This is a genomic window from Pseudomonas sp. TWP3-2 (genome assembly GCF_049897765.1).
Classification (GTDB): domain Bacteria; phylum Pseudomonadota; class Gammaproteobacteria; order Pseudomonadales; family Pseudomonadaceae; genus Aquipseudomonas.
On the sequence record NZ_JAFCWW010000002.1, the window covers coordinates 284281 to 339069 of the forward strand.

56 protein-coding genes and 2 pseudogenes (2 of these 58 cut by a window edge) are annotated in these 54789 nt (G+C 59.9%); 27 read left to right on the forward strand and 31 right to left on the reverse strand.

Going from position 1 to position 54789, the window contains the following annotated elements; translation table 11 throughout:
* The 8 genes and pseudogenes from ACP7EE_RS04425 to ACP7EE_RS04460 all read right to left on the reverse strand — a co-directional run.
* A protein-coding gene (locus tag ACP7EE_RS04425) for a PEP-utilizing enzyme (protein ID WP_426233732.1) crosses the window boundary here: on the reverse strand, positions 1-607 show its start. 1709 nt of this gene lie to the left of the window's left edge; only the first 607 of its 2316 coding nucleotides appear in the window; the start codon lies at positions 605-607; the stop codon falls past the left edge of the window.
* 5 nt (positions 608-612) lie between these two features.
* A complete protein-coding gene (locus ACP7EE_RS04430) occupies positions 613-1362 on the reverse strand; it encodes a class I SAM-dependent methyltransferase (protein WP_420649221.1) in 750 nt (249 codons plus the stop codon).
* On the reverse strand, positions 1359-1955 hold the full coding sequence (locus tag ACP7EE_RS04435) for an adenylyl-sulfate kinase (RefSeq protein WP_426233733.1): 597 nt from the start codon (positions 1953-1955) through the stop codon (positions 1359-1361). Before ACP7EE_RS04435 ends, ACP7EE_RS04430 begins: the two co-directional genes overlap by 4 nt.
* 31 nt (positions 1956-1986) lie before the next feature.
* On the reverse strand, positions 1987-3150 hold the full coding sequence (locus ACP7EE_RS04440; protein ID WP_426233734.1) for a hypothetical protein: 1164 nt from the start codon (positions 3148-3150) through the stop codon (positions 1987-1989).
* Between the two features lie 313 nt (positions 3151-3463).
* Positions 3464-4957, reverse strand: coding sequence for a YifB family Mg chelatase-like AAA ATPase (locus tag ACP7EE_RS04445; protein WP_426233735.1), 1494 nt, complete (start codon positions 4955-4957; stop codon positions 3464-3466).
* 596 nt (positions 4958-5553) lie between these two features.
* The gene (locus ACP7EE_RS04450) at positions 5554-6099 is read right to left on the reverse strand and encodes an N-acetyltransferase (protein ID WP_426233736.1); all 546 of its coding nucleotides are present in this window, start codon (positions 6097-6099) and stop codon (positions 5554-5556) included.
* A 206-nt stretch (positions 6100-6305) separates the two neighbouring features.
* Positions 6306-6500, reverse strand: a pseudogene (locus ACP7EE_RS04455) (BRO-N domain-containing protein); the annotation flags it as partial.
* A gap of 109 nt (positions 6501-6609) precedes the next feature.
* Positions 6610-6870 (reverse strand): accessory factor UbiK family protein, encoded by a 261-nt coding sequence (locus ACP7EE_RS04460; RefSeq protein WP_420647505.1) that lies wholly within the window; start codon positions 6868-6870, stop codon positions 6610-6612.
* 399 nt (positions 6871-7269) lie between these two features.
* Here ACP7EE_RS04460 and glnK point away from each other — a divergent pair, with 399 nt between their 5' ends.
* From glnK to sutA, 4 genes are all read left to right on the forward strand, one after another.
* Positions 7270-7608 carry a P-II family nitrogen regulator gene (glnK, locus tag ACP7EE_RS04465; RefSeq protein WP_002555808.1) on the forward strand — a complete coding sequence of 113 codons (339 nt, stop codon included), beginning with the start codon at positions 7270-7272 and terminating at the stop codon, positions 7606-7608.
* A gap of 36 nt (positions 7609-7644) precedes the next feature.
* Positions 7645-8982: an ammonium transporter gene (locus tag ACP7EE_RS04470; RefSeq protein ID WP_420647504.1), complete on the forward strand. Its 1338-nt coding sequence runs from the start codon at positions 7645-7647 to the stop codon at positions 8980-8982.
* 215 nt (positions 8983-9197) lie between these two features.
* Complete coding sequence (locus tag ACP7EE_RS04475) at positions 9198-9623, forward strand: secondary thiamine-phosphate synthase enzyme YjbQ (RefSeq protein WP_420647503.1); 426 nt, start codon at positions 9198-9200, stop codon at positions 9621-9623.
* Between the two features lie 100 nt (positions 9624-9723).
* On the forward strand, positions 9724-10047 hold the full coding sequence (sutA, locus tag ACP7EE_RS04480) for a transcriptional regulator SutA (RefSeq protein WP_420647502.1): 324 nt from the start codon (positions 9724-9726) through the stop codon (positions 10045-10047).
* Positions 10048-10243: 196 nt separating this feature from the next.
* On the opposite strand, the gene ACP7EE_RS04485 is transcribed toward sutA, so the two are convergent.
* From ACP7EE_RS04485 to lptM, 6 genes are read right to left on the reverse strand one after another with little or no spacing between them, the layout of a single operon-like run.
* The gene (locus ACP7EE_RS04485; protein ID WP_426233737.1) at positions 10244-10948 is read right to left on the reverse strand and encodes an HAD family hydrolase; all 705 of its coding nucleotides are present in this window, start codon (positions 10946-10948) and stop codon (positions 10244-10246) included.
* A complete protein-coding gene (xerC, locus tag ACP7EE_RS04490; RefSeq protein WP_426233738.1) occupies positions 10945-11844 on the reverse strand; it encodes a tyrosine recombinase XerC in 900 nt (299 codons plus the stop codon). The genes ACP7EE_RS04485 and xerC overlap by 4 nt, the downstream gene beginning before the upstream one ends.
* A 2-nt stretch (positions 11845-11846) precedes the next feature.
* Positions 11847-12572, reverse strand: coding sequence for a DUF484 family protein (locus tag ACP7EE_RS04495; RefSeq protein ID WP_426233739.1), 726 nt, complete (start codon positions 12570-12572; stop codon positions 11847-11849).
* 13 nt (positions 12573-12585) lie between these two features.
* Positions 12586-13416 (reverse strand): diaminopimelate epimerase, encoded by an 831-nt coding sequence (gene dapF, locus ACP7EE_RS04500; RefSeq protein ID WP_420647498.1) that lies wholly within the window; start codon positions 13414-13416, stop codon positions 12586-12588.
* A 3-nt stretch (positions 13417-13419) separates the two neighbouring features.
* Complete coding sequence (lysA, locus tag ACP7EE_RS04505; protein WP_426233740.1) at positions 13420-14667, reverse strand: diaminopimelate decarboxylase; 1248 nt, start codon at positions 14665-14667, stop codon at positions 13420-13422.
* Between the two features lie 9 nt (positions 14668-14676).
* Positions 14677-14859, reverse strand: coding sequence for an LPS translocon maturation chaperone LptM (gene lptM / locus ACP7EE_RS04510; RefSeq protein WP_420647496.1), 183 nt, complete (start codon positions 14857-14859; stop codon positions 14677-14679).
* Positions 14860-15075: 216 nt separating this feature from the next.
* Here lptM and cyaY point away from each other — a divergent pair, with 216 nt between their 5' ends.
* From cyaY to rnk, 3 genes are all read left to right on the forward strand, one after another.
* Positions 15076-15408 carry an iron donor protein CyaY gene (cyaY, locus tag ACP7EE_RS04515; protein ID WP_420647495.1) on the forward strand — a complete coding sequence of 111 codons (333 nt, stop codon included), beginning with the start codon at positions 15076-15078 and terminating at the stop codon, positions 15406-15408.
* A gap of 4 nt (positions 15409-15412) precedes the next feature.
* Complete coding sequence (locus ACP7EE_RS04520; protein ID WP_420647494.1) at positions 15413-15631, forward strand: DUF1289 domain-containing protein; 219 nt, start codon at positions 15413-15415, stop codon at positions 15629-15631.
* A 257-nt stretch (positions 15632-15888) separates the two neighbouring features.
* Complete coding sequence (gene rnk / locus ACP7EE_RS04525; protein WP_420647493.1) at positions 15889-16299, forward strand: nucleoside diphosphate kinase regulator; 411 nt, start codon at positions 15889-15891, stop codon at positions 16297-16299.
* Positions 16300-16303: 4 nt separating this feature from the next.
* On the opposite strand, the gene ACP7EE_RS04530 is transcribed toward rnk, so the two are convergent.
* The 3 genes from ACP7EE_RS04530 to ACP7EE_RS04540 all read right to left on the reverse strand — a co-directional run bounded on the left by ACP7EE_RS04530 (position 16304) and on the right by ACP7EE_RS04540 (position 20096).
* The gene (locus ACP7EE_RS04530; RefSeq protein ID WP_426233741.1) at positions 16304-19147 is read right to left on the reverse strand and encodes a class I adenylate cyclase; all 2844 of its coding nucleotides are present in this window, start codon (positions 19145-19147) and stop codon (positions 16304-16306) included.
* Between the two features lie 193 nt (positions 19148-19340).
* Positions 19341-19586, reverse strand: a complete 246-nt coding sequence (locus ACP7EE_RS04535) for a TIGR02647 family protein (protein WP_420647491.1) — start codon at positions 19584-19586, stop codon at positions 19341-19343.
* A gap of 225 nt (positions 19587-19811) precedes the next feature.
* A complete protein-coding gene (locus tag ACP7EE_RS04540; RefSeq protein ID WP_426206639.1) occupies positions 19812-20096 on the reverse strand; it encodes a hypothetical protein in 285 nt (94 codons plus the stop codon).
* A gap of 123 nt (positions 20097-20219) precedes the next feature.
* Between ACP7EE_RS04540 and ACP7EE_RS04545 the strand changes: the two genes are divergently transcribed.
* Complete coding sequence (locus tag ACP7EE_RS04545) at positions 20220-20879, forward strand: glutathione S-transferase (protein ID WP_426233742.1); 660 nt, start codon at positions 20220-20222, stop codon at positions 20877-20879.
* 135 nt (positions 20880-21014) lie between these two features.
* On the opposite strand, the gene argH is transcribed toward ACP7EE_RS04545, so the two are convergent.
* Entirely contained in the window at positions 21015-22409 is a 1395-nt protein-coding gene (gene argH, locus ACP7EE_RS04550; RefSeq protein WP_426206637.1) for an argininosuccinate lyase, read from the reverse strand.
* Positions 22410-22883: 474 nt separating this feature from the next.
* Here argH and ACP7EE_RS04555 point away from each other — a divergent pair, with 474 nt between their 5' ends.
* The 7 genes and pseudogenes from ACP7EE_RS04555 to rsd all read left to right on the forward strand — a co-directional run bounded on the left by ACP7EE_RS04555 (position 22884) and on the right by rsd (position 29272).
* Positions 22884-23630 (forward strand): LytR/AlgR family response regulator transcription factor, encoded by a 747-nt coding sequence (locus ACP7EE_RS04555; RefSeq protein ID WP_420647487.1) that lies wholly within the window; start codon positions 22884-22886, stop codon positions 23628-23630.
* A 138-nt stretch (positions 23631-23768) separates the two neighbouring features.
* The gene (hemC, locus tag ACP7EE_RS04560; protein ID WP_426206635.1) at positions 23769-24710 is read left to right on the forward strand and encodes a hydroxymethylbilane synthase; all 942 of its coding nucleotides are present in this window, start codon (positions 23769-23771) and stop codon (positions 24708-24710) included.
* A pseudogene (locus ACP7EE_RS04565) lies at positions 24707-25444 on the forward strand (uroporphyrinogen-III synthase); the annotation flags it as partial. The gene hemC and the pseudogene ACP7EE_RS04565, both read left to right, overlap by 4 nt.
* 36 nt (positions 25445-25480) lie before the next feature.
* Positions 25481-26635: a uroporphyrinogen-III C-methyltransferase gene (locus tag ACP7EE_RS04570; RefSeq protein ID WP_426233835.1), complete on the forward strand. Its 1155-nt coding sequence runs from the start codon at positions 25481-25483 to the stop codon at positions 26633-26635.
* Complete coding sequence (locus tag ACP7EE_RS04575; protein ID WP_426233743.1) at positions 26632-27870, forward strand: heme biosynthesis protein HemY; 1239 nt, start codon at positions 26632-26634, stop codon at positions 27868-27870. Before ACP7EE_RS04570 ends, ACP7EE_RS04575 begins: the two co-directional genes overlap by 4 nt.
* A gap of 218 nt (positions 27871-28088) precedes the next feature.
* Entirely contained in the window at positions 28089-28640 is a 552-nt protein-coding gene (locus tag ACP7EE_RS04580) for a disulfide bond formation protein B (RefSeq protein ID WP_426233744.1), read from the forward strand.
* Between the two features lie 173 nt (positions 28641-28813).
* Positions 28814-29272, forward strand: a complete 459-nt coding sequence (gene rsd / locus ACP7EE_RS04585) for a sigma D regulator (protein ID WP_420647483.1) — start codon at positions 28814-28816, stop codon at positions 29270-29272.
* Between the two features lie 61 nt (positions 29273-29333).
* Here the strand turns inward: rsd and ACP7EE_RS04590 are convergent, their stop codons facing one another.
* Positions 29334-29999: an FKBP-type peptidyl-prolyl cis-trans isomerase gene (locus tag ACP7EE_RS04590; protein WP_426233745.1), complete on the reverse strand. Its 666-nt coding sequence runs from the start codon at positions 29997-29999 to the stop codon at positions 29334-29336.
* A gap of 192 nt (positions 30000-30191) precedes the next feature.
* Between ACP7EE_RS04590 and ACP7EE_RS04595 the strand changes: the two genes are divergently transcribed.
* Entirely contained in the window at positions 30192-31271 is a 1080-nt protein-coding gene (locus tag ACP7EE_RS04595) for an AlgP family protein (RefSeq protein WP_426233746.1), read from the forward strand.
* On the opposite strand, the gene ACP7EE_RS04600 is transcribed toward ACP7EE_RS04595, so the two are convergent.
* The gene (locus tag ACP7EE_RS04600; protein WP_426206630.1) at positions 31268-31729 is read right to left on the reverse strand and encodes a TIGR02444 family protein; all 462 of its coding nucleotides are present in this window, start codon (positions 31727-31729) and stop codon (positions 31268-31270) included. The genes ACP7EE_RS04595 and ACP7EE_RS04600 overlap by 4 nt on opposite strands.
* A gap of 50 nt (positions 31730-31779) precedes the next feature.
* Here ACP7EE_RS04600 and ACP7EE_RS04605 point away from each other — a divergent pair, with 50 nt between their 5' ends.
* The 3 genes from ACP7EE_RS04605 (at position 31780) to ACP7EE_RS04615 (ending at position 35018) form a co-directional block, all read left to right on the forward strand.
* The gene (locus ACP7EE_RS04605) at positions 31780-33690 is read left to right on the forward strand and encodes an ATP-binding cassette domain-containing protein (protein WP_426206629.1); all 1911 of its coding nucleotides are present in this window, start codon (positions 31780-31782) and stop codon (positions 33688-33690) included.
* Positions 33690-34271: a mechanosensitive ion channel domain-containing protein gene (locus ACP7EE_RS04610; protein WP_426206628.1), complete on the forward strand. Its 582-nt coding sequence runs from the start codon at positions 33690-33692 to the stop codon at positions 34269-34271. The genes ACP7EE_RS04605 and ACP7EE_RS04610 overlap by 1 nt, the downstream gene beginning before the upstream one ends.
* A gap of 114 nt (positions 34272-34385) precedes the next feature.
* Positions 34386-35018, forward strand: a complete 633-nt coding sequence (locus tag ACP7EE_RS04615; RefSeq protein ID WP_426206627.1) for a LysE family transporter — start codon at positions 34386-34388, stop codon at positions 35016-35018.
* Positions 35019-35206: 188 nt separating this feature from the next.
* On the opposite strand, the gene ACP7EE_RS04620 is transcribed toward ACP7EE_RS04615, so the two are convergent.
* Genes ACP7EE_RS04620 through ACP7EE_RS04635 form a run of 4 tightly spaced genes read right to left on the reverse strand, consistent with a single transcriptional unit; the run spans position 35207 to position 38364 of the window.
* On the reverse strand, positions 35207-35950 hold the full coding sequence (locus ACP7EE_RS04620; protein ID WP_426206626.1) for a penicillin-binding protein activator LpoB: 744 nt from the start codon (positions 35948-35950) through the stop codon (positions 35207-35209).
* A 3-nt stretch (positions 35951-35953) separates the two neighbouring features.
* Entirely contained in the window at positions 35954-36541 is a 588-nt protein-coding gene (gene lpoB, locus ACP7EE_RS04625) for a penicillin-binding protein activator LpoB (RefSeq protein ID WP_420647475.1), read from the reverse strand.
* 38 nt (positions 36542-36579) lie between these two features.
* On the reverse strand, positions 36580-36954 hold the full coding sequence (locus ACP7EE_RS04630) for a YcfL family protein (protein WP_420647474.1): 375 nt from the start codon (positions 36952-36954) through the stop codon (positions 36580-36582).
* 15 nt (positions 36955-36969) lie between these two features.
* Entirely contained in the window at positions 36970-38364 is a 1395-nt protein-coding gene (locus ACP7EE_RS04635; RefSeq protein WP_426233747.1) for a COG3014 family protein, read from the reverse strand.
* A 374-nt stretch (positions 38365-38738) separates the two neighbouring features.
* On the opposite strand from ACP7EE_RS04635, the gene ACP7EE_RS04640 reads away from it, so the two are divergent.
* Together ACP7EE_RS04640 and ACP7EE_RS04645 are read left to right on the forward strand one after the other, a co-directional pair.
* Positions 38739-40634 carry an FTR1 family protein gene (locus tag ACP7EE_RS04640; protein ID WP_426233748.1) on the forward strand — a complete coding sequence of 632 codons (1896 nt, stop codon included), beginning with the start codon at positions 38739-38741 and terminating at the stop codon, positions 40632-40634.
* Between the two features lie 2 nt (positions 40635-40636).
* A complete protein-coding gene (locus ACP7EE_RS04645; RefSeq protein WP_426233749.1) occupies positions 40637-41092 on the forward strand; it encodes a YaiI/YqxD family protein in 456 nt (151 codons plus the stop codon).
* 163 nt (positions 41093-41255) lie between these two features.
* Here the strand turns inward: ACP7EE_RS04645 and elbB are convergent, their stop codons facing one another.
* Positions 41256-41924 (reverse strand): isoprenoid biosynthesis glyoxalase ElbB, encoded by a 669-nt coding sequence (elbB, locus tag ACP7EE_RS04650; protein ID WP_426233750.1) that lies wholly within the window; start codon positions 41922-41924, stop codon positions 41256-41258.
* 114 nt (positions 41925-42038) lie between these two features.
* On the opposite strand from elbB, the gene ACP7EE_RS04655 reads away from it, so the two are divergent.
* Positions 42039-43274 (forward strand): sterol desaturase family protein, encoded by a 1236-nt coding sequence (locus ACP7EE_RS04655; protein WP_426206622.1) that lies wholly within the window; start codon positions 42039-42041, stop codon positions 43272-43274.
* Here the strand turns inward: ACP7EE_RS04655 and ACP7EE_RS04660 are convergent.
* Positions 43255-43896, reverse strand: coding sequence for a DedA family protein (locus tag ACP7EE_RS04660; RefSeq protein WP_426233751.1), 642 nt, complete (start codon positions 43894-43896; stop codon positions 43255-43257). The genes ACP7EE_RS04655 and ACP7EE_RS04660 overlap by 20 nt on opposite strands.
* Before the next feature lie 208 nt (positions 43897-44104).
* Here ACP7EE_RS04660 and hemB point away from each other — a divergent pair, with 208 nt between their 5' ends.
* Together hemB and ppk1 are read left to right on the forward strand one after the other, a co-directional pair.
* Positions 44105-45118, forward strand: a complete 1014-nt coding sequence (gene hemB / locus ACP7EE_RS04665) for a porphobilinogen synthase (RefSeq protein WP_426233752.1) — start codon at positions 44105-44107, stop codon at positions 45116-45118.
* 18 nt (positions 45119-45136) lie between these two features.
* On the forward strand, positions 45137-47362 hold the full coding sequence (gene ppk1 / locus ACP7EE_RS04670; protein WP_426233753.1) for a polyphosphate kinase 1: 2226 nt from the start codon (positions 45137-45139) through the stop codon (positions 47360-47362).
* Positions 47363-47531: 169 nt separating this feature from the next.
* Here ppk1 and ppx read toward each other — a convergent pair whose 3' ends face one another.
* The 5 genes from ppx to ACP7EE_RS04695 all read right to left on the reverse strand — a co-directional run bounded on the left by ppx (position 47532) and on the right by ACP7EE_RS04695 (position 52123).
* Positions 47532-49034: an exopolyphosphatase gene (ppx, locus tag ACP7EE_RS04675; RefSeq protein WP_426233754.1), complete on the reverse strand. Its 1503-nt coding sequence runs from the start codon at positions 49032-49034 to the stop codon at positions 47532-47534.
* Positions 49035-49275: 241 nt separating this feature from the next.
* Positions 49276-50013, reverse strand: a complete 738-nt coding sequence (locus ACP7EE_RS04680; protein ID WP_426233755.1) for an amino acid ABC transporter ATP-binding protein — start codon at positions 50011-50013, stop codon at positions 49276-49278.
* Complete coding sequence (locus ACP7EE_RS04685) at positions 50000-50650, reverse strand: amino acid ABC transporter permease (RefSeq protein WP_420647465.1); 651 nt, start codon at positions 50648-50650, stop codon at positions 50000-50002. Before ACP7EE_RS04685 ends, ACP7EE_RS04680 begins: the two co-directional genes overlap by 14 nt.
* Complete coding sequence (locus ACP7EE_RS04690; RefSeq protein WP_426233756.1) at positions 50647-51315, reverse strand: amino acid ABC transporter permease; 669 nt, start codon at positions 51313-51315, stop codon at positions 50647-50649. The genes ACP7EE_RS04685 and ACP7EE_RS04690 overlap by 4 nt, the downstream gene beginning before the upstream one ends.
* 22 nt (positions 51316-51337) lie before the next feature.
* Positions 51338-52123 (reverse strand): transporter substrate-binding domain-containing protein, encoded by a 786-nt coding sequence (locus tag ACP7EE_RS04695; protein ID WP_426233757.1) that lies wholly within the window; start codon positions 52121-52123, stop codon positions 51338-51340.
* 330 nt (positions 52124-52453) lie between these two features.
* Between ACP7EE_RS04695 and trxA the strand changes: the two genes are divergently transcribed.
* The 3 genes from trxA to ACP7EE_RS04710 all read left to right on the forward strand — a co-directional run.
* Positions 52454-52783: a thioredoxin TrxA gene (gene trxA, locus ACP7EE_RS04700; RefSeq protein ID WP_003206727.1), complete on the forward strand. Its 330-nt coding sequence runs from the start codon at positions 52454-52456 to the stop codon at positions 52781-52783.
* 249 nt (positions 52784-53032) lie between these two features.
* Positions 53033-54292 carry a transcription termination factor Rho gene (gene rho, locus ACP7EE_RS04705; RefSeq protein WP_150604770.1) on the forward strand — a complete coding sequence of 420 codons (1260 nt, stop codon included), beginning with the start codon at positions 53033-53035 and terminating at the stop codon, positions 54290-54292.
* Between the two features lie 221 nt (positions 54293-54513).
* A protein-coding gene (locus ACP7EE_RS04710) for an acyltransferase family protein (protein WP_426233758.1) crosses the window boundary here: on the forward strand, positions 54514-54789 show its 5' end (the start). It continues 1680 nt past the right edge of the window; 276 of the gene's 1956 nt are visible here — the first part of the coding sequence; its start codon is at positions 54514-54516; its stop codon lies beyond the right edge, outside the window.

Below are 54789 nucleotides of genomic sequence, written 5' to 3' on the forward strand. Positions count from 1 at the left end.
GAACCTCGCCTGTGGCTTCGCCGGTTACCGCAAACTCGCAGTCGACAGGTTGGTCGCCGAACAGACCGAGCAATTCTTCAAGCAAGGCCACCACCGGAGCGAGCGATGCGGGCGGCGCCACGGGGCTGTGCGCCGCCTGCTGCCAGAGTCGCCCACCCATGCCGCCGGTCACCGACGCAGTGTCAGTACCTTCGGACCAGTTCACCACCCGGTACGGCGCGCAGGTGTTGGGGTCGTGAGAAAACGCGACACCGGAACGCAACACGTTGGCCAGCATCGGCTGGATCAGTATCTCGTCGGCCAGATGCACATCGCCGTAACTGGCGATGACCTGTTCGATCGCGTCGGTCAGACCGGGGTCATCGACATTCGCGAGCGACAGGAAGGCGCCAGCGAACGAGGCATCGGCGCTGTCCTCGCGCGCGCAACTGGAGCGCACGATCCACGGGGCGGCAGACAGCCGTCCCTGGATGTCCCGAATACAGGCTGGCCGATCCGCTTGCCAGTCGGCCACGCTGAACGCCAGCAGCGGCGCAATGCGCGCCGACGCGAGTCGCCCTTGCAGGCGCGACAGCGTGCCGGCCTTGGTTGAGAAATGCAGGGCCATCAGGCTTATCTCAGCTGCGCGACCCAAATGTTCGTCGAGTACGGAATCTGGATCGACGGCGTCTGCAGACTTTGCAGGTAGTCGTCGATGGCGCTGATCACTTCATGGAAGTTCGCACCGGCCTGACGCTCCAGGGTGGCGTGCGAGCGCCAGGCTTCCAGGCATTCGGCGATGGTTTGTTGGTGAATCACTCGCGCATCCAGATGAACCACTGCGCCGAACAGCTCGCTGGCATCGATCACTGCGGTCTGATCTTCGCGACGGGTGCCGTAGCCATAACCTGGCACGCGTTCTTTGATGATGGCTTCGATGCGCGCTTGAATCGGGTCTTCAAGGTTGCGGTGGTTCCACATGCAGGCGAACCAGCCACGCGGCTTGAGGATACGCGCGGTTTCCTTGAGCGCCTGCTGGCGGTCGCAGACGTTGAAGGAACTGCCGAAGGTGACCATGTCGAAGGCTTGCGCGGCCTGGCCGGTGACTTCGCCAGTGCCCTCGTGCCATTTGACGTTGCCCAATGCGGCGGTGCGCTTGATGCCGTTGGCGCGCATTGCATCGTTGGGTTCCACCGCGGTGACATCCAGCTCACGCGCAGCCAGCATCAGCGTCAGGTGCGCAACACCCGCGCCGACGTCACAGAACGCGTCGCCTTTTTCGGCACCGGCGATCGAGAGCATCGCGTCGATCGCCGCGTCGGCGTAGTCCGGACGTTTCAGGTAAGCATCAGCCAGCGTGGTGTAGTCCCATTCCGTTTTCATAGCAGATTCCTTGGATAAATTTTATTGAATAAATCATCGGCCAGATGCTGGCCGGAACGCAGCGGATCGAACTCGGCTACCCAGTCCGCTGCTTGTGGTTCATCAATGGCCAGATCGAGTCCGGCGACATTGTGCAATTCACCCGCGTGGTAACGACGGTAGATACCCTTGGGATCGCGGCGACTCAGCTCCTCCACCGGGACTTTCAGGTACACCTCGAAATACCCCGGCTGATGGGCGCGGTTCCACTTATGAACTTCATGAAACAGTGAAATCGTCGCGATCACGACGGTGTGCCCTTGTGCGGCAATCATTCGGCACAGGTGGGCGTATTGCATCGCCAGCGCCAGCCGACCTTCACGGCCATGATTTTGCGAGTTGGCTGCGGTTGCGCCGAACACTTCGCGCAATTCATCGCCGTCCAGCAGCACAACCGATTGGCCGTTGCTGCGCAGTCTGGCCACGAGTTCACCGGCCAGCGTTGATTTGCCGGCTCCCGAGAGGCCTGTGATCCAGATTACCTGTGCGCCAAGATCGCGTTTCATATCGGTCTGATTTTTGTTTGGTGTGACTGTAACGGCAGGCTGAACCATTTAATGAGCTCAGCCTGCTCCAAGGGTAGTTTTACTCGCCCATTGCCCGTCCAAAAGAGTCGAGCCTGAGCTGGCTGAATCTCGACTCGTGGCGGTGCTCGATCAGGTCTTTGAACACATCCTGAGAGCGGGGCAATTGGCTGTACTGTGCTTCGTAGAACTTCTTGTAAATGTAGTGGCTGTGCTCGGCCGACAGCATGCTGAACCCCAACGCAATGTCTTTGAGGTCATTGCTGTTCTTGGCGATCGGCAGCAAGTTTTCCATCTGCTCGCGCCAGGCGTCGACTGTAGGGTTTTGTTCTGCAGTGAGTGGCACGTAGTAAATCGGTAATTTGCCGGTGTTGAGCATGAACGAAACACCACCCGTTGAAGCATCGGTAACGATGGTGTCGCACAACTGGTAAAAAGCCGAACTGCTTGTTCCCTGCTCGTCGATGGAGATCCAGTCGTGTTGAGAAAGTTGCTGGCACAAGTCTTTCACACTGGGGTGTGCGAGATCAGCCATGTACGGACGCAATATAAACTTCGCGTGGGGAATAGTGTCTTTTATCGAGTTAATGACGGTTTGCAGGTTTTCATACAGCGACGCGCCACTTGGGCAAATTCCAAGTTGAGTAGGCAAGAGTCCGACAACATATTGCTCAGAGGTTTTATCTGCAGGGCGAGCGGATTCGAAGAACTCCGGGATTTTCAGCGGCAACGTTGGCACTACACTGATCGGGCGAAGATCCGAGCGCAGTGCAATTCCGTCGGTTATCAGGGCCTTCAGGGCTTTCCTGTCGTGTCTGTAAAGTTGCAGCCCTGTTTTAAGCAAGTCAAATCCTGACTGCGAAGAGCAAATAATCGCGTCCCAGTAGGAAGTCAGTTCTGAATAGTAGTATTTGTCCTGGGTCGGCATCCCGACGTTGCCATGGCTGATGAAGATGCCGAAGTTTGAATCGTCAAGTACACGGCCAATCCAGGCGTCATTGGAAAGTACAACTTGCGATTGCAAGTTTGAAATGTATTCCACGTCCACTTGTTGCACAGGGTGGTTGAGAAAATCTTCAGTCTGTTCTCTGCTCAGGCCGGTTTTGTCTGTTTGAAGAACAATGCAGTTATACGTGTTCCGCAGTGAGTTGAGCGCAGGCAACAAATACTCAAGATATGTTTTGCCACCTTGCGCAACGTTGCTGATCAAAAAAATATCTTTCATGGTGAGTGATTACTTCTAAAGTTTTATAGAGAAAATAAATCAAGTCAAGCGGACGCGGGATGGTCTGATATTGGCGACTGCACTCATGCGGATGTTTATTTTTTGAACTGCTGCGTCCGGTGGGCAAAAGAAATCTTATCCATGATGAGTACCGCCTCGATATATGCTGTGTGAAAAGTCGATGCTTAATTAAAAACGCAAATTTTATACAGAATGTTGCCGTTATATCACATAACGTCTGCGCACTATCAGTGTGCGAAATTTTTATTTGCGCAGGCTTGCGCCGCTTGAGAGTGGCGCGTTGCGTCATCCTTCATTGGGTTGCCGGCCGATACTGCAATGCCTCGGCCAGATGCTCACGAGTGATCATGTCAAGTTGCTCGAGGTCCGCCAGTGTTCGCGCAACCTTGAGCAAACGGTGGGCCGAGCGTAGCGACAGGGTTAGTCGCTCGCATGCCGACTCGAGCCAGGTTTCATCGACTGTGGATAACTTGCAGTGCTTCTTCAATCCCGGCAAATCGAGAAAGGCGTTAGCGCAGCCCTGGCGTTTCTGCTGGCGCTCTCGGGCGTCGGCCACCAGTGCCGCCGCGCTGGCGCTGTCGTCTCCCGGTTTCACTGCCGGGTTCAACGCCGTCGCCTCGCGCGCCACTGTCAGGTGCAGATCGATCCGGTCGAGCAGCGGGCCTGACAGCTTGTTGCGGTAGCGCTGCACCATGTCGGGTGTGCATGAACAGCGTCCAGTTGGCTCGCCAAGATATCCACAGGGGCATGGATTCATTGCGGCCACCAGTTGGAACCTTGCGGGAAAACGCACCCGTTCCTTGGCCCGGGAAATCACGATCCACCCGGACTCAAGCGGCTCGCGCAGAACTTCCAGTACCTTGCGATCAAATTCCGGCAGCTCATCGAGAAACAGCACGCCGTGATGGGCGAGGGTGATTTCGCCCGGTTGCGGTTTTGAACTGCCGCCGACCAGTGCCGGGCCGGACGCCGAGTGATGTGGTTGGCGAAATGGACGCTGCGGCCAGTGGGTCAGCGGCGCGCCACTGGCGACTGACTGGATCGCCGCCACCTCCAGCGCTTCGCTCTCGGCCAACGGCGGCAGCAACCCCGGTAACCGACTCGCCAACAACGTCTTGCCGGTGCCCGGTGGCCCGCTGAACAGCAAGTTGTGCGCCCCGGCTGCCGCAATCAGCAGCGCGCGTTTGGCGGCTAACTGACCCTGCACCTCACTCAGATCGGGATAGGGTTTGCTGGCATGCATCAGCCCGTCCGAGACATAGGGCTCCACCGGCGTATGCCCATTGAAATGCGCCACCGCCTCGAGCAGATGATCCACCGCAATCACCTTCAATCCCGACGCCAGACACGCCTCCTCGGCATTCGCCCGCGGCACCACCAGCGTGCGCCCGGCCTTGCGCGCCGCCAGCGCGGCCGGCAACACCCCGCGCACGGCTCGCACCGCGCCGGACAACGCCAGTTCACCCAGACACTCCACATCATCAAGCGTCAACGTCGGCACCTGCACACTTGCCGACAGAATCCCCAGCGCAATCGCCAGATCAAATCGCCCGCCATCCTTGGGCAGATCCGCCGGCGCCAGATTCAGCGTGATGCGCCGCGCCGGAAACTGCAGCCCGGAATTGATGATCGCGCTGCGCACCCGATCCTTGCTCTCCTTCACCGCGGCCTCGGGCAAGCCGACCATGGTCAGCGAGGGCAGACCGTTGGCCAGATGGACTTCGACGGTGACGGCGGGAGCATCCACACCAATCTGGGCGCGGCTGTGGACGATGGCGAGGGACATGGTCGTTCCTTGATGTGAATCGGGGGCCGCTTCCTGCGGGTTTTTGAAGGGTAGTCGAGCGGAGTTGCTGTGCTTGAATAGAGGTTTACAAGACGTATCAAGACCCGATGGGCTGTCACTGCTTGCCTGAATTGGAGCGTTGACTCTCGATCGGCATTGACGGATCCTCCCGTTCGAGGACTGCAACTGCGCATTCGTCGGGACTGGGCACCAGTAAAAGCTCCCCCGCATTTTTGGCAGCAGAGAAAGCTGGTTTCTCTGAAGTAGTGACGACGGGCCAGCTCGTCGGATTCTGAACCCAAGGTCGCAAGGCCGGGAGCTAAAGAATCGCTGCGACTACTCCTCCAAACACAAAAAAGGCGTCCTATGGACGCCTTTTTGTTTTTTGACTCAGGATCTTCTACCGGCCAGCGGACCGCTTGGCTCAAGCTCTGGCCCAGATGTAACAGCAACTTCAATAAATCGCCGTTGGTTGGCTGACATATCCCCAGCCAACCGGAGTGCTTCGAGGTGTAATTCAACAATCTGAAGAAGCTTTGCCTTTCGCTTTTTTGGGCTCATACGCACCTCGTGCGATTGGGTTGTTGATTTCGATGTTATTGACCGTTCACAGAAATGACAAGCCGGTTGGTGTGGTCGAATTCGAACCCCAGTTTCCGGTAGTAAAAAACAACATTTGGATCAAGATCCTGAATCTGGATTTCTCTGCATCCTAGCGCTCGCGCATAGTGATCTGCGACAAGCAGAGCAATCGGCGCGATCCTGCCGCGAAGTGGGTGCGCCCTGTCCGGATGCCCTTCCAACAGAACAATCTTTAAGCAGATAGAGCTTGCGCGCGGGGTCGCATAGCACATGCCGTAAAGAACCTGTTTGTACCATATCGCCAAATCCAGACCTTTCGCATCTTTACTTTTCCAGCCTGCAACATCATCCCAAGGGAAAATTGTTGGCCCCTCCCAAAGGAAGTATTGCTTTATCGCTGCTGGAGTAATTGGCTCAAACCTGACCGCCGCTGCATCAATATTTGGGATTCTCGGAGCAATGTCCTTGAGGAAGAATTTGTAGGCGATCTTTCGCGAGTTTGATCTGAAAGTCTGGTTACGAAGATCCGTTGCTTTGCCTTTTCTTCTCATCGTTTTCATCTGTCTGGATCTGGTCGCAGAAGATAACGAAAGGAGAGGGAGTGGCGAAATCAGGCGTGGGAGACGGCTTCTGTAGGAAGGTACTTATGTAAGCGAAGGATTGCGGAGTGGCACACTGAATATTATTACAAACAAATGGTCACTTCAGTGACGAGCCTGAAATGACTATGACTCAGCTTGCTGATTTGGCAATCCGGCCTTCAGATCTACTGCCGGGCTTTCCTCCACCATGAACTCGCTGCGGGGCGTTGCACATGTTCCTCCGCCATCATCTGCGGCACATCCTGCAACCGTATCCACGGCTGGTTATTCCAGTGCAGCAAACTCAGCGACATGTCCGGCCAGTTGAGCAAGCTGAGGTGTCGGCGTTCGGTTGTGGTTGGTTGTTGTGCGTCGCGCAGGCCGTGGAGGCGGAGTTTGTGGCGGATGAGAAGCGGGAAGGTCGTTCCGACCTTCAATCGCGGGCAAGCCCGCTCCCACAGGGACCGCATTTACAAAGAAAGCGGGGTGTTACTCGGCTGGCGGCGTCAGCCTGGCTTCCATCTCGGCCACTTTGGCTTCGAGGCTTTCCAGTCGAGCGCGGGTGCGCGCCAAAACCACCATCTGGCTATCAAACTCTTCCCGGCTCACCAGATCGAGTTTGCTGAATGCACTCTGCAGCAGCATCTTGAACTGGCTTTCGATTTCGGCTTTCGGCAGCGGGGTGTCGCCGTTGAACAGGCGGGAGGCGGTGCCGCTCAGGGCGTCGAGGAAGTCTTTGGGCGCGAGCATGGGAAATGTCCTGAAAACAATGGCCGGCAGTGTATCACGCAGTGTCTATAGTCAATCGCGCAGGCACGGATGCACGCTTTTCGCGCAAGCGGCCGGGCGTCGACGCACCGTTGTTGTGCGTATCCGCTCGGCGGATTTCGTGAAGGCGCCTGCGGCAGCGGCCAAGGGATTGAATTCAGAGGTATTTGGCGAGATGGCAAGCTTTCTGCTTAGTCACCTTCGACCCATGCACTGATGCAGTCGCTGTGACGAATGCAGTGCGGCAGACGGAGCGGGGAGTTTCGTCTGGAGCGGTTAGCTGGCGGCGACATCCAAGCGTTACAAAGCCAGGCACTGCGCTTAGACTTGAGTCGGGTTTGTTTTCCTGGGGCAAGTCCACCAATTCGGGAGAGAGTTTTCATGAAGCTAGTCACTGCCATCATCAAGCCGTTCAAGTTGGACGACGTGCGCGAGTCGCTGTCCGAGATCGGCGTGCAGGGCATTACCGTTACTGAAGTCAAAGGCTTCGGACGGCAGAAGGGTCACACCGAGCTGTATCGCGGCGCGGAATATGTGGTCGATTTTCTGCCCAAGGTGAAAATCGACGTTGCAATTGACGACAAGGATCTGGACCGCGTTATCGAGGCGATAACCAAGGCGGCCAACACCGGCAAGATCGGTGACGGCAAGATCTTCGTGGTGAATCTGGAACAGGCGATTCGCATCCGTACCGGCGAAACCGATACCGACGCAATTTAAGCCGCCACAAACCCCAACGCCCCAGGAGAAAACAATATGACTCTGCGTAAATTCGCAGGGCTTGGAGCCCTGTTGTCTATCGTAATGCCCGGCCTGGCCATGGCGGCAGACGAAGTGGCAGCTCCAGTCCTGAACTCCGGCGACACCGCCTGGATGCTTACCGCTACTGCCCTCGTGCTGTTCATGACGATTCCAGGCCTCGCGCTGTTCTACGGCGGCATGGTTCGTTCGAAAAACATTCTTTCCGTGATGATGCAGTGCTTCGCCATTACCGGTCTGATCAGCGTCCTGTGGGTCATTTATGGCTACAGCATCGCGTTCGACACCACCGGCATGGAGCAGGGCGTCGTCAACTTCAACTCCTTCGTCGGCGGCTTTGGCAAGGCGTTCCTTGCCGGCGTTACCCCGGCGAGCATTACCGGTCCTGCGGCGCTATTCCCCGAGGCGGTCTTCATCACCTTTCAGATGACCTTTGCGATCATCACCCCGGCGCTGATCGTCGGTGCGTTTGCCGAGCGGATGAAGTTTTCGGCGATGCTGATCTTCATGGCCATCTGGTTCACCCTGGTGTATGCGCCGATTGCGCACATGGTCTGGGCCGGCAATGGTGGCCTGATGTGGGACTGGGGCGTGCTCGATTTCGCGGGCGGCACTGTGGTCCATATCAACGCCGGTATCGCGGGCCTGGTTGCCTGTCTGGTGCTGGGCAAGCGTAAAGGCTTCCCGACCACCCCGATGGCTCCGCACAATCTTGGTTACACCCTGATGGGCGCCGCCATGCTCTGGGTTGGCTGGTTCGGCTTCAACGCAGGCTCCGCTGTGGCTGCCAACGGCACCGCCGGCATGGCGATGCTGGTGACTCAGATTGCGACCGCCGCTGCGGCACTGGGCTGGATGTTTGCCGAGTGGGTCACTCACGGCAAGCCGAGCGCACTGGGCATTGCCTCGGGTGTGGTTGCCGGTCTGGTGGCGATTACTCCGGCTGCCGGCACCGTGGGCCCGATGGGCGCACTGGTCATCGGTCTGGCGGCGGGCGTGGTGTGCTTCTTCTGCGCCACCACCCTGAAACGCAAAATGGGTTATGACGATTCCCTCGACGCCTTCGGCGTGCACGGCATCGGCGGTATTCTCGGTGCGATCCTCACTGGCGTGTTCGCTGCACCGGCGCTGGGCGGCTTCGGCACCGTCACCGATATCGGTGCGCAAGTCTGGATTCAAATCAAAGGCGTGGGCTTCACGGTGATCTACACCGCGATCGTCACCTTTATCATCCTCAAGGTGCTGGACGCCGTCATGGGTCTGCGTGTGACCGAGGAAGAAGAAGCGGTGGGCCTCGATCTGGCTCAACACAACGAACGCGGCTACAACCTGTAAGACGCGCAGCAAAAAAACTTGCCCGGTTCGCCGGGCATTTTTTTGCGCGCAATTTGTCATCAACTGACAGGCTGAAAGGATTTTTCGTACTGCTTTAGTCGTGTTTACGACGACGGTTTTTCTACGGCGAAAGGCTTACGCAATGGCAGGAATATTAGGGACTTTGTTTTTTCCCAGAGCGCGCTAGAATGCGCCCCGAACGTGCGGAGAACTGTATGTGGCAACAGACTCTGATTACCCTGCGGGCAAGGCCTCGGGGCTTTCATCTGGTAACGGACGAGTTGATCGAAGGCCTGCCTGAACTCAAGGCGTGCCGGGTCGGTCTGTTGCATTTGTGGCTACAGCACACCTCGGCCTCGTTGACCATCAACGAGAACGCCGACCCGGCGGTACGTCGCGACTTCGAACGATTTTTCAATCGTCTGATCCCACAAGGTACAGACGGCTACGAGCATAACGACGAAGGCCTGGACGACCTCCCGGCGCACTTCAAAGCCAGCGTGCTTGGCTGTCAGTTGAGTCTGCCGATATCGGCAGGGCGGCTGGCACTGGGAACCTGGCAAGGCGTTTATCTGGGCGAGCACCGAGATCATGGCGGTGCGCGTAAAGTCCTTGCCACCGTTTACGGTGAACAGGCATAGCCGCTGGTCTGCAGTGGCGAACGATTTTTTCCGGCAACTTTCGACAGTTGTCAAAGCTGGTCTATAACTAATCTGCTTTTCGCAAGTCATGAGGTAGAACATGAGCGACGATGATCTGGAAACCGACGACCTCGAAGTAGGCGACGAAGACGAGGCCGACGAAGGCCTGGAAGCGGCAGCGGAAGACGTTGCCGATGACGACGGTGGCGATACGCCGGTCCCGGTTGCCAAAGGCAAAGCCAAGGCTGCGGTATCAGTCGATGAGTTGCCGAGCGTTGAAGCCAAGAACAAAGAGCGCGACGCCCTGGCCAAGGCCATGGAAGAGTTCCTGTCGCGTGGCGGAAAAGTGCAGGAAGTGGAGGCCAATGTGGTCGCCGATCCGCCGAAGAAGCCGGACAACAAATACGGCAGCCGCCCTATCTGAGGCGTGCCGCTTGCTTGCTGAGAGAGCCCGCCGCTGTTGCGGGCTTTTTCATGGGCGAAAGAAAAATGTGAATGCATAGCGATCCTGTGGGAGCTGGCTTGCCAGCGATGAGGTTTGCACATTCAACATCAATGTTGTCTGACAGGCCGCCATCGCTGGCAAGCCAGCTCCCACAGGGAATGATGTAAATTCAGGGTCAGTGTTGGGCATTCCAGCGGGCGAGGACGGCTGGCAGTTCGGTCAGGCTGCGGATCTCGGCATCCGGCAGGCGCTCGGCTTCCCAGACTTTGCCCGCCGGGTTGAACCACACCGCGCGCAATCCCGCCTGCTGCGCTCCGGCTATGTCATCGCCGGGATGATCGCCGATATGCACCGCCGCCTCGGCGTTCACGCCGCCACGCTGCAAGGCTTCGTGGAACAGCCGCGCATCCGGTTTGGCGATGCCGATGTCTTCGGCGCACAGGGCAAATTTGAAGTAATCGGCCAGGCCCAAACGGCGCACATCGGCATTGCCGTTGGTGACCACGCCGAGGGCGTAGTGATTGGCCAGCGCTTCGAGGGTTGGCACTACCTCGGGGAATACCTCGATCTGATGCCGCGCATGCAGGAACACTTCAAAACTTTTGTCAGCCAGATCCGACGATTCGTCATGACCATAGCCGGCGTCTTCCAGCGCATGGAACAGCACTTTGCGGCGCAACGCGCTGATGCGGTGCTTGAGGCTCGGATCGCTGGCCAGCACGCGCTCGCGGATCGCCCACAGATGTTCCACCGGCACTGCGCCGAGATTCGGCGCGTGTTCGCTCAACCATTCACGCAAAACCGCTTCAGCACTGACGATCACCGGCGCGGTATCCCACAGGGTGTCGTCGAGGTCGAAGGTGATCAACTGGATGCTCATGAATCATCGCCTTTGCTGCGTTTGGCCCGTGGGTGGGCGCTGTCGTAGACCGCCGCCAGGTGCTGGAAGTCCAGGTGGGTGTAGATCTGGGTGGTCTTGATGTCCGAGTGCCCGAGCAATTCCTGCACCGCGCGCAGGTCCTGCGAGGACTCCAGCAAGTGACTGGCGAAGGAGTGCCGCAGCATGTGCGGGTGCAGGTTCTGCCCCAGTTCACGCTCGCCGGCGAGTTTGACCCGCACCTGAATCGCACGCGGGCCGAGACGCCGACCTTGCTGGCTGACAAACACTGCGTCGTCCGCCGGGTTGGCCATGGCGCGCAGCGGCAGCCAGTGTTCCAGTGCTTCGCGGGCCTTTTTGCCGACCGGCAGCAGGCGCGTCTTGCTGCCTTTGCCGAGCACCTGAACCATGCCGTCGGCCAGATCCAGCTGATCAAGATTAAGCCCGGTCAGCTCCGAAAGACGCAGCCCGGAGGAGTAGAACAACTCGAGAATCGCCTGATCGCGACGTGCGAGAAAATCATCCTCGACCGCGCCTTCCAGCAGTTGCAGCGCACGGTCGGCATCGAGGGTTTTCGGCAGTCGGCGTTCACCTTTGGGCGGCGCCAGGCCGGTTGCCGGGTCGTGATCGCAAAGCCCTTCACGGTTCAGATAGTGATAGAGGCCACGGACTGCCGAGAGCAGCCGCGCAAGGCTGCGCGAGGATTGGCCTTGCCCGTGCAGACGGGCGATCAGGCTGCGCAGGCGCTGGATGTCCAGCGCCTGCCAACTGCCGACGTTCTGTTTGACGCACCAACCGAGGACTTTATCCAGATCGCGGCGATAGGCCGACAGCGTATGTGGCGACACCTGTCGCTCGCTGCGCAGGTGTTCGCAGTAAGCGTCCAGTTGCCGTTGCATGCTCAGCGTACCGAGCGCAGCGAGCTGTTGACCCGTGGCAGCACGCGGCCCATGACTTCGGCGATATAGCTGAGGAACAGCGTGCCGACCGAACTCTTGTAATGCCGCGGATCGCGACTGGCGATCGCCAGAATCCCGTGAATGCCTTGGTTGCTCACGGCGACCACGGCGGTGGAACCGATCTGCGTGCGCTGTTCTTCGCCGAACAGGAAGTCCAGCTCATGTTCGCGCAAGACACCGCTGACGCTTTTGCCTTCGGTGAGCAGACCGCCGATGGCAACTTGTGCGTCGGCGTGGGTCTCCCAGCGGCCGACCGGCGCGGGATTGTCACCGAGCAGAATCAGGCTGACGAAGGGCACCTGAAAGTCCTGGCGCAGACTGTCTTCAACGCCGATCACCACGTCTTCCAGAGTGGCGGCGTCCATCAGTGTAAGGATCAGGCGACGGGTCTTGTCGAACAGGCGATCGTTGTCGCGCGCGACATCCATCAGATGCGAGAGGCGGTGACGCATCTCGATGTTGCGGTCGCGCAGGATGCTCATCTGGCGTTCGACCAGCGAGATGGTGTCACCGCGCTGATGGGGAATGCGCATGGCAGGAAGCAGTTCTTCGTGCTCGATGAAGAAGTCCGGATGAGCCTCCAGGTATGCGGCAACCGCTGCCGCCTCCAGGTTCTCGGACGCTGATTCGTCGGACTCTCGGGCGGGTACCTGGGGCTTATCGGTCATGGCTTCTGCTCACTCAAAGACGCACTTGTCCTTCATATACTCGCACTGCCGGGCCGGTCATCATCACCGGTTGGCCGGGGCCTGCCCATTCAATGGACAAGCGCCCGCCCGGCAGGTCGATCAATAGCGGCGAATCCATCCACCCCTGGCTGATTGCAGCGACAGCCGCCGCGCAAGCGCCGGTCCCGCAGGCCTGAGTTTCCCCGGCCCCGCGTTCCCAGACGCGCAATTGTGCGCGGTTGCGGTCGATGACTTGCAGAAAACCGACATTGACCCGTGCCGGGAAGCGCGGGTGATGTTCGATTTTCGGCCCCAATTCATGCACGGGTGCGCTGTTGATGTCCTGCACGCGCAGCACGGCGTGCGGGTTGCCCATCGACACGGCGGCGAGTTCGACGCGGGTGCCGTCGACATCGACCTGATAGCTCAGGGCCTGCTCGGGTGCCTGGAACGGAATATCCGCCGGCACCAGACGCGGAGCGCCCATGTTCACGCCGATCTGGCCGTCGTTACGCACGTCGAGTTCGATGATGCCGCCCTTGGTCTCGACGCGGATCTGCCGTTTGGCGGTCAGACGCTTGTCGAGCACGAAGCGTGCGAAGCAGCGCGCACCGTTGCCGCACTGTTCCACTTCGGAACCGTCGGAGTTGAAGATCCGATAGCGGAAATCCACTTCCGGATTGCTCGGCGCTTCGACGATCAGCAACTGGTCGAAACCGATACCGGTGTGCCGGTCGCCCCATTGTTTGGCGTGTTTGGGCTGAATGTGCGCGTGCTGGCTGACCAGGTCGAGGACCATGAAGTCATTGCCCAAGCCGTGCATTTTAGTAAAACGCAGCAGCATGGGTTACTCCGGCAGCAGGCTTTCGCCGGCAAACAGCTCGGCCACGGTTTCGCGGCGACGCACTTCAAAAGCCTGATCGCCATCCACCAGCACCTCGGCCGCACGGCCACGAGTGTTGTAGTTGGAGCTCATGACAAAACCGTAGGCACCGGCCGAATGCACCGCCAGCAGGTCGCCTTCTTCCAGCGCCAGTTCACGATCCTTGGCGAGGAAGTCGCCGGTTTCGCAGATCGGGCCGACGATGTCGTAGCTGCGCGCAGTGGTGTCGCGCGGTTTGACCGCGGTGACGTCCATCCACGCCTGATACAGCGCCGGGCGGATCAGGTCGTTCATCGCCGCGTCGACGATGGCGAAATCCTTGTGCTCGGTGTGCTTGAGGTACTCGACCTGCGTCAGCAGCACGCCGGCGTTGGCGACGATGAAACGGCCCGGCTCGAATACCAGCGCCAGATCACGACCGTCGAGACGCTCGCGCACGGCTTTGATGTAGTCGGCAGCCAGTGGCGGCTCTTCATCGCGATAACGCACGCCCAAACCACCACCGAGATCGATGTGGCGCAGGTAGATGCCGCAATCGCTCAGACGATCAACCAGTGCCAGCAGGCGGTCGAGGGCATCGATGAATGGCGGCAACGAGGTCAGCTGCGAGCCGATGTGGCAGTCAACGCCAAGCACTTCCAGGTTCGGCAACTGCGCGGCACGCACGTACACGTCCTCGGCGTCGGCAATGGCGATGCCGAACTTGTTCTCTTTGAGACCGGTGGAAATGTACGGGTGGGTGCCGGCATCGACGTCCGGGTTGACGCGCAGCGAGATCGGCGCGCGCACGCCGAGTTCGGCGGCAACCACTTGCAGACGTTCCAGCTCATCGGTGGATTCGACGTTGAAGCAATGCACGCCGACTTCGAGGGCGCGACGCATGTCTTCGCGGGTCTTGCCGACACCGGAGAACACGATCTTGTCCGCGCTGCCGCCAGCGGCCAGAACACGTTCCAGCTCGCCACCGGAAACGATGTCAAAACCGGCGCCAATGCGCGCCAGGACGTTCAACACACCGAGGTTGGAGTTGGCCTTGACCGCAAAGCACACCAGATGCGGCATGCCGGCCAGCGCATCGGCGTAAGCCCGATACTGGGCTTCGATGTGCGCGCGGGAGTAGACGTAGGTCGGCGTGCCGAAGCGTTCGGCGATGGCCGACAGCGCCACACCTTCCGCGAACAGCTCCCCGCCACGGTAGTTAAAAGCGTCCATGGCGATCCCTTAGTAAACGTCGTGCTTGTGTGCTTTGGAGGCAGGTTGTTGTTGCGACGACTTGGCTTGCTCGGCCGGATCCTGAGTGTCATCCGGCAGGTACAGCGGGCCTTTTTGACCGCAGGCCGAAATTAAACAGGCAAAAGCGACGAGCGAAGCGAGCGCAGCAAGGGATGAGATCAGGCGCTTCATGGCGAAATCCTTGAAAATGCGTTAATTGCGCCGGAGTATACCGGCCACCCGGCAGCTTGCCTATGCGACCGGGCACCCGTCCGGCGGGGCTTGTCCGATGACCGGTCAGTAATGTGCAATCCGGGCTCGCGCAGGTTGTTATCCTTTGCAATCGGCTGGCAGCGTCCGTATCTTGCGGCGCTTGTGCCTGATCAGACATTTTTTGAGGTTGCCGCAATGAGTTTGTCCGAAGCCCGTTTCCACGATCTGGTCGATGCCACCCAGCAAACGCTGGAGGACATCTTTGATGACAGCGATCTGGACATCGATCTGGAAAGTTCGGCCGGTGTGCTGACCGTCAAGTTCGAAAACGGCAGCCAACTGATCTTCAGCCGCCAGGAACCGCTGCGTCAGCTGTGGCTGGCCGCTGTCTCCGGCGGTTTCCACTTCGACTACGACGAAGACAGCCAGCGCTGGATGTGTGACAAGAGCGACGAGCAACTGGGCGAAATGCTTGAGCGCATCGTCCAGCAGCAGGCCGGCGCCGAGTTCGACTTCGAAGGTCTGTGACAGCGTGACTGATAGCGCTCCAATCCGTCCGCCAAAGCCGCTCTACAGCAATGTCAGCGCGGCCGTGCCTTCGCCGTGCAGCGGTGTGTGTCGGCTGGACGAACAGAAAGTCTGCCTCGGCTGCTTCCGGCATGTCGAAGACATTCGTGAATGGCGCTCGGCGGATGATCGGCGGCGCAGAGTCATCTGTGAGCAGGCTGCCGTACGCAAATCCCAAGCTTGACTAGAACCTGTGGCGAGGGAGCTTGCTCCCGCTGGGGCGCGCAGCGCACCTGAAAATCTTGACGACTGCTGCGCAGCCGAGCGGGAGCAAGCTCCCTCGCCACAAAGGAATTTGGCGCCACAGGGTGTGACTTGTATATTTTTTGAGCTGTGATAGTGTCCGGGAACGCCTCAACCCATCGAGGCCTGGTGAAAACCCCGCCTTTTTTGGCGGGGTTTTTTGCTTTTTTGTGCAGAAGAAAGGAGTCTGCCCGGATCATGACCGCACCTTCCATCACCCTTACCCGTCTGGACGTGCAACGTCTGGAGCGCCTGATCGACAGCCTGGACGACTCGCTGCCGGGCGTTATTGCGCTGCAAACCGAACTCGACCGCGCCGACACCGTGGTCGGTCACGATGAAGTGCCCGCCGATGTCGTGACGATGAATTCCCGTGTGCATTGCCGCGAAGAAGGCAGTGGCAAGGACTATCACCTGACGTTGGTTTATCCCAAGGATGCCAATGCCGATGAAGGCAAGATTTCGATTCTGGCACCGGTCGGCAGCGCGCTGCTGGGCCTGAAAGTCGGCCAGCATATCGACTGGCCGGCGCCTGGCGGCAAGACCTTGAAGCTGACCTTGCTCGAAGTCGAATCGCAGCCGGCCAACGGCGGCGCCTTCACCGAGTAATCCCTCAGACCTGTTCGAGCGCCTCGTTCAGGGCGCGCTCCAGGTCGGCCTTGTAGCGCAGATACAGATTGCTTGAACTCTGCCCATCACCGAGCAGCCCCGACAAGTCGAGGTCGGTGATGTAGCAGCGATAGCGTTCGGTCTCACGGCGCTGGCCAACGATTTCCCGGGCGACCACGCTGAACAGCTGGTCGCCATATTCCAGCTCGCAGAATTCCCGCTGATTGCAATACAAAGTGACCTGCACCTCGCCCGGTGCGGCTTTGCCGACGATCGCCTGCACGTCGTAGAAGGCTTTGTTTGCCGGCATCTGCGGCGCTGGCCGCGGCTCGATCCGGCGTGCGCGGCCCGGGCCTGACGGCAATAGTTGGTAATACAAAGTGTCGAGACTGGCCGACGGGCTGGCGTCCATCGGCACCAACGCCTCGCGGCGATACTGGATCGATTGCAGGAAACGTTGCAGCGGCACCAGCAGACTTTGTTCGTCGTGATACGGCAAGTGTTGCTGCCACAGCGCATTGAATTCATCCAGCACGTACAGCTCCGCCTGCTGCTCGGTGACCCGGTAGAACACTTGAATGCACTCGGGCTGACCCATCGGCAGGATCAGTGCAAGGTCGTGATCCTCCAGCGCCTTTGAGTCCAGATGCAGCGGGCTGTAACGCGCCTGCTCTTCGCCGAGGTAATCCAGCAGCGCCGGCAGCGTGGCGAGGGCGACGTGGTTGACCTGGCCGGGTACCAATTCCAGGACGTGATAGTGCTGTTGCACCTGAATCAGGTAGCGGTGATTGAGTTCGCTGAGCAAAAGATTCTGCGCGGTGTCGACGATTTCCTCGACCCTGCGCGCGATGAATTGCGCACGGTTATGGCAGAAACAACGCACGCGCAGCGCCGGCTGATGCGGCCCGCGCGGCAGGTTGTTGAGGTAGTCGCGCACGCAATCAAGCAGCGCGTGCGGGCCGTCGAAGCGGTTGACCAGCACCTCGTTCCAGCTGTTGAGCGTGACCTGATCCAGCGTCAGTACGAGGTTTTCGCGCACTCCGGCGTAGCTCAGTGAGTCAGTGCGCTCGGTGGTCATCAGGATGTTCAGATCGCGGTGATGCTTGAGCGGATCGACGCCGACGTTCACCAGAATCAGTACTTCGCTTGGCACGGCGGCGCGCAACAACGATTCTTCGGCAACGGTGGGCAAGGGCAGGGCGATGCTCTGTTGCAGGCTGCCGAGCAGGTTGAACAGTTCGAACTCGCTCAAGTCGCTGGTGCCGGGATGCAGCGCCAGTCGCGTGCTGCTGTCGATCACGCCGTTGCGGTGGCACCAGGTCAGCAGCTTGAGCAAATCGCGGCTGCGCTTGATCGGCGCGAAGTGTTCCCACTCCAGCGCGGTCAGGCTGCCGTTGTACAGGCCCCACTGGGTTTGCCCCGGCTCCTTTTTATTGCGCGCTTGCACCAGCGTCAGGGTGTCTTCGGCCAGATCGGGAGCGATGCCCGGATTGATGAATTCGACTTTGTCGGCCTTGCGCTCGAACGCGGCGTACAAGCGCCGGCCGAGTACGTTGAGGTCGCGTTTGTTGATCAGGCTGACGGTTTGCTCGGTGCGGGCGAACTGGGTCAGGAAGCGGTAGCTGTAATTCAGCTCGTTAACCAGTGCCCGGCGTTCGGCAGCGACCTGGCGCACTTTCCACTGGCTACGACTATCGAGCAGCGCCAATTGCCGCTGATCCCAATGCCATTCATTAGCCAAGCGTTCCAGCAGCGAACGCTGCCAGCTCTGGGTGCGCGTGTTGCCGGTGAGCTTGCGGTTGACCTTGAGGTACAGCGCCCGGCGTACCAGCTCCAGGCGTTCCGGTTCGTTGCGCGCGGTGAGGTATTCCTCGATGCGGCGGTACACCACCATGTACGGGTCCAGCTCATCCAGATCCAGCTGATTGGCGAACACCGCTTGCTTGAAACGCAGGCTCAGGCACTGCACTTGCGGGTGTTCGCTGGCGTAGACCTCGGTCAGCAGCAGCTTGAGCACCGACTTGTACGGCGACTCGATGCCCTTGAACAACTGCCACAAGCCGGCGCCGATGAACTCGCCCGGCGGGATGTGCGCAAGGTGGCCAAGGTCGAGGGTTTCGTCGTTGCGGATGAAGCGCTTGGAAATCAGCGTATGCGTGTATTGCGCGTAAGTACTTTCTTCGTAGACCGGCACCAGCCACCAGATCGGCGTGCGCCCGGCCAGCCAGATCGCGGTGCGGTAGAACTCGTCCAGCAGCAGATAGTGCTGGGTGGTGCCGCAGTCTTCGGAACTGAGCTGGGTGTCACGCTCGCCTTTGACGAAGCGCTGCGGATCGATCAGGAAAAAATGCGCCTCGGCGCCCTGGCTCGCGGCCCAGACTTCGAGTAACTGGCATTTCTTGCGCAACTCGGCGAGTTCGCTCTCGCTGAGGTCGGGCGCGTGACAGACCCACACGTCCATGTCGCTTTGATCGGCCTGCGCCAGGGTGCCGAGGCTGCCCATCAGGAACAGGCCGTGAATCGGTCGCGGCGGATTGCTGCCATGCCTCGGCTTGTAAGAGAAGGAACGGGTCAGGCGTTGAGCCTCGGCAAGCACGTCGGCGTCCGGCTCATAGTTCGACAGTCCGGCCGGCGTGCTGCCGGAGACATAACCAGGCAACAGCGGATGATTGACGTGAAAGAACAGCGGCAGCAGCGTCAGCACACTTTGCTGGCGGGTCGACAAACCCTCTTGCGCCCGGCTCAGACGACCGTCGTTGAGTTTGAGAAAACGTGCACGCAGTTGGCTGAGAACCTTGCGGTCGATGCCTTCGTCCAGATCAGGGCGGATTTCATGGGTGCGGGTCATGTCGGCTCAAACCGGCTCGCGAGGCGCGGATGCAGAAGGTCACGGAATGCGGGGGAGTTTAGCGCTTGAGCGGGTGGACGTTTAAGCTGAATTTGTTTTTTGACGCCAGATTTGCATCGCGCGGCGACAGCGGGCGATCAAGTTGGCCCGCGGAAATCCCGTGGCAGGAGTTTCCGTGGGCAAGACAGGTGATTCAGGCTGTTTCTTGCTCTTTCAGGATGGTCAGCACGATTTGCACATTTTGCGCAGCGTCGCGACCCAGGCTGGTCAGATAGCCGCCATCAGGCTGGTCGGTCAGTTCTTTATCGAAGAGACGTTGGGCGGCGGCAATGTGTTTCGGGGCAGCGGTCTGATGAATTTTCAAACCTTCCTGGGAACTGTCCAGGGGAAAGAGTGAAAGGACTTCCAGTTCGGCAACCAACTCAGGGCTAAGCGACATAAGGACTCCAGACTTTCTAGGAATTGGAACGAAGCGCCCCTAAGGTGAACCCGCTTTTGCGGCATGTCCAGTGCCTGAACAAGGGTTTTCGCCTCGGAGTGCTTTTTGTGGCGAGGGAGCTTGCTCCCGCTGGGGCGCGTAGCGGCCCCCAAAAGCTTGACGACTGCTGCGCAGCCGAGCGGGAGCAAGCTCCCTCGCCACAGAGTCTAGTCTGGAAAAACGACTTCACTGTTTCTCTGGTGGCAACTCTGGCAGCTTACGCAGTGCGGCTTCGTACCATTCGGTATTGAACGCACGATCCTCATCGAGCATCGCGTCAATCTCAAACGCCAGCACATGCGCCATCAGATTAAGGATTTCTTCGCGCTCGACACCCACCAGCGTGAGCTTGTTGAACGTGGCTTTCGCCGCAGGCGGGTTATCGCTTTCGATCTGGTTCTCGATCGCTTCGATCAGCGTGCTCTCGGTGAACTCTTCTTCGTCGTTGTCGATGTCTGTCGGCTCGCTCATGGCAGGCTCCTCAAGGAAAGCGGCGAGTTTACCCGCATTCAAGCGCGTGATGCTGCTGGCAAGAATCCGCCGGGCGATCTATAAACAGGCACTGCCCACCCCGCACGGCCCGGAGGCTCTGTGATGCTCAAGCTCTACGGATTTTCTGTCAGCAATTACTACAACATGGTCAAACTGGCGCTTCTGGAGAAGGGCGTGCCGTTCGAAGAGGTCATGTTTTACCCGGCACAGACCGCCGAATCGTTGGCGATCAGCCCGCGCGGCAAAGTGCCGGTGCTGGGCACGGATCAGGGCGTGGTCAACGAAACCTCGGTGATCCTCGAATACATCGAGAGCAGTCAGACCGGCAAACCGCTGCTGCCCATCGAGCCGTACGAACGCGCGCAGGTGCTGGCGCTGGCCAAGGAAATCGAGCTGTACATCGAGCTGCCGGGCCGCGCGTGTTATGGCGAAGCGTTCTTCGGCATGGCTGTTCCCGACGCGATCAAAGAGAAAACCAAAGCCGAACTGCTCTTGGGCTTTGCGGCGCTGGGACGGCACGGCAAGTTCGCCCCGTATGTAGCGGGCGACAGTCTGAGCGTGGCGGATTTGTATTTTCTCTACAGCGTGCCGCTGGCCTGTGCGGTCGGGCAGAAGCTATTCGGTGTGGATTTGCTGGCAGAGATGCCGAAGGCCAAGGCGTTGCTGGAGCGGCTTGAGCAGAATCCGCACGTGCAGAAGATTGCGGCGGACAAGGATGCGGCGATGCCGGCGTTTTTGGCGATGATCGCCGCCAAAAAATGAGTTTTTTAGTGCTCTGAAGTCAGTCATCGCTGGCAAGCCAGCTCCCACAGGGTTTTGTGTTGAAACACTATTTGTGTGTTCAGCGCGAAATCTGTGGGAGCTGCGGTGCGACGATTCGACTTGCCAGCGATGCTTTTAGCGGCTGGCGAGCAGGGCCTTGCCGCGAACCACAGCTGCCTTGACCTGCGCCGGCGCAGTGCCGCCGATATGGTCACGGGCATTCACCGAGCCTTCCAGCGTCAGCACGGCAAACACATCCTGCTCGATCTGATCGCTGAACTTGCGCAGTTCTTCCAGGCTCATTTCCGCCAGATCCTTGCCGGTGTCCACGCCGTACTTCACGGCATGCCCAACGATTTCGTGGCAGTCACGGAACGGCAGGCCACGGCGCACCAGGTAGTCGGCCAGATCGGTCGCGGTAGAGAAACCGCGCAGCGCCGCTTCACGCATGATCGCGTGCTTGGGCTTGATCGCCGGGATCATGTCGGCAAATGCACGCAGCGAATCGCGCAGGGTGTCGGCGGCGTCGAACAGCGGCTCTTTGTCCTCCTGGTTGTCCTTGTTGTAGGCCAGCGGCTGGCCTTTCATCAGGGTCAGCAGGCCCATCAGCGCGCCGAATACGCGGCCGGTCTTGCCGCGAACCAGTTCCGGCACGTCGGGGTTTTTCTTTTGCGGCATGATCGAGCTGCCGGTGCAGAAACGGTCCGGCAGATCGATGAACTGGAACTGCGCACTGGTCCACAGCACCAGTTCTTCGGAGAAGCGCGACAGGTGCATCATCGCGATGCTCGCGGCCGAGCAGAACTCGATGGCGAAGTCACGATCGGACACGTTGTCCAGCGAATTGCCGCCAACTGCGTCGAAATTCAGCAGCTGGGCGGTGAATTCGCGATCAATCGGATACGTGGTGCCGGCCAGCGCGGCGCTGCCCAGCGGCATGCGGTTGGTGCGCTTGCGGCAGTCGACCAGACGCTCGTAGTCGCGGCTGAGCATTTCGAACCAGGCCAGCATGTGATGGCCGAAGGTCACTGGCTGCGCGGTCTGCAAGTGGGTAAAGCCGGGCATGATGCTGCCGGCCTCGCGCTCGGCTTGCTCCAGCAGGCCCTGTTGCAGGCGCGTGATCTCGGCCAGGATCAGGTCGATTTCGTCACGCAGCCACAGGCGAATGTCTGTGGCGACCTGGTCGTTCCGGCTGCGGCCGGTGTGCAGCTTCTTGCCGGTCACGCCGATGCGATCGGTCAGGCGCGCTTCGATGTTCATGTGCACGTCTTCGAGGTCGATGCGCCAGTCGAACTGGCCCGCCTCGATTTCGCCCTGAATGGTGTTCAGGCCGTCGATGATGCTGTCGCGCTCGGCATCGGTCAGCACGCCGACCTTGGCCAGCATGGTGGCGTGGGCGATCGAACCCATGATGTCGTGGCGATACAGGCGCTGGTCGAAAGTGACGGAGGCGGTGAAGCGGGCGACGAAGGCGTCGACGGGTTCACTGAAGCGGCCGCCCCAGGACTGATTGGTCTTGTCAGTGCTCATGAATTCGCTCGTATCGGCTTGAAAAAAGAAGGCGTGAAACGCTGGCGCGGATAATAACAGGGTTGCCAATCCTGTCGCTGACACTGGTCGATACGTTTTTTTCTCATCGGGTGATCCATAGTCGCCGCGTTGCGCAGCGGTTTTGCGCAAGGATATTTTCCGATTGAGCAATATCGGCCCGACGAACGTCTACAGTTGGACAGAAGGGTGGGCGTGCATGCGGATCGCGCAAAGCGCATGGCGCCGACTATAAGAAGAGAGAGGGGTGTGTGGATTGTCCATTGTCAGACCCTGTGAACCACGCAGAAAACAGCGGGCCTTGAGCAGTACGACCCGGGCATCGGCAAATATTGCTGGCCGACGTACGGCACTTTTTGGCGCTCGCGCTAGTCTTAGCGTGGATCGCGGTGACGGACGTCACTCCACTTGTCTACGCTATCCTTGTGCGAGACTCACGCAGGAATCCAGCGCAATATGAATGTCCTGATCGTTGATGACGAACCACTTGCCCGCGAGCGCCTTAGCCGAATGGTGGGCGAAATCGAAGGCTATACAGTCCTGGAGCCCAGCGCCACGAATGGCGAAGAGGCGTTGGCACTGATCGACAGCCACAAGCCGGATATCGTGTTGCTCGATATCCGCATGCCGGGCCTTGATGGCTTGCAAGTGGCTGCCCGCCTGTGCGAACGCGAAACCCCGCCTGCTGTGGTGTTTTGCACAGGTGCCGATGAATTTTCCGAGGAAGCCCTGCAGGCCAGCGCCGTAGGCTATCTGGTGAAACCCGTGCGAACCGAGCATCTGCATGAAGCCCTGAAAAAGGCTGAACGTCCGAATCGGGGCCAACTCTCGGCCCTGACCCGTCCCGCAGCCGAAAGCGGTACCGGCCCGCGCAGTCACATCAGCGCCCGCACCCGCAAAGGCATTGAACTGATCCCGCTGGATCAGGTGGTGTATTTCATTGCCGACCACAAATACGTGACCCTGCGTCACGAGGGCGGTGAAGTGTTGCTCGACGAGCCGCTCAAGGCCCTCGAGGACGAATTCGGCGAGCGCTTCGTGCGGATCCACCGCAACGCACTGGTCGCTCGCGATCGCATCGAACGCTTGCAACGCACGCCGCTGGGGCATTTTCAGCTTTTCCTCAAAGGCCTGAACGGTGATGCGTTGATCGTCAGCCGCCGGCATGTGGCTGGCGTGCGCAAGATGATGCAGGGGCTTTAACCGGGCAATTCAGGTTCGACCGTTCGCTCATTTACCAGGCATTGCAGGCCAGGGAGGCCACGCCGTTTCTGATTCAAGTCAAAGTGGATTTGACTGAGCTGTTATTATCCGCCGTATCTATTCAGTACGGATTGATCCATGTCCTCTCGCGAAATTCGCATCGCCACCCGCAAAAGTGCCTTGGCTCTCTGGCAGGCCGAATACGTCAAAGCCCGTCTCGAAGCGGCCCACCCGGGTTTGCTGGTAACACTGGTGCCCATGGTCAGTCGCGGCGACAAGCTGCTTGATTCGCCACTGTCGAAGATCGGCGGCAAGGGACTTTTCGTTAAAGAGCTGGAAACCGCGTTGCTCGAAAACGACGCCGACATCGCCGTGCACTCGATGAAAGACGTGCCGATGGATTTCCCCGAAGGGCTCGGTCTGTTCTGCATCTGCGAGCGCGAAGATCCGCGTGATGCGTTCGTCTCCAATACCTATTCGAGTCTTGATGCGCTGCCTGCCGGCGCCATTGTCGGCACCTCCAGCCTGCGGCGTCAGGCGCAGTTGCTGACCCGGCGTCCGGATCTGCAAATCCGCTTCCTGCGTGGCAACGTCAACACCCGTCTGGCCAAGCTTGATGCTGGCGAGTACGACGCGATCATCCTCGCAGCGGCCGGGTTGATTCGTCTCGGTTTCGAAGAGCGCATCACCTCGGCGATCAGCGTTGACGACAGTCTGCCGGCCGGTGGCCAAGGCGCGGTTGGCATCGAATGCCGCAGCGCTGACAGCGACATTCATGCCTTGCTCAGCCCCCTGCATCATGCCGACACCGCCGACCGCGTTACTGCCGAACGTGCTCTGAATAAACATTTGAATGGCGGCTGCCAAGTACCAATCGCCTGCTACGCCGTGCTTGAAGGCGATCAACTGTGGCTGCGTGGTCTGGTCGGTGAGCCGAGCGGCGGCAAGCTGCTCAGCGCTGAAGCTCGCGCGCCACGCGCCTCAGCGGAAACCCTCGGCGTGCAGGTTGCCGAAGACTTGCTCAGCCAGGGCGCTGCCGAGATTCTCAAAGCGGTGTACGGCGAGGCTGGTCACGAGTGACTGCCTGGCGCCTGTTGCTGACGCGCCCTGCAGACGACTGCGCGGCGCTGGCCGAGGTGCTGGCGGGCGAGGGGATTTTCGGCAGCTGTCTGCCGCTTCTGGAAATCGCCCCGCTGAAAGTCTCTGAGACAATGCGCCGGACATTCGCCGATCTGTCACGCTACAACGCAGTGATCGTGGTCAGCAAACCGGCTGCGCGCATTGCCGTGGATTTGCTTGGCGCAGCGCCTGCGGTAATGCCGTGGTTCAGCGTCGGCGCGGCGACCGCGCAGATTCTTCAGGCTCATGGGCTGGACGCGAGCTACCCCGCTGAGGGCGACGACAGTGAAGCACTGCTGCAATTGCCGCGTCTGCGCGAGGTCGTTGCGAAGCCCGGATCGCAAGTATTGATCCTGCGTGGCGAGGGCGGTCGCGAGTTGCTGGCCGAGCGCTTGCGTGAGCTTGGTGCTAGTGTCGACTATCTGGAATTGTATCGCCGTGACCTGCCGGCCTACCCGCCAGAAGAACTGTTGCGGCGCATCGCAGCGGAACGCCTGAACGGGCTGGTGGTCAGCAGTGGACAGGGTTTCGAGCACTTGCGCCAATTGGCCGGCGATGCCTGGCCGCAACTTGCGCAGGTGCCGCTGTTTGTTCCAAGCCCAAGAGTCGCCGAGCAGGCACGTGCCGCCGGGGCTCGAACAGTTGTGGATTGCCGCGGCGCGAGTGCCGCGGCTTTGCTGACGGCGTTACGGGAATATCCCGGCCCGTTTTCTAATGCAAAGGATGGATACGTGAGCGAAACAGCCCTGCCAAAAGATGACGCCAAGCCTGTGATTGAAGCCCGGGTCGAGCCGTCGCCAGACAAACTCTCCCCGGTCACGCCGGCCCGTCGAGGCAACGGACTGGCCATCGTCGCCTTGCTGCTCGGCGCCGCCGGGGTGGCCGTAGGTGGTTGGGGTGTCTGGCAAGTGCGGCACTTGCAAGCCAACACCGCGCAACAGTTGAACCAAGTGCAGGCGCTGAATGATCAGGCGCAGACCCTCAAACTCAACGAGCAACGGCTGACCGAGCGCCTCGCGCAATTGCCGGGCGCTGATGAACTCGCAGAGCGCCAGCGTCTGGTGGCGCAGCTGCAGGGCGATCAGCAGCGCCTCAATCAACGTCTGGAAACCGTTCTTGGCGCCAGCCGCAAGGATTGGCGTCTGGCCGAGGCCGAGCATTTGTTGCGTCTGGCCAGCCTGCGTCTTTCGGCCTTGCAGGACATCAGCAGCGCTCAGGCGCTGGTGCAGGGCGCCGACGAAATTCTGCGTGAGCAGAACGACCCTGGTTCGTTCGCTGCCCGCGAGCAAGTAGCCAAAACTCTGGTAGCGCTACGCAGCACCGAGCAGCCGGATCGCACCGGGTTGTTCCTGCGTCTGGGCGCGTTGCGTGATCAAGTGATCGACCTCACCGAGCTGGCGCCGGAGTACAAGGATTGCGGTGAATCGCTGCTGGGCCTGACTGCTGATGGTGATGGCGAAAGTCGTTGGGAACAGTGGTGGGACAAGGTTTCGCGCTATATCCGCATCGATTTCAACGCTGACAAGAACGTCCGTCCGCTACTGGCCGGACAGAGCCTGAGCCAGGTGCGTCTGGCGCTGAGTCTGGCACTCGAACAGGCGCAGTGGGCCGCACTCAATGGTCAGGCGCCGGTGTACACCCAGGCCATGGCCGAAGCGCGCGATGTGCTCAAGGGCAATTTCAATCCGGATAATGCGCAGAGCAAAGTCATGCTTGAGCAGGTTGCCGAGTTGAGCAAACAACCGGTGACGGTGGTCACGCCGGACCTCACCGCGACCCTGAGTGCCGTGCAAGGGTATCTGGAACGGCGCAACGTCAACGCTGAAGAATCGATCAAACCCTTCGCCAAACCTGCCGCCAACACCGCGCAGGAGGCCACGCCATGAAGCGCCTGTATGTGATCGTGTTTCTGGTGATTGCGGCGACGGCGGCGTTGGGCCTGGCGATTGCCGAGCATTCCGGTTACGTGCTGGTGGCCTACAAAAGCTTCCGTTATGAATCGAGCCTGTGGGCGACGCTGGCCTTCATCGCAGTGCTCTGGCTGCTGGTGTGGGGCATCAAGGCGCTGATCGAGTTGGTGATGGCCTCCGGCGGCGTGGTCAATCCATGGTCGCGGCGCAACCGCAGTCGGCGTGTGCAGGTTGCCATCGAACACGGTCAGCTGGATCTGGCCGAGGGCCGCTGGGCCAGCGCGCAGCGTCATTTGCATCGCGCCGCTGAAGCCGAGCGCCAACCCTTGCTGTATTACCTCGGCGCTGCCCGTGCGGCCAACGAGCAAGGCAACTACGAAGAAAGTGATCGCCTGCTCGAGCGTGCTCTTGAGCGACAGCCACAAGCTGAATTAGCGATTGCTCTGAGTCATGCCCAGTTGCAAACCGACCGCGGCGATACCGACGGCGCGCTGGTGACCTTGCAAGCCATGCACGAACGCCATCCGCATAACGCGCAGACCTTGCGCCAGTTACAGCGCTTGCATCAGCAGCGCGGCGATTGGTCGGCGGTGATTCGCCTGTTGCCTGAACTGCGTAAGGACAAAGTGTTGCCTCCGGCAGAGCTGACGGAGCTCGAGCGTCGCGCCTGGGGCAAAAATCTGTCGCTGGCAGCGCATCGTGAAGAGGACGGTACGGTCGGTTTGCAGTCGCTCAATCGCGCCTGGCAGCAATTGTCTTCTGCCCAGCGCCAAGAGCCACCGCTGGTGTTGGCTTACGCTGAAAAACTGCGGCAACTGGGTGCTCAGGTCGAAGCCGAAGAGGTTTTGCGACATGCGCTCAAACGCAAATACGACAGCCATCTGGCGCGGCTCTATGGGCTGGTGCGCGGCAGCGATCCGGCGCGTCAAGTGCAAACCGCCGAGGGTTGGCTCAAGGAGCATCCGGGTGATGCGAGTCTGCTGCTGACGCTGGGTCGTCTGTGCCTGCAAACCAGTTTGTGGGGCAAAGCGCGGGACTATCTGGAAAGCAGCCTGCGCGTGCAGCGCAACCCGGAAACCTGCGCGGAGCTGGCGCGATTGCTTGCTCAACTCGGCGACACCGAACGCAGCAACCTGCTGTTCCAGGAAGGGCTTGGATTGCTCGATGAACGCTTGCTGGCCGCACCATTGCCGGTGCCGGTGCGCGCCTGATCTGCTCGGGGGAGGCTGCTCCCCCGTTCACTTCCGTGACTGAATAGTTACCGTAAAAACAACTCCCGGGCAATTTCCTACAGAGGACTACACCGAATCCTCTCGTGCCTGTCGGGTTTTCCCTACACTTCTGGTGAAGTGTCGCCAGCGCCCCGCCTTGAAAGGCCAAGGCGCTTTCCTCTACCGTAACTGCCTGTCTCTAATGTTACGGATTAGCCATGTCGTTGGCCTGCTCACGCTCCCTGTTCTTTATGGCTTTCACTGTGGGGATTCTGGCCCTGGGAGCTTCCTATTACCTCGAATATGCGGTCGGACTGATACCGTGCAGCCTGTGTCTGGTGCAGCGCCTGTTCCTCAGTGTGCTCACCGTCAGCTGTGGGATGGCAGCGGTGCACGGGCCGCAGCGGTGCGGCCTGGCGCTGTACTGGCTCACCACTTTGGCCGCCGGGCTCGGCGGCATGACGGCGGCGTGGCGGCAGGTATTGTTGCAGGGCGACTCGATGCAACACCTGGTGCATTGCGTACCCGGCGCCGAGGAGATGTTCAGCAGTCTGCCGTGGGTATGTGCACTGATGCGCATGTTCAATGACACTGCTGATTGTGCGGAATTGTCCTGGACATTGTTTGACCTGAGCATCCCGGAGTGGAGTCTGTTGTTCTTCGTCGCTATGTCGATTCTGGCGGTTTACCAACTGCTGCGTCTGGTCTGGAGCGCTCTGCAGCGACCGCTCAGCGGCGAAGCGTCGCACCGGGAGCTGGTCGGGGATTAAACACTTGTATGAACTTTCTCTCCTGCGTACCTTGAAGCCATAGGCGTGCGGGCATAATCTGGCCCGCACGTGTCATTGGAATTATGTTGCTCGATGACGCTCTGCCTGGCCGACCCCCGCAAAGAGGGGCGCGGGTGTAGAGCAGCATGACCCACAAGGGAAGAGAGATCGCCATGCTCGAAAGTTGTCAGAATGCTCAGGAACGTTGGGGTGGAGTTCATCTGCTGATCGACCGCTGGCTCCAGGAGCGTGAGGAACTGATCGCTGCCTATGACAAGCTGGGCGCCAAGCCTCAATCGTTGTCCGAAGATCGCAAGCCGTTGCAGGAATTCTGCGGCGTGCTGGTCGACTACGTATCTGCCGGACACTTCGAAATCTACGAACAGTTGACTGGTGAAGCCAAGGCCTTCAACGACAAGCGTGGCCTGGAACTCGCCGAGACGATCTATCCGCGCATCGATGTCATCACAGAAAAGCTGCTGGCGTTCAACGATCTTTGCGATGAAGGCAAATGCGTTGTCGAGAAATTCAAGGAGTTGGGCGGGTTGCTCCACGAGCGTTTCGAACTCGAAGACTGCCTGATCGAAGTGCTGCATACCGCGCACAAGGAAGAGGATCCGGTTCAGGCTTGATCCCGATCTCGCAAGACACAAGAACGGTGCGCCCAAAAGCGCACCGTTTTTTATTGCCTGATCAGCTCGTCGCGCCGCGCAATTCGACTTCGAATATCAGCGGTGTGAAGGGTGCGATCAGGTCGCCAGCGCCGTCCGCGCCATAGGCTTGATCCGATGGAATCACCAGTCGCCACTTGGCGCCGACCGGCATGTCTTGCAACGCCGTACGCCATCCTGAGATCACGCTGTCGAGATTGAACCACTGCGGCTGCGTGTTCTGATCGAACACCGTGCCATCCGGCAAGCGACCGACGTACAGCACCTGCACTTTTCCATCAGGGCCAGCCTTGGTGCCGGTGCCCGGTGTCAGTTCGGTCATCAGGATGCCGTCGGCCAAAACCTTCACGCCAGGTTTGGCTTTTTCAGCCGTGAGAAAACGCCTCTCGTTTTCCACGGCGGCGTCGCTCGAAGGCTGCGTTGGATGCTCGGCATTCTGTGCTTCGTGCTCGGCCAGAATCTGCTCGATCCGCGCTTCGCTCAGCGCCAGTGGCTTGCCTTGATAGGCCTGTTGCAAACCTTCAACCAAAGCCTGCAACTGCAATTGCGGCACCTCTTGGCGCAGGCGTTCACCGAGGCTTGCGCCGAGGCTGTAGGCCAGATCGTGAGCATCATTTGCGCTGGTTTTTTCGTCAGCCTGAGCGAGCGAAAAAATCATGCAGAGGGATAAAAAAAGGTAGCGCGACATCGGCACTCTCCGTCCTGAATTGCGCTGGATTATGCCAGCGCAATCGTCTGCAACGGTGAACTGCTTTGGCCAATACGCAGAAGTTTTTCGCAGGCTTGCAACCGAGTGCTTTCGATACTGTCAACATGCCCTAGCGGCGGTAGCAGCAGAGGTCTAGTATGAGCCGCACTCACTTCAGCCAGGAGGTAAACCATGTCGGCCACCAAGAAGCCTGTAAATACTCCGTTGCACTTACTCCAACAACTCTCGGGCAGCCTGCTCGAGCATTTGGAAAACGCTTGCTCGCAAGCTTTGGCTGATGCTGAGAAGTTGCTCGCCAAACTTGAGAAGCAACGCGGCAAGGCGCAAGAAAAACTGCACAAGTCCCGTACCAAATTGCAGGACGCAGCTGCGGCCGGTAAAGCCAAGGCGCAGACCAAAGCCAAAGGCGCAGTGAAAGAACTCGAAGAGCTGCTGGATGCGCTGAAGGATCGTCAATCCGATACCCGCAGCTACATTCTGCAACTCAAACGCGATGCTCAGGAAAGCCTGAAACTGGCTCAGGGCGTTGGTCGTGTACAAGAGGCTGTGGGCAAGGCGTTGACCCTGCGTGCAGCCAAACCGGCAGCGGCACCTGCGAAGAAAGCTGCAGCCAAACCTGCCGCTGCCAAAGCACCCGCCAAAGCGGCGGCCAAGCCTGCTGCCAAAGCGCCGGTGAAAGTTGCTGCGAAACCTGCGGCGAAGAAACCTGCTGCGGCCAGCACCGCTAAACCGGCCGCTCGAACTGCCGCTGCCAAACCTGCCGCGAGCAAAGCTGCCGCCGCAAAACCGGCAGCAAAAACCACTGCTGCAAAAGCAGCGCCGGCGAAAACTGCCGCTAAGCCAGTTGCCAAAATCGCAGTTAAACCGGCAGCAAAACCTGCCGCGAAAACCGCCGCTGCAAAACCGGCAGCCAAGACTGCTGCCAAGCCAGCTGCAAAAGCAGCAGCTAAACCAGCGGCCAAACCTGCTGTGAAAGCTGCGGCCAAACCCGCTGCTAAACCAGCCGCTGCGGCCAAACCTGCTACCACCGCAGCCAAGCCGGTAGCCGCAAAACCGGCTGCCAAACCAGCCGCTAAAAAACCTGTCGCTGCCAAACCAGCAGCTACCAAACCGGCAACCCCGCCAGCGGCAAAACCTGCGACCCCGGCATCCCCGGCTCCGTCCGCAGCAGCTGCAACGCCAGCCACCACCTCGACTTCCGCGCCAGCCGCCGCGTCGAGCCCTGCCAGCAACTCGACCAGCGCTTCCTAAGCGCCAGTCGCCGCGGCGCGCAGCACTTGCAGCGCGTCGTGGTTCAGGTGGGTCGCGCTACCCGCCAGTGCCTCCAGCCACCCCCTCATGCCCGCCACATTTTGCGCCCAGCCCTGAGCCACACCTTCAAGTCGTGACAACAGCGCACGCTCGGCCTCCAGCTCCAATCCCTTGATCTGATCACGCATACCTTTGAGCACCGCATCAGTCTCGGCGAGGGTTTTCCAGTGCATGCGCAATTCGCGCAACGGCTGCACCACTTCGGTATCCCACGGTACGGTCAGCTCTTGAAGCTGGCGCACGCGTTGTTCATCGCAATTCACGCCGCGATGTTCCAACCACGCGCCGCACAGCAGCAGGCACACATTGGCACCCGCCGTCTGCAAGCGCAGGCAAGCGTCTTCCACGCCCGGACGGGCGTAGGTGGCAAGGGCAAAGCTCCACAGGTCAGAGGACATCGTGCTTCTCGCGCCAGTTGTGAGCGAAGCTGGTAGACTCCGCCGCCATTATGATCCGACTTCAGAACCTGACTTTACAGCGTGGCCCGCAACGTCTGCTAGAAGACGCCGAGCTGACCCTGCACGCCGGCCACAAAGCTGGCCTCATCGGTGCCAACGGCGCCGGCAAATCGAGCCTGTTCGCCTTGATTCGGGGTGAACTGCACCCAGACTCGGGTGATTGCTTCTTGCCGGCTGACTGGCGCATCGCCCACATGCGCCAGGAAATCGAGACGCTCGAGCGCCTTGCCGTCGACTATGTGCTCGATGGTGACCTGCGCCTGCGCGAGGTGCAACGTGACCTCGCTGCCGCCGAAGAGGCACACGACGGCACCGCTCTGGCGCGTCTGCATGTTGAACTCGACAGCGCTGACGGCTACACCGCCGATGCGCGTGCGCGCAAACTGCTCGCCGGTCTGGGATTCACCAACGAACAGATGGATCGTCAGGTAGGAGATTTCTCCGGTGGCTGGCGGATGCGTCTGAATCTGGCGCAGGCATTGATGTGCCCGTCCGATCTGTTGTTGCTCGATGAGCCGACCAACCACTTGGACCTCGACGCCATCATCTGGCTCGAAGACTGGCTGAAAAGTTACCCCGGCACCTTGCTGCTGATTTCCCACGACCGTGATTTCCTCGACGAAGTCGTCGATCACGTCGCGCATGTCGATCAGCGCAAGATCACTTTGTATCGTGGCGGCTACACCGCGTTCGAACGCGCCCGTGCCGAACGTCTGGCCCAGCAGCAACAGGCCTACGAGAAGCAGCAGGTGCAGCGCGCGCACATGGAAAGCTACATCGCCCGTTTCAAGGCGCAAGCGACCAAGGCCCGTCAGGCGCAGAGCCGGATCAAGGCCCTTGAGCGCATGGAAGAGCTGTCGGCGGCCCACGTCGATTCGCCGTTCGACTTCGTGTTCCGCGAATCGACCAAGATCTCCAGCACGCTAATCGATCTGTCCGATGCGAATCTGGGTTATGGCGACCGCACCGTGCTGGAGAAGGTCAAGCTGCAACTGACCCCCGGCGCGCGCATTGGTCTGCTCGGCCCGAACGGCGCGGGTAAGTCGACCCTGATCAAGAACCTCGCTGGCGAGCTGGAGCCCCTGTCCGGGCGCCTGACCCGTGGCGAGAACACCGTGGTTGGCTATTTCGCCCAGCATCAGCTCGACTCGCTGGACGCCAAGGCCAGCCCGCTGCTGCACTTGCAGCGTCTGGCGCCGACCGAGCGTGAGCAAGCGTTGCGCGACTTCCTCGGCGGTTTCGACTTCCGTGGCGCGCGGCTCGACGAGCCGGTGTTGAATTTCTCCGGTGGCGAAAAAGCCCGTTTGGCTTTGGCGTTGATCGCCTGGGAAAAGCCCAACTTGCTGCTGCTCGACGAACCGACCAACCACCTCGACCTGGAAATGCGCCTGGCGCTGACCATGGCGTTGCAGGAATTCAGCGGCGCGGTTCTGGTGGTTTCCCACGATCGGCACTTGCTCAAGAGCACTACCGACAACTTCTATCTGGTCGCGGACGGCAAGGTCGAAGAGTTCGATGGTGATCTCGAAGACTACGCGCGGTGGCTGGTGGAATACCGCCAACGCAACGCCCCGGTCAGTAATAACCCGGTGAACCCGGACAAGACTGACAAGAAAGCCCAGCGTCAGGCTGCCGCCGCGTTGCGTCAGCAACTGGCGCCGCACAAGCGCGAGGCCGACAAGCTCGAGGCTGAGCTGGGCAAGCTGCACGAGAAACTGGCGAAGATCGATGCCAGCCTCGGCGACAGCGACATCTATGAGCCGGCGCGCAAGAACGAATTGCGCGACCTGCTGGCCGAACAGGCCAAGTTGAAAGTTCGCGAAGCCGAGCTTGAAGAGTCTTGGATGGAAGCACTGGAAACCCTGGAAAGCATGCAGGCGGAGCTGGAGGCGCTGTCCTGATGGATGCGTTCAAGCTGCCGCTGCCGGCGATGTGGGCCGAGCCAATCTGGCTCGGCGTGCAAATCCTGCTGATCCTGCTGGCCGGCTACGTGGCGCAACGCTGTGTTGCCAGAGGCCTGACGCGTTTGGGCGAACGTTATCCGTTTCCGCCGCAGTTGTTGATGCCGCTGCGTGGCGGGCTGCGCTGGCTGATCATGGGCAGTGCGCTGATCTTTGTGCTGGAACGGCTCGGGGTCTCGGCCACGGTGTTGTGGACGGCGCTGTCGGGTTTCGTTGCGGTCGCAGCGGTGGCGTTCTTCGCCATGTGGAGCGTGCTGTCGAACCTGCTGTGCGCGATTCTGATCTTCACCGTCGGGCCGTTTCGCCTTGGCGATGTGGTCGAACTGGTGGACACCACTGACAAGCCGGGCGTCAAAGGCCGGGTGGTGGCGATCAATCTGCTCTACACCACGTTGATCGAAGCGGAAGAACTCGGCACTGGCAGCGCGATGGTGCAGGTGCCCAACAGTTTGTTCTTCCAGCGCTCGGTACGGCGCTGGCGCAGCAACGAAGTTTTCCCTTCCAGCGGTTTCGAAAAGTGACGGAGGCCAGCCACCATGGGTCGGCGTCCGCAACATTCTGCAAGAAATCGATAGTCACCGGCCCAAAGCCGCATTAGCTTAGACGTCTGTAACGAGTCTGAGTCGAGGTGTGCAATGGAGCTTCAAACATGGCTGGCGTTCTTTGCCGCCTGCTGGGTCATCAGTCTGTCTCCGGGTGCTGGCGCGATCGCGTCGATGTCCAGCGGTCTGCAATACGGTTTCTGGCGCGGCTACTGGAATGCCCTCGGCCTGCAAGTCGGTCTGGCCGTGCAGATTGCGATTGTCGGTGCTGGTGTCGGCGCGATCCTGACCGCCTCGGCCACCGCTTTCCATGCGATCAAATGGTTTGGTGTCGCCTACCTGGTTTATCTGGCGATCAAGCAATGGCGCGCACTGCCAATGGACATGAGTGACGACGCTGCCGTGCGCCCGATCGGTAAGCCGCTGGCGCTGGTGTTCCGTGGTTTTCTGGTGAACATCAGCAACCCCAAGGCCCTGGTGTTCATGCTTGCGGTACTGCCGCAGTTCATCAATCCGCATGCGCCATTGTTGATCCAGTATCTGGTGATCGGCGCGACCATGGTCGCGGTCGACTTGATCGTGATGGCCGGCTACACCGGGCTGGCGTCGAAAGTGCTGCGTCTGTTGCGCACACCGAAGCAGCAGCAGCGCATGAACCGCACTTTTGCCGGGCTGTTCATCGGTGCGGCGGCGTTCATGGCGACATTGCGCAAAGCGGCGGCGTAAATCTCCCAGCTACAAAAAAGGCGACCTCACGAGGTCGCCTTTTTCATTGCCGAGACATCGGAGTGACAATCAACTGTGGCGAGGGAGCTTGCTCCCGCTGGGCTGCGAAGCAGACCCAAAAGCTTATGAGCGCTGCGCACTCAAGCGGGAGCAAGCTCCCTCGCCACAGAAAAATCGTAAACCAGCACTCAGCGCAAAATCACCGGCGCAGTATCACGCGGCAAGTTGTTGCGTTGCTGCGGTTCACGCGGCTGTTCGTAACCGCCACCGCCGAGCTGTTGGCTCAGTTGGCCGGCTACGTCTTCGCCCAGCGCTTTCGACACGTCACGCACCACCCGTGGGCGGTTCAGCGAGATCTTGATGTCGCGGTGGTTCACCAGTTTGGTGTCCTGACCTTCGCCCATCGCCGTGAAGGCCGAGGTGATTTCGAAAGTCTTGGTGTTGATCAGACTGAAATCCGCCACCAGCGTCAGGCCCAGTACCGCCGAATAGCTGTCGGTATTCGCCAGCTCGTTCACGTCCTGGGTGAAGTCGATGTCCGACACCGTACCGAACAACACGTAGTCGGCACCTTTGAAGTTGCCGGCCTTGATCCGCTTGATCACGTCATAGACGTCACCCTTGGACGCAGCTGTGTACGGCGTGCCCTGCACCAACTGGAACATGCCGGTACGCAGGATTTCACCTTTGATGTCGCCGGTGAATTTGCGCAGTTCGGTCTGTTCGATGTAGCTGGTGGTGGCTTCGATCTCGTTATAGCTCGAAGAACCACTGGCGCTGTAGTAGCCCTCGCGGTAATTGCTCTTGGCCGAAACGATGTGGATGTATTGCTCCACACGTTCCTGATACGCGAGATCCGTGACGGCGACCTTCGGAGCCGCTTGCGCGCCAAACGCACAAGCCAGGGCCATGATGCCAATCCATGTGCGCATCAATTAACGCTCCGTGGTTTTGCGGATCTCTTTTTCGTCCATCCACTCGGCCAGACCGCTTTCAACGTCGATCAATTGCAGGCTGAATTTGTAGAAGACGTCTTTGTAGTCGCTGCTGCGTTTGACGATTGAGCTGATCGAGCCTTCGATGCGGTATTTGGCGGCAACCATGTTGCCGGTCTTGGCCACGGTGCTCTTCTTGTACAGACCGCTCTGGTTTTGCAGCTTGAGCTGATCAACCTGGCTCTGCATCGCGGTGTTGTCGCTGGCGAAGCGCGCAACACCGGTCTTCATCAGCTGAGTCTTGATGCTGGTGGTGATTTCGCGGGTATCGATGTACTCGCTGGTCTTGTTCTTCACGTCGTAGACCTGAACCACCGGACGGCCCTGCAGAATGCCGGACTGGGCCAGGGAGCGGGTCATCGATTCGGCGATCATTTGCAGATCGGTCGAACCGAATTCGTTGGTCACGGTTTCAACCGCTTTGGTGTCGCCGTAGCTGATGTTCTTGCTGCCCAGGGTCGGCGAAGTGTTGGCGCAACCACTGGCAAGCAGGGCGAGGACGGCGATGCAGGAAAAGCGTGCAAACATGGGAATGCTCTCTAAAACAGAAAATAGGGTGGTCGGGCTTAAGGCGTCTTGAGTTCCAGACGGAAATCCACGGCTTTGGCGGTCGGTGCGATGGCCTGAATGAAGCTGGTCTGGGCGCCGTACATCATTTGGCTCTTCCAGACTTCTTCTTCGGCAATCGGGAAGCCTTCAGGGCCGAGCCAGGCGAAGCGGTAGTAGAACGTCTTGTTGCTGTTGAGGGTGTTGCTCAACTGCACGTTGACGGTCATGAAGCCGTTTTCGCGAGCCACGCGCATGGCGCCGACCACGATGTGTTTCTGCGGACCCATGGCCACGACTTTGCTCGCGGCGCTGCCCGGCTCAGGTGGTGGCGGGGTGGCACAGCCGCTCGCCAACAGGGCGAGGGCGGCGACGGCGATGAATTTGAAGCGCATGCAAAGACTCCGTTCTTAAGGTTGTTTGAGACTGGCGACGGCGGTCGGGCTGGCGCTCGGGATCACGTGGGCGGCGAGGCCGCCGGCGTACACCTGATTGCCTACGGCGCGCAGCGTGATTACCTGGAAACGCTGATCAATGGTGACCTTGACCACCGAGCCGCCGACGGCGCTCGGCAGGGTGACCTGGTGCTCACCCTTTTTCAGGCGCAGACGCACCACTTGGGTGTTGTCTGGCAGGGTGCGCCACGTACGGGTATCGGCACCTTCGAGCACAGCTGAAGAGATACCGACTGCCAGACCCGCCAGCGGATTGGTTTCGTTGATCTTCTTCTGCGCCACACCTTTGGTGATTGCGCGCACCGTGGTGCGCAGGATGATCCCCGGCATGTCATCACGCAGCGCGCGACGGGACATGGCGGTGGTGCTGTTCAGTGCCGTCAGATTGAGCTGCTGACCATCTACACCGATCTGTGCGAACAGCGCGGTGGAGGTGTCCGGCTTGATGATCGGGAACGACAGCGGGGTGATCACCACACTGTTGGAAATCGGCAGCGGCAGCGGCACGCGGATCGAATCGCGCGCCGGCGCCAGGCCGCTTTGCACCACGATCAGGATGTCGCTGTCGTCGCTCTTGGTCGGCTTGTCGAGGTTGACCAGCGCTTGCTCCAGCAGCGGCGTGTTCGGACGCAGCTCGGCAGCCTTGCGGTAGCCCGGTGCAGCCAGATCCTTTTCACCCAGCGCTTCGTAGACGAAACCGGCCAGGTAATGGCTGAACGCACTCTGGTAGCTGTTTTTCAGGCCAACCACTTCCGGCGCATCGAGGCTGGCGACCGGGTAGCCTTGCAGATCTTTGTACTGGGTCTTGATGCCTTCTTTCTCGGCTTCTTCTTCGCTCTTCAGGTATTCCTTGTCGCGCAGATCGGCGATCACCGCTTCACGCTCGTGAGTGCGTTTGATCGCAGTACGCGCGCCGTCGAAATCGTTCACCGCCAGCAGGTTGAGGGCCATCTGCGTGGTCAGCATGACTTTTTCGTAGTCGTAGCCTTCGTAGCGGCGCACCTTGTCGTTGACCAGGAAACTGCCGAACTGCGCGAGGTACTTGCCGGTGTCGAGCTTGACCGAATCTTCCCACTGACCGACCACCTGATCGGCGCTGGTCCAGGCGTTCTGGCTGCCGGACAGATCGCCCTTGGCACGCAGCAGTTCACCTTTCTCGAAGTAATAGAGCAGGTCTTTGTCGGTACCGGTGTTGTTCTTTTCCAGCAGGGTCAGCGCGGCGTCGACGTTGCCGGTGGCCAGTTGCTGGTTGGTCTGGGCGAGTTCTGAGTCGTAATTGCGAAACGCCGAACAGCCGGACAGCAGGGTGACAGCGCTGAGCGCGATCAGAGTGGGAGCGCGGAATGCCATAGGGGGTACTTCTTCCCTGAATTACTGCAGCCGCGTGTGCGGGTCGGGCTGCTGGGACCGTTCGACAGAGGCGCTGGCCTCCTGCCAATTCCTCATAACCAGAGGAGCTTTAATGCCGTTTCGCGATAGCGAGGGCGCGGCATTATAAGCAAGCAATGCTGGCTATGTAATAGCTTTTTAATTGCGCGTCGGGTGGAAGGGGCCATCATCCATCCCGATGCGCCCTAGTGGGCGAGCGACGGATTCTAAGCGTGCGAAATGCCAAATGCTGTCAGGCAAACCTGCGAGCAGGAACGGAAACGCAGACAACGCTTGAGGGAATCTTCGTCGAAGTGAACAATATGTAACTTCGCATTTCCATTTGAGACTCATTCATGACTGCCTCGTCCCGATTCCTGGCCTGGCTGGTGTTCCCGCTGTGCGCCCTGAGCAGCTTCAATCTGCTGGCCGACACCGTGGAAGGCGCGCCGCAAGCGCTGCACCTGCTCGATTACATCAGCGCCGACTATCCGCCGACCGTGCAGGGCGGCAAAGTCATTGATGAATCCGAATACCGCGAGCAGCTGGAATTCACCCAGGCGCTGCAAGGGCTGATCTCCGGCATGCCGGTCAAACCCGAGAAAGCCGCGCTGGAGCAGGGCGTCAAAACCTTGCACGCGGCAATCACTGCCAGGCAGGACGGCTCTGACGTTGCCCGTCAGGCGCGGCAACTGGGGGCGAAACTGGCGGTGGCGTATGAAGTCAGCCAGGCCCCGATCATCACCCCCGATCCAACGCGCGGCGCGCCGCTGTATGCGCAGAATTGCTCAGTCTGTCATGGCGACGCTGGCGCCGGTGATGGCCCGGCCGGTGTAGGCCTTACGCCGCCGCCAGCCAATCTGCGCGATGCCGCACGCATGGACCACCTGAGTCTGTACGCGATCTACAGCACCCTCGGCCAAGGCGTCGAAGGCACCGACATGCCGGCGTTCGCCGATCAGCTCGATGATCGTCAGCGCTGGGATCTGGCGACTTACATCGCACAGTTCAGCGCCGATCCGGCCACCGCCAAATCCGCCAAGAACTACAACATCGCCGACCTCGCGCGTCAGACGCCAGCCGAAGTGCAGGCCGCTGAAGGTTCTGAGTCTGCCGCAACGTTCCGCGCACAACGTGCGCAGCCGCCGCAGGTTAAACGTGGCCCGGCGCAGTTGCTCGACTACACCGCCGCGACACTGGACAAGAGCCTCGCGGCGTACCGTGCCGGTGAGCACGATCAGGCCTATGACCTGTCGGTAGCGGCGTATCTGGAAGGCTTCGAACTGGTCGAAAGTTCGCTGGATAATGTCGACGCCAACGTGCGCAAGGACACCGAAAAGTCGTTGATGGCCTATCGGCAATCTTTGCAGGACGGCTTGCCAGTGGCGCAGGCCGAGCAGCGTCTGGACGCGGCCAAAGCCAAACTCAAGGAGTCCGCAGGTCTTTTGGGCAGCGATGGTCTGAGCTGGTCGTTGAGCTACATCTCGGGATTGCTGATTCTGCTGCGCGAAGGCCTGGAAGCGATTCTGGTGCTGGCGGCGATTCTCGCGTTCCTGCGCAACACCGGTCAGCAATCAGCGGTGCGCAGCGTCAACGTTGGTTGGGGGCTGGCGCTGTTGGCCGGTCTCGGCACCTGGGCATTGGCGGCGTATGTGATCGATGTCAGCGGTTCGCAGCGCGAATTGCTTGAGGGCGCTACGGCGCTGTTCGCCAGTGTCATGGTGCTGTGGCTCGGCGTGTGGATGCACGATCGCCGGCACGCAGCGGCCTGGCAGGATTACATCAAGAAAAGTCTGGTTGGCGGCAGTGGTCGTTTCGGTTTCGCGATCCTCGCGTTCTTCTCGGTGTATCGCGAGCTGTTCGAAGTGATCCTGTTCTACGAAACCCTATGGTTGCAGGCCGGTCCGGCCGGGCACAACGCCGTATTGGCGGGTGGCGCGACTGCGCTGGTGCTGTTAGTGGGTCTGGCGTGGGTGATTCTGCGCGGCTCGGCGAAACTGCCATTGACGCTGTTCTTCAGCATCAACGCGGCGCTGTTGTGTGCGCTGTCGGTGGTGTTTGCCGGGCATGGCGTCAAGGCGTTGCAGGAAGCCGGGATCTTCGGCACGCGGCCGGTGGCGTTCTTTGATTTCGACTGGCTGGGGATTCATGCCGATGCGTATTCGTTGGCGGCGCAGGCGCTGGCGATCCTGGCGATCATCGTGTTGTATGGCCGTAGCTGGGTGGCTGAAAGGCGCCGTATGGAGGCTTGATCATGCGTGTATGGATCGATGCCGATGCCTGTCCGAAGATGGCCAAGGAGCTGGTGGTCAAATTCGCGCTCAAGCGTCGCTTTGAGGTGGTGCTGGTGGCCGGGCAGCCGCAGACCAAGCCGGCGCTGGCCATCGTCAGACTTATCGTGGTGCCGAGCGGCCCGGATGCGGCGGACGATTATCTGGTGGAGCACGCGGTACCCGGTGAACTGGTGATTTGCAGCGATATCCCGCTGGCCGATCGCTTGGTGAAGAAGGGTGTCGCAGCGCTGGATCCGCGCGGCAAGGAGTTCGATGAGCAGAACATGGGCGACCGATTGGCGGTGCGTAATCTGTTCACCGATCTGCGTGAACAGGGCCAGGTCAGCGGCGGCCCGGCACCGTTTGGCGACCGCGAGAAGCAAGCGTTCGCCAATGCGCTGGACCGGATCCTGACCCGACTTACCCGCAACGCCTGATTCAACTCGGTCTCTGTGGCGAGGGAGCTTGCTCCCGCTTGGCTGCGCAGCAGCCCCAAAACCATTCGACCTTATCGTGTCAGGTAGATCCGGATTGCAGGGTTTACGACGGCTGCGCCGCCGAGCGGGAGCAAGCTCCCTCGCCACAAGAGCTTTGCAGCAATCAGGCATCGTTCTCGTGGGTCAGTTCGAGTACGCGGTCTACCAGTTTATTGATCCCCGAAGCCGCCTCACTGATGGTCTGCGCCAGCATATACGCCGGGGTCGTCACCAGTTTGCGTGCCTTGTCTTCAATGATCTCGGTGACTGCGCAGTCTTCGTGGGTCGCGCCCATCTTGTTCATGGCCGCTGCCGTGTCGGCGTCGTTGCCGATAGTGCAGATCACGCCCGGGCCGTAGATCTTGGCGGCCAGCGCCGGCGAGATGCAGATCAATCCCACCGGTTTACCGGCTTCGGCAAATGCCTCGGCCAGCGCCAGCACGTCCGGTTGGACGCTGCAGCCAGCACCCTCGACGGCGAAGTTCGACAGGTTCTTCGCCGCACCGAAACCGCCGGGCACGATCAGCGCGTCGAAGTCTTCGGCATTGGCTTCGCGAATGTCCTTCACATTGCCCCGGGCAATGCGCGCCGATTCCACCAACACGTTGCGCGACTCGGGCATTTGTTCACCGGTCAGGTGGTTGATCACATGCAATTGCGCAATGTTCGGCGCGAAGCACTGCACCTGGGCGCCGCGCTGGTCGAGGCGCAGCAGGGTGATGACGCTCTCGTGGATCTCGGCGCCGTCGTACACGCCGCTGCCGGACAGGATCACTGCAACTTTTTTGCTCATGGGTTTCTCTCCTGATTCATGGCGTCAAATGTCCACTAAATTGTCGCTGGTTGCCATAGGGTTAATCCGCGGTTACGCCTAGGATCTGTTCATAGAATCCGATCAGGACGCGTCATGGACTTCATTCTGTATGCGGTGCCGTTTTTCTTTGTATTGATCGTGGTGGAACTGATCGCCGACCGTTGGCGCGGGGTCAGCAACTATCGCCTGGCGGATGCGGTGAACAGCATCAGCACCGGCGTGTTATCGACCACCACCGGGCTGCTGACCAAGGGCGTCGGGCTGCTGAGCTATGCCTTTGCGCTGGAGCATCTGGCGCTGGTCAAACTGTCGGCGGACAGTGTCTGGGTGTGGATTCTCGCCTTCGTCTTCTATGACTTCTGCTACTACTGGCTGCACCGCATGGGCCATGAACGCAACATTCTCTGGGCCGCACATTCGGTGCATCACCAGAGCGAGGACTACAACCTCTCCACCGCATTGCGCCAGACCAGCACCGGGTTTCTCCTGAGCTGGATTTTCTACCTGCCGATGGCGGTGTTCGGCGTGCCGTTGCTGGTGTTCGTCAGCGTCGCGGCGCTGAACTTGCTGTATCAATTCTGGGTGCATACCAAGCACATTCCCAAACTCGGCTGGTTCGAGTGGTTCTTCGTCACGCCGTCCAATCATCGGGCTCACCATGCACAGAACGCTCTCTACATGGATCGCAACTACGGCGGGGTGTTCATTATTTGGGACCGGCTGTTCGGCTCGTTTCAGGAAGAGGACGACAACGAACCGGTGATTTTCGGCGTGACCACACCGCTGGCGAGCTGGAATCCACTGTGGGCCAACCTGCAGTTCTACGCACAGTTGTGGGACGACGCGCGGCGCGCCGAGAGCAAGTGGGACAAGCTGCGGATCTGGTTCATGCGCACCGGTTGGCGTCCGGCGGATGTGAAGGCGAAGTATCCGCTGAGCAAACGGGATCTGCGCCAGTTCCGCAAATTCCATGTGGACATCGACAGCCGCCAGCAGTGGTACGTCGCGGCGCAGTTCTGCGTGTACATCGCGCTGGGCAGTTACTTGATGAATCTGGAGCGCAGCCTGTCGACCGGCGCGTTGCTGCTTGGCTGGGGGGCGGTGGCGTTGGGTTTGTTTGTGTTAGGCGTGGCGTTGGAAAATCGCCCGTGGGCGAGGAGGCTGGAGTTGCTGCGGCTGGCGTCGAACCTGGCGCTGGTGTGGCTCGCACCGCTGGTGGGGCTATGGCCGGCCAGCCCGTTGGCGTGGGTTGGCCTGCTCGGTTATAGCCTGCTCAGCGGCGTTGGGCTGTATTGCTGTCGCCAGAGATTTACTCGGCTGGCGACTTAGGCTCGACGGTTTTGGCCTGTGCAGCTTGTTCGGCCTTGAGAATCTGCTCGTCCTCGTAAACCTTCTTTGCCAGACGCGCGTTCTTGAACCGGCGGCGGACCCACAGGCCGACGCCGAGGATCAGCAGCGCTCCCAGCACCCACAATTCATATTTCTTGATGCTGCCGAGCATGCCTTCCAGCACTGCGCCGAAGTGGTAAGCAGCGGCGGCCAGCGCGGTGGCCCAGATTGCCGCGCCAATTCCGTTCAGCAACAGATAGCGGCCCGGCGGATAGCCCGACAGGCCGATTGCCACCGGCATCACTGTGCGCAAACCATAGACGAAGCGAAAGCTCAGAACCCAGATGTCCGGGTGCTTGCGGATGTGTTCAAGCGCGCGGTCACCCATCAATTGCCAGCGTGGTTTGCGCGCGAGCAATTTGCGCCCGTGCTTGCGCCCCAGGAAGTACCAAAGCTGATCGCCGGCATAGCTGCCGCAGAACGCCACGACCACCACAATATTGATGTCCATGTAACCACGGAACGCGAGGAAGCCCGCGAGCACCAGGATGGTTTCGCCTTCGAAGAACGTGCCGAGAAACAAGGCAAAGTAGCCGAAGTCATGCAGAAATTGTTGGAGCATTGTCTGGGTGCTGGCGAAATGAACGCGCAGCCTAACCCTTCAGACACATTCATGAAAGTGTCGAAATGTGTCTCGACGTGAACATTTCCTACACGGACAATGGAAAGCGACTACGTGTCGCGGGGGTGCACACAACTGTCATACGACCGTCATAATGGCCGTCTATAACTGTCACGCTCGCCCGCCAGCGCGGGCTCAGGAGTCCGCCGTGAGCTTTACCCCAGCCAATCGTCTGTTCCCAGCCACCCGCCTGCGGCGCAATCGTCGTGACGATTTTTCCCGTCGGCTGGTGCGCGAAAGTCTCCTGACAGTCGATGATCTGATCCTGCCGGTGTTCGTGCTCGACGGTGAAAACCGCCGCGAAGCCGTGGCCTCGATGCCCGGCGTAGAGCGCTTGACTATCGACCTGCTGCTTGAAGAAGCGGCGAAATGGGTCGAACTGGGGATTCCGGCGCTGGCGCTGTTCCCGGTGACTCCGCCGCAACTCAAATCCCTCGACGCCGCCCAAGCCTGGAACCCTGAAGGCATCGCCCAGCGCGCCACCCGCGCCCTGCGTGAACGCTTTCCTGAACTGGGCGTGATCACCGACGTCGCCCTTGATCCGTTCACCACTCACGGTCAGGACGGCATCCTCGACGAAGACGGCTACGTGCAGAACGACGTCACTGTCGACGCACTGGTCAGACAGGCTCTGTCGCATGCCGAGGCTGGCGCGCAAGTGGTCGCGCCGTCGGACATGATGGACGGGCGCATCCAGGCAATCCGCGAAGCGCTGGAGATCGCCGGTCACGTCAATGTGCGGATCATGGCCTACTCGGCCAAGTACGCCAGCGCCTATTACGGCCCGTTTCGTGACGCCGTAGGTTCGGCGGCGAACCTCGGCAAAGCCAACAAAGCCTCTTACCAGATGGACCCGGCCAACAGCGACGAAGCCCTGCACGAAGTCGCGGCGGACTTGTCTGAAGGCGCGGACATGGTCATGGTCAAACCGGGCATGCCGTACCTGGACATTCTTTTGCGGGTAAAAGATGCCTTCAAAGTGCCGACCTTCGTCTATCAGGTTAGCGGCGAATACGCCATGCACATGGCGGCGATCCAGAATGGCTGGTTGAGCGAAGGCGTGATCCTCGAATCCCTGACCGCCTTTAAACGTGCCGGCGCTGATGGCATCCTGACTTACTTTGCTGTCCGCGCCGCTCAATTGTTACGAGAGCAGAAATAGCCCTCCCAGGAACACTCAATGAATACCGAAGGACTGACTGAAGTTGCCGTAAAAGACGCTCAACCTGTGGTTGAGCAGATTGACGAAACCCCGCCGGAACTCGAACCGGCGCCACCCGCGCCGGTCACCGAACCTGCTGCGGCGGCGCCAGCAATCGCAATTCCCGGCCTGGATGACAGCAGCTTGTATATCCACCGCGAATTGTCGCAACTGCAGTTCAACATCCGCGTGCTGGAGCAGGCGCTGGACGAGTCCTACCCGTTGCTGGAACGGTTGAAGTTTCTGCTGATTTTCTCCAGCAACCTCGACGAATTCTTTGAAATCCGCGTCGCCGGCCTGAAGAAACAGATCACCTTCGCCCGTGAGCAAGCCGGTGCCGATGGCCTGCAGCCGCATCAGGCGCTGGCGCGGATCAGCGAGCTGGTGCACGGTCACGTGGATCGCCAATACGCGATCCTCAACGACATCCTGCTGCCGGAGCTGGAAAAGCATCAGGTACGCTTCATCCGTCGCCGCAACTGGACAACCAAGCTCAAGACCTGGGTGCGCCGCTATTTCCGTGACGAGATTGCGCCGATCATCACCCCGATCGGCCTCGACCCGACGCACCCGTTCCCGTTGCTGGTGAACAAGAGCCTGAACTTCATCGTTGAACTTGAAGGCATTGACGCCTTCGGTCGCGACTCCGGTCTGGCGATCATCCCGGCCCCGCGTCTGCTGCCGCGCATTATTAAAGTGCCGGAAGAAGTCGGCGGCGCCGGCGACAATTATGTGTTCCTGTCGTCGATGATCCACGCCCACGCCGATGACCTGTTCCAGGGCATGAAGGTCAAGGGTTGCTACCAGTTCCGCCTGACGCGAAATGCCGACCTGGCGCTGGATTCCGAAGATGTAGAAGACTTGGCCCGCGCGCTTCGTGGCGAGCTGTTCTCGCGGCGTTACGGTGACGCGGTACGCCTGGAAGTCGCTGACACCTGCCCGAAACTGCTGTCGGATTACCTGCTCAAGCAGTTCAACCTCAGCGAGACCGAGCTGTATCAGGTCAATGGCCCGGTCAACCTGACACGTCTGTTCAGCATCACCGGTCTGGACAGCCATCCGGAGCTGCAATACACGCCGTTCACGCCGCAGATCCCGAAGCTGCTGCAAAACAGCGAAAACATCTTCAGCGTAGTCAGCAAGCAGGACATCTTGCTGCTGCACCCGTTCGAGTCGTTCACGCCGGTGGTCGACCTGCTGCGCCAGGCGGCGAAAGACCCGCATGTATTGGCCGTGCGTCAGACGTTGTACCGCTCTGGCGCCAACTCGGAAATCGTCGATGCGCTGGTAGACGCTGCGCGTAACGGCAAAGAAGTCACCGCCGTCATCGAGTTGCGTGCACGCTTCGACGAAGAGTCCAACCTGCAACTGGCCAGCCGTCTGCAAGCGGCCGGTGCGGTGGTGATCTACGGTGTGGTCGGCTTCAAGACCCACGCGAAGATGATGTTGATCCTGCGTCGCGAGCAGGGTGAGATCGTGCGTTACGCGCACCTCGGCACTGGTAACTACCACGCCGGTAACGCCAAGCTGTACACCGACTACAGCCTGCTGACCTCCGACGACGCCTTGTGTGAAGACGTCGGCAAACTGTTCAGTCAGTTGATCGGCATGGGTAAAACGTTGCGCATGAAGAAGTTGCTGCACGCGCCGTTCACCCTGAAGAAGGGCATGCTCGACATGATCGCCCGCGAAACCCAGTTCGCCCTCGACGGCAAACCGGCGCACATCATCGCCAAGTTCAACTCGCTGACCGATCCGAAAATCATCCGCGCGCTGTACAAGGCCAGCCAGTCCGGCGTGCGCATTGATCTGGTGGTGCGTGGCATGTGCTGCCTGCGTCCTGGCATCGCCGGGGTTTCGCACAACATCCATGTACGCTCGATCATCGGCCGCTTCCTTGAGCACACCCGAGTGTTCTACTTCCTCAACGGTGGCGAGGAGCAGATGTTCCTCTCCAGCGCCGACTGGATGGAGCGCAACCTGGATAAACGCGTCGAGACTTGCTTCCCGGTGGAAGGCAAGAAGTTGCTGACCCGGGTCAAGAAAGAGCTGGAGCTGTACCTTACTGACAACACCCATAGCTGGATTTTGCAGTCGGACGGTCGCTACATCCGCAACACACCGACCGGCAATCAGAACCCGCGCAGTGCGCAGGCGACGTTGCTGGAACGTTTGGGCAGCCCGATTCTGCCGGTGAGCAGCTGACCGTCAGCCCAATAAAAAAGGCGATCCTTGCGGATCGCCTTTTTTGTGCCTGTCGTTCACCCACCTGTGGCGAGGGAGCTTGCTCCCGCTGGACTGCGCAGCAGGCCCATGCTTTTAAAGAAAGGGCCGCTTCGCGCCCCAGCGGGAGCAAGCTCCCTCGCCACAAGGATTAGTGCACGTTGAGGGTTATGCCGACCCGCGTCAGCCAATCCGCCTCAAGCCCGAAATCCGCCTGAGTCAGCTGATTCTCATCCAGCCAGTTCTCCGGGAATTCCACGTCCAGGCTATTACCGTGAGCACGCAGCGTCACCTGCGGCATCGCCTGCGTCCCGCGAATATGGTGGAACAGAATCGCAAAGCGCAGCAGCACGCACAGGCGGATCAGCTTGTCGCCGTCCTCACCGAAGTCAGCAAACTTGTCCTTCGGAATATTGCGTCGATGCCCGCGCACCAGCAGCGCCAACATCTGCTGATCTTCACGCGAGAAGCCAGCCAGATCCGAGTGCTCGATCAGATACGCGCCGTGCTTGTGATATTGGTAGTGCGCAATATCCAGCCCGACTTCGTGGACTTTCGCCGCCCAGCCCAGCAGTTCGCGCCAGATGCCGTCGTCCAGTTCCCAGTCCACCGCTACTTGATCGAACGCGTGCAGCGCTTTGCGTTCAACCCGTGCAGCCTGTTCCAGATCGACGTGGTAGCGCTCCATCAGAGAGCTGAGGGTGCGCTCGCGCACGTCTTCGTGGTGATGACGGCCTAGCAGGTCGTACAGCACGCCTTCACGCAGGGCGCCTTCGCAATGGTCCATCCGTTGCAGCTCGAGAGCGTCGAAAATCGCTTCGAGAATCGCCAGACCGGCCGGAAAGATTGCGCGACGATCAGGCTTGATGCCTTCGAAATCAATCTTGTCGGTTTCGCCGAGTTTGAACAGCTTGCGCTTGAGCCACGCCAGGCCTTCGGCATTCACCTCGCCGGTACCGTGGCCGCCAGCCTTCAGCGCGAGGCCAATGGCGCGAATGGTGCCGGAGGAGCCGATGGCTTCATCCCAGGTCAGGCGATGCAGGGCGTGTTCGATGCTCATGATCTCCAGCCGCGCCGCCGTGTATGCCTGGGCGTAGCGGGCCGGGGTGATCTTGCCGTCCTTGAAGTAGCGCTGTGTGAAGCTGACGCAGCCCATTTGCAGGCTTTCGCGCAGCAGCGGCTCGAAGCGCTGGCCAATGATGAACTCGGTACTGCCGCCGCCAATGTCGGCGACCAGGCGCTTGCCCGGCGTGTCGGCGAGGGTGTGCGAGACGCCGAGGTAGATCAGGCGTGCTTCTTCACGGCCAGAGATGACTTCCACCGGGTGGCCGAGGATTTCTTCGGCGCGGCGGATGAATTCGCCACGGTTGCGCGCTTCACGCAGGGCGTTGGTGCCGACGATGCGTACGGCGCCCAGCGGCATACCGTTGATCAGTTGGGCAAAGCGCTTGAGGCAGTCGAGGCCGCGCTGCATCGATTCTTCGCTGAGCTGACGCGCATCGTCGATGCCGGCGGCCAGTTGCACCTTCTCTCCCAGCCGCTCGAGAATACGGATTTCGCCGTTCTGGGCCTTGGCCACGACCATATGGAAGCTGTTGGAGCCCAGGTCGATTGCGGCGATCAGGGACAGATTCTTGGCTTGGTTCTGGGGCATGGTCAGGGGGTCTCGGTCGATAACCCCGACATCGTGCCACGATCAACGGCTGGCGCCAACGCGCATGGTTCAAACCCTTGATTCAGCACAAGAGTGAGGGTGACCGCTGCGCGGTCAATCGCGGGCAAGTCGAATCGTCGCACCGCCGCTCCCACAGGTTTTCGCGTCGAGCACAAAACCCAGTCCCGCCACAGAACCCTGTGGGAGCCCGCGATGAGGCCAGAACAGCCCCGGAGATCCTTCAGGCTGTCGCCTCGACCGTACCAATGAAATTCGCCAGCTCCGCCGTCTGCGGATTGGCAAACAACACCTTCGGATCCCCGACCTCATGCACCTTGCCATGGTGCATGAACACCAGTTTGTCCCCGACTTCGCGGGCGAAGCGCATTTCATGGGTGACCATGATCAGCGTCATGCCTTCATTCGCCAGTTGCCGCACCACGCTGAGCACTTCGTTGACCAGCTCCGGGTCGAGCGCCGAGGTGATCTCGTCGCACAGCAGCACTTTCGGCGACATCGCCAAGGCTCGGGCAATCGCCACCCGTTGCTGCTGGCCACCGGAGAGCCGATCCGGGAACGCATCAAACTTCTCGCCGAGGCCAACCCGTTCGAGCATCTGCCGCGCCAGTTCGGCAGCCTTGGCTTTCGGCACTTTCTGCACCACTTGCGGCGCGAGCATCACGTTCTCGCCGACAGTCAGGTGCGGGAACAGGTTGAATTGCTGGAACACCATGCCGACTTTCTGCCGCAGGCTGCGCAGGTCAGCGCGGGCGGCATCAAGGTATTCTCCGTCGACTTCGATGACGCCGTCGTTGATCGATTCCAGACCATTCAGTGTGCGCAGCAAGGTTGATTTGCCCGAGCCGCTGCGGCCGATGATCGCCACCACCTGGCCTTCCTCAACGCTCAGGTCGATGCCTTTGAGTACGTGGTGGTCGCCGTAGTATTTATGCAGGGCGGAAATTCTAAGCAGAGGCATGCAGTCTCCTTTCCAGGTAGCGCGCACTGAGGGACAAAGGGAAGCACAGGAGGAAATAGCCGGCGGCGACGAGGCCGTAGACCATGAACGGTTCGAACGTGGCGTTGGCGAGCATGCCGCCGGTCTTGGTCAGTTCGGTGAAGCCGATGATCGAGGTCACCGCCGTGCCCTTGACCACTTGCACCGAGAAACCCACGGTCGGCGCCACGGCAATCCGTAGCGCTTGCGGCAGGATCACGTAGCGCAATTGCTCCAGCGGATTCAGTGCCAGGCTCGACGAGGCTTCCCATTGGCCATGCGGAATCGCTTCGACGCAGCCGCGCCAGATCTCCGCCAGATACGCGCTGGTGAACAACGTCAGCGCAATCGCCGCCGCCATCCATGGTGAGATTTCAATTCCGGCCAATGCCACGCCGAAGAACACCAAAAACAACTGCATCAACAGCGGCGTGCCCTGAAACAGCTCGATCCAGGTGCGCGCGATATTGCGCGACAGGGCATTTTTCGAGATGCGCATGACCATGATCAGCAACCCGACCAGCCCGCCGCCGATAAACGCCACCAGCGACAGCGCCAGCGTCCATTGCAGGCCAGTGAGCAGATTGCGCAGGATGTCCCAGAACGTGAAATCGCTCATTGGCTACTCCTTGCAATGAAGCGCCGGCCGAACCAGTTCAATAACTGACGGATCAGCAACGCCATGCACAGATAGATGAGGGTGGTGAGCGCGTAGGTTTCAAATGCACGGAAGTTGCGCGACTGGATGAAATTGGCAGCGAAGCTCAGCTCTTCGGTGGCGATCTGCGAACACACCGCCGAACCGAGCATGACGATGATGATCTGGCTGCTCAGCGCCGGCCAGACCTTGCCCAGCGCCGGCAGCAAGATCACATGGCGGAACGCCTCAAACCGCGTCATCGCCAACGCCGCTGCGGCTTCCAGTTGCCCGCGCGGGATCGCTTGAATGCCGGCGCGGATGATCTCGGTCGAATACGCGCCGAGGTTGATCACCATCGCCAACACGGCGGCCTGCCACTCGGAAATCTGCACGCCGAGCGACGGCAGGCCGAAGAAGATGAAGAACAACTGCACCAGAAACGGCGTGTTGCGGATCAACTCGACGTATACGCCAAAGATCGCCGCGAACGGGCGGATGTTCCACGCCCGCACCAGCGCCCCGACGATGCCCAGGCTCACCCCGAACACCGCACCAATGGCGGTCAATTCGAGGGTGAACAATGCACCGCGCAGCAGCAGGTCGGTGTTTTGCACCACCGGCAGGAAGTCGAACTGATAAGCCATAAAGAGTCTCCAGCGCGCCCGATCAGAGATCGGCCGGCAGCGGCTCTTTCAGCCAGGTTTGCGCGTTTTTCTCCAGCGCGCCGTCAGCTTTGGCGGTGCTCAAGATATCGTTGACCTTGCCCAGCAGCGCCGGCTCGTTCTTGTTCACACCGACGTAGACCGGCGAATCCTTGAGCTTCACTTTCAGCGCTGGCACGCGTTTCGGGTTCTTCTCGCTGATCGCGACCATCACCACGTTGCCGCTGGCGATCAGATCGACCTGGCCGGCGAGGTAGGCGGCGATGGTCGAATTATTGTCTTCGAAGCGCTTGATGGTCGCGCCTTCGGGAGCGACTTTGCTCAGTTCGATGTCTTCGATGGCGCCACGGGTGACGCTGATGGTTTTGCCCTTGAGATCGTCAAGGGTGCTGATCGCGGCATCTGGCGGTCCGAATACGGCGAGGTAGAACGGTGCATAGGCGCGGGAGAAGTCGATGACTTTCTCGCGCTCCGGGTTCTTGCCGAGGCTGGAAATCACCAGATCGACTTTGCCGGTGGTGAGGAACGGGATGCGGTTGGTGCTGTTGACCGGGGTCAGTTCGAGTTTGACCTTCAACTGGTCGGCCAGCAGTTTCGCCGTATCGATATCGAGGCCGCGCGGTTTCATGTCCGGGCCGACCGAGCCGAACGGCGGGAAGTCCTGCGGCACGGCGACTTTCAGTGTGCCGCGTTTGGCCACATCCTCCAGACCATCGGCGTGGGCGGGGATCTGGCTGAGCATCAGGCCGGCAAACAGGGCAGCGAGCAGGGCGCTGGAACGCGTGGACATGGCAAAACTCCGGATCGGCGGGAAGTGATTTCTGCGATCAGACAGAGCATGTGGCGTGCCAATAAGACGGAAAGGCCACAACAGGCCCTGGTTTTACCGGGTTTGGTCGAGGTTGCCGGTCGGAGTCGCTGCGCTAAATTGAGGCAGAGTTGTATTCGCGGTGCCATTTTGCGCACCGGGATCAGCCGCATCGTCCCCGTCAGTGTGTGACTTGAGCTATACCCAAACTGATAGGGCACCATAGCAAGACTCAATCATCTGCAGCTTCCTGAACAAGGGAAGGGCGGCTATGATGGGCCACGTTTTTTTGCTTACAACCTGGAGAATTCCATGAGCAGCGATCTGATCAAACACGTTAGCGACGCCAGCTTCGAAGCCGACGTACTCAAGGCCGAAGGCGCTGTACTGGTCGACTACTGGGCTGAATGGTGCGGCCCTTGCAAAATGATCGCTCCGGTTCTGGACGAGATTGCCGAGACTTACAAAGGCAAGCTGACCGTCGCCAAACTGAACATCGACGAAAACCAGGAAACCCCGGCCAAGCACGGCGTGCGTGGTATCCCGACCCTGATGCTGTTCAAGAACGGCAACGTCGAAGCGACCAAGGTTGGCGCGCTGTCGAAGTCGCAACTGGCGGCTTTCCTCGACGCCAACATCTAAGCGTCGCTGTAAATTGCCATTAAAAAAGCCCCGCAAATTGCGGGGCTTTTTGCGTATTCAGGGCTAGACGCTCCGAAATTCAGGTGGTACATTCGGCCCCGCACTGGTTTCTCCATTGCCCCCTGCTAGCCGTCGCCGACGCACTCCTTTTCGAATAAGTACGCGATCCTGTCGCCTTCTCCGCGGCGCGGCCTCATTAAGCCAAAAGCTTAATTTCCCCCCCTCCATAAATGATTACGTCATTCCTATATGAATCTGACTGAACTCAAGCAAAAGCCGATTACCGACCTGCTCCAACTGGCCGAAGAAATGGGCATAGAAAATATGGCCCGTTCGCGCAAGCAGGACGTGATTTTCTCCCTGCTCAAAAAGCACGCTAAAAGCGGTGAGGAAATCTCCGGTGATGGCGTGCTGGAGATTCTCCAGGACGGCTTCGGCTTCCTGCGCTCCGCAGACGCTTCCTACCTGGCCGGCCCGGACGATATCTACGTCTCGCCAAGCCAGATCCGCCGCTTCAACTTGCGCACCGGTGACACCATCGTTGGCAAGATCCGCCCTCCGAAGGAAGGCGAGCGGTATTTCGCACTGCTCAAGGTCGACACGATCAACTTCGATCGTCCCGAGAACGCGAAAAACAAGATTCTCTTCGAGAACCTGACCCCGCTGTTCCCGACTGTGCGCATGAAGATGGAAGCCGGTAACGGTTCCACCGAAGACTTGACCGGTCGAGTGATCGACCTGTGCGCCCCGATCGGCAAAGGCCAGCGTGGTCTGATCGTTGCACCGCCGAAAGCCGGCAAGACGATCATGCTGCAGAACATCGCGGCGAACATCGCCCGTAACAACCCTGAAGTTCATCTGATCGTGCTGTTGATCGACGAGCGTCCGGAAGAAGTGACCGAAATGCAGCGCACCGTGCGCGGCGAAGTGGTTGCCTCGACCTTCGACGAGCCGCCGACCCGTCACGTGCAAGTGGCTGAAATGGTGATCGAGAAGGCCAAGCGCCTGGTCGAGCACAAGAAAGACGTGGTGATCCTGCTCGACTCCATCACCCGTCTGGCCCGTGCTTACAACACCGTGATCCCGAGCTCCGGCAAGGTCCTCACCGGTGGTGTCGATGCCCACGCCCTGGAGAAACCGAAACGTTTCTTCGGCGCCGCGCGGAACATCGAAGAAGGCGGCTCGCTGACCATTATCGCCACCGCGCTGGTTGAAACCGGCTCGAAAATGGACGAAGTGATCTACGAAGAATTCAAAGGCACCGGCAACATGGAACTGCCTCTGGATCGCAAGATCGCCGAGAAGCGTGTGTTCCCTGCCATCAACATCAACCGTTCCGGCACCCGCCGCGAAGAGTTGCTGACCGCTGATGACGAACTGCAACGCATGTGGATTCTGCGCAAGTTGCTGCACCCGATGGACGAAGTTGCCGCCATCGAGTTCTTGATCGACAAGCTGAAAACGACCAAGACCAACGACGAGTTCTTCTTGTCGATGAAGCGCAAGTAACACGCAGTCTGTTCAAAGGAAAGGCGCCCCGATCGGGGCGCCTTTTTTTTGCGTGCAATTATTTGTATCTGGATTGATAAGAGCCGTGCTGTAAACTTGCGCCCACTTAATGGGGCGCCTTCTCCACTCTCTATTGACCGACTGCCATTCACACCGGCATTCAGTGTCGCGGGTGATTGCCCCTTTTCAATGGATTTGTACCCGAGCGGACAAAGTTTCCCATGCATACGTTTGGCAATCGCCGTGATATCGACGGCTTGCGCGCCCTGGCAGTCATTCCGGTCGTACTGTTTCACTTCGGCTTCAGCGCGTTCAGCGGTGGCTTTGTCGGCGTTGACGTGTTTTTCGTCATCTCCGGTTTTCTGATCACGAGCATCCTGTTTCGCGAAATCAACGCACAGCGCTTCAGTTTCATCGATTTCTGGGCACGCCGGGCGCGGCGCATCCTGCCGGCGCTGACCGTGGTACTGGTCGTGACCCTGATGCTCGGCTGGCTG

What these genes read in the sequence shown, in the direction of transcription:
- ACP7EE_RS04430 (WP_420649221.1), bottom strand. Translation starts at nt 1,362, where the DNA reads ATGAAAACGGAATGGGACTACACCACGCTGGCTGATGCTTACCTGAAA.
- ACP7EE_RS04435 (WP_426233733.1), bottom strand. Translation starts at nt 1,955, where the DNA reads ATGGTTCAGCCTGCCGTTACAGTCACACCAAACAAAAATCAGACCGAT.
- ACP7EE_RS04440 (WP_426233734.1), bottom strand. Translation starts at nt 3,150, where the DNA reads ATGAAAGATATTTTTTTGATCAGCAACGTTGCGCAAGGTGGCAAAACA.
- ACP7EE_RS04445 (WP_426233735.1), bottom strand. Translation starts at nt 4,957, where the DNA reads ATGTCCCTCGCCATCGTCCACAGCCGCGCCCAGATTGGTGTGGATGCT.
- ACP7EE_RS04450 (WP_426233736.1), bottom strand. Translation starts at nt 6,099, where the DNA reads ATGAAAACGATGAGAAGAAAAGGCAAAGCAACGGATCTTCGTAACCAG.
- ACP7EE_RS04460 (WP_420647505.1), bottom strand. Translation starts at nt 6,870, where the DNA reads ATGCTCGCGCCCAAAGACTTCCTCGACGCCCTGAGCGGCACCGCCTCC.
- glnK (WP_002555808.1), top strand. Translation starts at nt 7,270, where the DNA reads ATGAAGCTAGTCACTGCCATCATCAAGCCGTTCAAGTTGGACGACGTG.
- ACP7EE_RS04470 (WP_420647504.1), top strand. Translation starts at nt 7,645, where the DNA reads ATGACTCTGCGTAAATTCGCAGGGCTTGGAGCCCTGTTGTCTATCGTA.
- ACP7EE_RS04475 (WP_420647503.1), top strand. Translation starts at nt 9,198, where the DNA reads ATGTGGCAACAGACTCTGATTACCCTGCGGGCAAGGCCTCGGGGCTTT.
- sutA (WP_420647502.1), top strand. Translation starts at nt 9,724, where the DNA reads ATGAGCGACGATGATCTGGAAACCGACGACCTCGAAGTAGGCGACGAA.
- ACP7EE_RS04485 (WP_426233737.1), bottom strand. Translation starts at nt 10,948, where the DNA reads ATGAGCATCCAGTTGATCACCTTCGACCTCGACGACACCCTGTGGGAT.
- xerC (WP_426233738.1), bottom strand. Translation starts at nt 11,844, where the DNA reads ATGCAACGGCAACTGGACGCTTACTGCGAACACCTGCGCAGCGAGCGA.
- ACP7EE_RS04495 (WP_426233739.1), bottom strand. Translation starts at nt 12,572, where the DNA reads ATGACCGATAAGCCCCAGGTACCCGCCCGAGAGTCCGACGAATCAGCG.
- dapF (WP_420647498.1), bottom strand. Translation starts at nt 13,416, where the DNA reads ATGCTGCTGCGTTTTACTAAAATGCACGGCTTGGGCAATGACTTCATG.
- lysA (WP_426233740.1), bottom strand. Translation starts at nt 14,667, where the DNA reads ATGGACGCTTTTAACTACCGTGGCGGGGAGCTGTTCGCGGAAGGTGTG.
- lptM (WP_420647496.1), bottom strand. Translation starts at nt 14,859, where the DNA reads ATGAAGCGCCTGATCTCATCCCTTGCTGCGCTCGCTTCGCTCGTCGCT.
- cyaY (WP_420647495.1), top strand. Translation starts at nt 15,076, where the DNA reads ATGAGTTTGTCCGAAGCCCGTTTCCACGATCTGGTCGATGCCACCCAG.
- rnk (WP_420647493.1), top strand. Translation starts at nt 15,889, where the DNA reads ATGACCGCACCTTCCATCACCCTTACCCGTCTGGACGTGCAACGTCTG.
- ACP7EE_RS04530 (WP_426233741.1), bottom strand. Translation starts at nt 19,147, where the DNA reads ATGACCCGCACCCATGAAATCCGCCCTGATCTGGACGAAGGCATCGAC.
- ACP7EE_RS04535 (WP_420647491.1), bottom strand. Translation starts at nt 19,586, where the DNA reads ATGTCGCTTAGCCCTGAGTTGGTTGCCGAACTGGAAGTCCTTTCACTC.
- ACP7EE_RS04540 (WP_426206639.1), bottom strand. Translation starts at nt 20,096, where the DNA reads ATGAGCGAGCCGACAGACATCGACAACGACGAAGAAGAGTTCACCGAG.
- ACP7EE_RS04545 (WP_426233742.1), top strand. Translation starts at nt 20,220, where the DNA reads ATGCTCAAGCTCTACGGATTTTCTGTCAGCAATTACTACAACATGGTC.
- argH (WP_426206637.1), bottom strand. Translation starts at nt 22,409, where the DNA reads ATGAGCACTGACAAGACCAATCAGTCCTGGGGCGGCCGCTTCAGTGAA.
- ACP7EE_RS04555 (WP_420647487.1), top strand. Translation starts at nt 22,884, where the DNA reads ATGAATGTCCTGATCGTTGATGACGAACCACTTGCCCGCGAGCGCCTT.
- hemC (WP_426206635.1), top strand. Translation starts at nt 23,769, where the DNA reads ATGTCCTCTCGCGAAATTCGCATCGCCACCCGCAAAAGTGCCTTGGCT.
- ACP7EE_RS04575 (WP_426233743.1), top strand. Translation starts at nt 26,632, where the DNA reads ATGAAGCGCCTGTATGTGATCGTGTTTCTGGTGATTGCGGCGACGGCG.
- ACP7EE_RS04580 (WP_426233744.1), top strand. Translation starts at nt 28,089, where the DNA reads ATGTCGTTGGCCTGCTCACGCTCCCTGTTCTTTATGGCTTTCACTGTG.
- rsd (WP_420647483.1), top strand. Translation starts at nt 28,814, where the DNA reads ATGCTCGAAAGTTGTCAGAATGCTCAGGAACGTTGGGGTGGAGTTCAT.
- ACP7EE_RS04590 (WP_426233745.1), bottom strand. Translation starts at nt 29,999, where the DNA reads ATGTCGCGCTACCTTTTTTTATCCCTCTGCATGATTTTTTCGCTCGCT.
- ACP7EE_RS04595 (WP_426233746.1), top strand. Translation starts at nt 30,192, where the DNA reads ATGTCGGCCACCAAGAAGCCTGTAAATACTCCGTTGCACTTACTCCAA.
- ACP7EE_RS04600 (WP_426206630.1), bottom strand. Translation starts at nt 31,729, where the DNA reads ATGTCCTCTGACCTGTGGAGCTTTGCCCTTGCCACCTACGCCCGTCCG.
- ACP7EE_RS04605 (WP_426206629.1), top strand. Translation starts at nt 31,780, where the DNA reads ATGATCCGACTTCAGAACCTGACTTTACAGCGTGGCCCGCAACGTCTG.
- ACP7EE_RS04610 (WP_426206628.1), top strand. Translation starts at nt 33,690, where the DNA reads ATGGATGCGTTCAAGCTGCCGCTGCCGGCGATGTGGGCCGAGCCAATC.
- ACP7EE_RS04615 (WP_426206627.1), top strand. Translation starts at nt 34,386, where the DNA reads ATGGAGCTTCAAACATGGCTGGCGTTCTTTGCCGCCTGCTGGGTCATC.
- ACP7EE_RS04620 (WP_426206626.1), bottom strand. Translation starts at nt 35,950, where the DNA reads ATGCGCACATGGATTGGCATCATGGCCCTGGCTTGTGCGTTTGGCGCG.
- lpoB (WP_420647475.1), bottom strand. Translation starts at nt 36,541, where the DNA reads ATGTTTGCACGCTTTTCCTGCATCGCCGTCCTCGCCCTGCTTGCCAGT.
- ACP7EE_RS04630 (WP_420647474.1), bottom strand. Translation starts at nt 36,954, where the DNA reads ATGCGCTTCAAATTCATCGCCGTCGCCGCCCTCGCCCTGTTGGCGAGC.
- ACP7EE_RS04635 (WP_426233747.1), bottom strand. Translation starts at nt 38,364, where the DNA reads ATGGCATTCCGCGCTCCCACTCTGATCGCGCTCAGCGCTGTCACCCTG.
- ACP7EE_RS04640 (WP_426233748.1), top strand. Translation starts at nt 38,739, where the DNA reads ATGACTGCCTCGTCCCGATTCCTGGCCTGGCTGGTGTTCCCGCTGTGC.
- ACP7EE_RS04645 (WP_426233749.1), top strand. Translation starts at nt 40,637, where the DNA reads ATGCGTGTATGGATCGATGCCGATGCCTGTCCGAAGATGGCCAAGGAG.
- elbB (WP_426233750.1), bottom strand. Translation starts at nt 41,924, where the DNA reads ATGAGCAAAAAAGTTGCAGTGATCCTGTCCGGCAGCGGCGTGTACGAC.
- ACP7EE_RS04655 (WP_426206622.1), top strand. Translation starts at nt 42,039, where the DNA reads ATGGACTTCATTCTGTATGCGGTGCCGTTTTTCTTTGTATTGATCGTG.
- ACP7EE_RS04660 (WP_426233751.1), bottom strand. Translation starts at nt 43,896, where the DNA reads ATGCTCCAACAATTTCTGCATGACTTCGGCTACTTTGCCTTGTTTCTC.
- ppk1 (WP_426233753.1), top strand. Translation starts at nt 45,137, where the DNA reads ATGAATACCGAAGGACTGACTGAAGTTGCCGTAAAAGACGCTCAACCT.
- ppx (WP_426233754.1), bottom strand. Translation starts at nt 49,034, where the DNA reads ATGCCCCAGAACCAAGCCAAGAATCTGTCCCTGATCGCCGCAATCGAC.
- ACP7EE_RS04680 (WP_426233755.1), bottom strand. Translation starts at nt 50,013, where the DNA reads ATGCCTCTGCTTAGAATTTCCGCCCTGCATAAATACTACGGCGACCAC.
- ACP7EE_RS04685 (WP_420647465.1), bottom strand. Translation starts at nt 50,650, where the DNA reads ATGAGCGATTTCACGTTCTGGGACATCCTGCGCAATCTGCTCACTGGC.
- ACP7EE_RS04690 (WP_426233756.1), bottom strand. Translation starts at nt 51,315, where the DNA reads ATGGCTTATCAGTTCGACTTCCTGCCGGTGGTGCAAAACACCGACCTG.
- ACP7EE_RS04695 (WP_426233757.1), bottom strand. Translation starts at nt 52,123, where the DNA reads ATGTCCACGCGTTCCAGCGCCCTGCTCGCTGCCCTGTTTGCCGGCCTG.
- trxA (WP_003206727.1), top strand. Translation starts at nt 52,454, where the DNA reads ATGAGCAGCGATCTGATCAAACACGTTAGCGACGCCAGCTTCGAAGCC.
- rho (WP_150604770.1), top strand. Translation starts at nt 53,033, where the DNA reads ATGAATCTGACTGAACTCAAGCAAAAGCCGATTACCGACCTGCTCCAA.